The sequence below is a fragment of the Martelella lutilitoris genome (genome assembly GCF_005924265.1).
Classification (GTDB): domain Bacteria; phylum Pseudomonadota; class Alphaproteobacteria; order Rhizobiales; family Rhizobiaceae; genus Martelella; species Martelella lutilitoris.
Map to the genome: position 1 here is coordinate 226,943 of NZ_VCLB01000009.1, position 57,671 is coordinate 284,613.

A 57,671-nucleotide genomic window follows, 5' to 3' on the forward strand; every position below is an offset into this window, starting at 1 on the left:
CGGCATCTGCGGCGGCGGGGTGACGGAAAGCAGCGCATCGGCCTGGATCTGGCCGGAAATGTCGCCCGGCGAATAGTAGCCGGGATTGATGCCGCCGGCGGCCAGCCAGTAGCGCAGCTCGTAATTATGCGTGGAGACCGGGAAGACCATGCCCATCTTGAACGGCTTGCCCTCGGCCTTGTAGGCCTCGACCACCGGCTTCAGCGCATCGGCCTTGATCGGGTGTCGCGGCTTGCCATCGGCACCTGTAGGAATATTTTCCTTCATCCGGTCCCAGACCGCATTCGAAACCGTGATCGCATTGCCGTTGAGGTCCATCGAGAACGGCGTGACGATATGCGCCTCGGTGCCATAGCCGATGGTTGCCGCCAGCGGCTGCCCGGCCAGCATATGCGCACCGTCGAGCTCGCCGGTGATCACCCGGTCGAGCAGCACCTTCCAGTTCGCCTGCGCCTCAAGCGTGACATAAAGCCCCTCATCCTCGAAGAAATGCATCTCCTTGGCGATCGCCAGCGGCGCCATGTCCGTCAGCTTGATGAAGCCGATGGTCAGTTCGTCCTTTTCCGGAAACAGCATTTCGGCGTGGGCGGCCGTCGCCGCGAATGTCAGCGAACAGAGCATGGTGGCGGAGCAAAGGAAATGGCGCATGGCGTTCTCCTGATGGATGAGGAATGTCGGATAAAAACGAAAAAAGCCGCCTAACGGTCATCGTGCCAGTTCTGGCGCGATTGCGTTGGCGGCGTTGCCTGGCACCCTCCATTGGGCACCGAATTCTTGAGACTTATGGAAACACACAATGTCGCTTCAGACAAGCGGCATTGACGGATTTTTGCATAAAAAATATCTTCAGCAGAATACTGCCCATATTTTATGCAATTGCATTCGAGAAGAGCATACTGAGGTCTCGGCTGAACAAACCCCACCCTACCCATACCGGGTCATCCTCGGGCTTGACCCGAGGATCCAGGCCGCACGGCAAACGGCAGAAAAATGTTCATGAATTCAATCGCTTGCATCGCCTGGATGCTCGGGTCAAGCCCGAGCATGACGCAGGTGGAGGGGTAGAATGGCCAGCAAGGAAACACGACAGATGGCTAATTCGGACAGCAGTGGGCCTGACGGAGGTGGCTGGCGCGGGCTTTGTCTGCAGTCTGCTCAGATCGCCGCCTTCTGCTGTTCGATATAGGCACCCACCTGATCAGGATCGAAGGTCTGGCCGTCGAAAAAGCCGTCGGGACCGAGGATGAGACCGCCGGCGCTCGCGCCCACCGGCGTCGGCGCCTTCAGCGCGCCCTCCACCTTCAGGCTCGCCCCCGGGAGCGGCGTATGCAGCGGCTGAAGCGCCTTGCGGTAGATATCCGGCCGGTAGCTCATTTTCGCGATCTCGGCGTTTTCGGCCGAGTGATCGCAAAGCCCCCAGCGCACGATCTGGCTGTAAAACCACAGCGCATGGCTCTGCCAGGGAAAGGTCGCGGCCTTGGCGGAGGTCAGGAAGAAATCCTCGACCGTGGTTTCCGCCCTTTCGCTGACCGCCAGCGTGCCGGAGAACAGCGGCTCGAGCATCGCCCGGTCGACATCGAGATGGCCCGGCTCGGCGAGGATCGCGGCCAGTTCCGGGTGGTTTTCCGGCGCGGCCGCCCATTGCGAGGCCCGGTAGAGGCCGCGCAGCAGCGCCGCCACGGTCTCCTCGTTGGCCTCCACGAAATCGGCCGGCAATGCCAGCACCTTTTCCGGGCTGGAGCGCCAGATCTTCGCCTTGACGGTGACGATCCGCGCCGCGCCGCGCCGTGCGGCAATCGTGTTCCACGGCTCGCCGGCGCAATAGCCATCGATCCGCCCGGCTTCCACCGCATCCGGCATGAAGGGGGGCGGCAGTACCACGATCTCGATATCCCGGTCCGGGTCGATGCCGTTCGCGGCCAGCCAGTAGCGCAGTTCGAGATTGTGCCCGGAAAACACATAGACGACGCCGAAGCGCAGCTTCGGCAGGCCTTCCGCCCGTCTCGCCGCAATCACCCGTTTCAGCGCCGCGCCCGCCTTCGCCGGATCGAGGTCGCTTTCATCGCCCTCCGCTTCCATCGCAGCACCGAGCGCCGCCGACACCGTCACCGCATTGCCGCCGAGGCCGAGCGCGATCGGCGCCACCAGTTTCGGCGCCAGCGGAAACAGGCCGAGATTGGCGGCAATCGGCATCGGCGCCAGCACATGCGCGGCCTGCAGGCTGCCGACGGCCAGCCTGTCGCGGATCGCGCTCCACGAGGTCTCGCGCGTGAGGCGGACCTTCAGCCCCTCCTCGATGAAAAAGCCCTTGGCCTCGGCCGCCAGAACGATGGCGCTGTCGAGAAGCGGTACAAATCCGATTGAAAGGTCCTGCATCTTCATCTCTCCAGCATCTCGAACGTCATGATCAGGCTCTGCGCCACATCGACAATCTTGCGGTTCTGGTCCATCGCCGTGCGCCGCAGCAGCGCATAGGCCTTTTCCTCGTCCATGCCGCGCGATTTCATCAAAAGCGCCTTGGCGCGGTCGACCACCTTGCGGTTTTCGAGTTGGCTCTTCGCCGCCTCAAGCTCCTGCGCCATGCGCGAAAACGCGTTGAAGCGAGAGATCGCCATGTCGAGGATCGGCTTCACCCGTTCCTGCTTCAACCCGTCGACGACATAGGCCGAAACGCCTGCCTCGACGGCTGCATGGATGGTTTCGGCATCGGACCGGTCGACGAACATCGCAATCGGCTTTTTAACCGTGCGCGACAGCACGAACAGGCTTTCGAGCATGTCGCGATTGGGGTTTTCGATATCGATCACGATCACATCGGGCGACAGCCGCTCGATCGTGCGGGCGACGCCGACCAGTTCCTCCACCACGGTGACATTATGGTGGCCGGCCTTGAGCAGGCCGTCCCTGATGATGGCGGCGCGGATCGCGTTTTCATCGATGACAAGGATCGCCAGATCGCTGTTATTCATGAGGCGGCTTCCGCAAAACGGTCAATAGACATCGCGCATATAACGTTTTTCCCTGATCAGCGTCTTAACGTAGCCTTCGGCGGCCGCTTTCGAAAGCCCGCCATGGGTCTCGGCAATCGCCCTAAGCGCGGCATCCACATCCTTCGCCATGCGGCTCGCATCGCCGCAGACATAGAAATGCGCGCCCTCCTCCAGCCAGTTCCAGATTTCTCGGCCGTTTTCCGCCATGCGGTGCTGGACATAAATCTTCTCCGCCTGGTCGCGCGAAAAGGCGGTGTCGAAGCGGGTGAGCAACCCGCCCTTCAGCCAGGCCTCGATCTCGTCGCGGTAGTAATAGCCGCTCGCGCGCGATTGCTCGCCGAAGAACAGCCAGTTCGCCCCGCCTGCGCCCGCCGCTTCGCGATCCTGCAGAAAGGCGCGGAACGGCGCGATGCCGGTGCCCGGCCCGACCATGATCGCCGGCGTGTCCGGATCGGCGGGCGGACGGAAATGCGCCTGTTTCTTCACCGAAACGCGTACCGGCGCCTCCGCCGCCCTGTCGGCCAGAAACGCCGAGGCGACGCCCTTGCGGCTTTTACCGTGTCGGGCATGGCGCAGCACCGAAACCGTCAGGTGGATTTCATCCGGGCTCGCCTTCGGGCTGGAGGCAATCGAATAGAGCCGCGACTTGAGCTTCTTCAGATGGTCGCAGAACACCTGCCCGTCGACGGGTTTCGGCGCCATGGCGAGAATATCGGCGATCTGCCGCCCCCAGAGCCAGTCGTTGAGGGCTTTCCGGTCGGCCGAATTTGTCAGCGCCTTCAGCGTTTCATGGCCGCTGAAATCCGCCCACCATTTGAGGAAATCCGGATGCGGCTGGCCGATTTCGAAATGATCGCGCAACGCCTCGCCGATGCCGATATCGTGGCCATTGATGCCGGAAATCGGCGTTTCCGCCGGCAATTGCAGAGAGGTCAGGATTTCCTCGACAAGCTCGGGGCAGTTGCGCGGCATAACGGAAAGCGCATCGCCCGCCTCGTAATCCGCCGCGCCATCGACCCGGAAGCCGAACTGGCGCACCTCCTTGGCGCTGCCAGCGCCGCTCAGCAGCCGGTTGATGCTCAGTTCTGCCGTCACGGTTTGCGGCGGTTTGCGCCCGTTGGCTCGGACGGCGCTTTCAGCCGCGACCGGTGGGCCATTCGAAGACCCGGAAAGAGCGGCCATCGCCGCTGAAACCGCGTCCGCCTCCTCGCCCGCATCCAGCGTGCGGCAGGCCGTCAGCCGCGCCGCGCCGAGCGCCTCAAACCGGGCATCCAGTTTCCGGCCGAAGCCGCAGAACTGGTCGTAGGAACTGTCGCCCATCGCCACCACGGCATAGCTGAGGTCCTCAAGGCGGGGCGCATCCTCGCGCAAAAGCGCCGCCCAGAAATCGGCAGCATGATCGGGCGGATCGCCATCGCCGAAGGTGCTGACGACAAAGAGCGCAGGGTCCTTTGTCGCAAGGTCATGCGGCGAGACCGCGTCGAGCGGGCGCAACGCCGCGCGGTAACCCGCCGCGCCAAGCGCGTCGCAAAGATCGGTGGCCGCCATTTCCGCAGTCCCCGTCTGCGAGGCGAAGAACACGGAGACACCGGGCTTTGACGGGTCCGTGTCCGGCTGCCCGTCCTTGCCTTCGGCCAACGCCGGCGCGGCCTCGACCTTGCCCCGCGCAGCCACCGGCGCATCGGGCTCTACCGCCGCCACGCGGGCGAGCGCGACCGCCGTCACCTTGAATTCCGGCTGCAGCGATATCGGATCGACGGCATCGCCGGTCACCGCATTGACAGCCAGCTGATCGCCGAACACATCGTTCCAGTGGAACGGCGCGAACAGCGCGCCAGGCGAGACCCTGTCGGTGATGACGGCGGGCAGCACTGCGTTGCCATGGCGCGAGGTCACTGAAACACGGTCATTTTCGCAGATATTAAGCGCCGTCGCATCGGCCGAATTGATCTCGACAAAGGGCGCTGCATTGAGCTTGTTCAGTCGGGCGACCTTGCCGGTTTTGGTCATGGTGTGCCACTGGTGCTGAAGCCTGCCGGTGTTGAGAATGAACGGGTAATCGTCATCCGGCATCTCCGCCGGTCCGGCATGCGGTCGCGGCCAGAATTTCGCCCGGCCGCTTTCGGTGGCGAATTTCAATCCTGCATCAGGCGCGCGATAGCGGATCGGATTGCGCGTGGTTTGCAAAGCCTCGGGTGCCGGCCACTGGATGCTGCCCTCGCGCAGCCGCTCATGCGTGACGCCGGAAATGTCATAGCCGGTCGCGGAATTGGAGAACTGCCGGATCTCGTCAAAGACTTCTGCCGCACTCTCATAGCTGAAGGCATGTTCATAGCCCATGGCGCAGGCGACTTTCGCGATGATCTGCCAGTCCGGCAACGCCTCGCCCGGCGCCTTCGCGGCGGCCGCCGTCAGCGCCATGTTGCGCTCGGAATTGACCATGACGCCATCGGCCTCGAAGGACACCGCCGCCGGCAGCAGGATATCGGCATAGGGCGTGGTTTCGGTTTCGGCATAGGCATCCTGCACCGCAACGAATTCGGCGCGTTCGAGTGCTGCCGTCACCGTCTTGCGGTTGGCGACGCTGGCGACCGGATTGGTGCAGATGATCCACGCGGCCCTGATTGCGCCAGTCTTCATCGCCTCGAACATGGCGATGGTGCCGGTGCCCTCTTCCGCGCGGATCGTGCCGGGCTGAAGCCCCCATTGCTCTTCGCAAAAGCGCCGGTCACCTTCCACCAGCGCCGAACGCTGCCCCGGCAAGCCCGGCCCCATATAGCCCATCTCGCGCCCGCCCATGGCATTCGGCTGGCCCGTCAGCGAGAATGGTCCGCTGCCGGGCCGACAGATCTTTCCGGTAGCCAGATGCAGATTGCAGATGGCATTGGTGTTGAACGTGCCCTGGACCGACTGATTGAGCCCCATGGTCCAGAACGTCATGAATTCGGCGGCGGCAAGCACCATGTCGGCAGTCGCCCTGATGTCCTCGACCTTGAGGCCGGTGATCGCCGCAACCCGCTCCGGCAGATAGTCGGCGAGGAATGTGGGCATATCCGCCCAGCCATCGGTATGGGCCTCGACAAAGGCCTGATCGACGCCGCCGGCCTCTGCAATCAGATGCAGGAGGCCGTTCAGCAGCGCGAGGTCGGTTCCGGGTTTCGGCGCAAGATGCAGATCGGCCTTTTCGGCGGTCGCCGTGCGGCGCGGATCGACGACGATCAGCTTCGCGCCCTGCTTGACCCGGTCCATCATCCGCAGGAACAGGATCGGATGGCAATCGGCCATGTTCGAGCCAATCACGAGGAACAGATCGGCCCTCTCGATATCGTCATAAGACCCCGGCGGTGCATCCGCGCCGAGCGACAGCTTGTAGCCGGACCCGGCGCTGGCCATGCAGAGCCTGGAGTTGGATTCGATATGGCGGGTGCGCAAAAATCCCTTGGCGAGCTTGTTGGCGAGATATTGCGCCTCCATCGACATCTGACCGGAGACATAGAGCGCAACCGCGTCCGGCCCGCGGCGGTCGGCAATGGCGCGCAGCCGACCGGCCGTTTCGGCAATCGCCGCATCGATGAAGACAGCCTCCGGCGCAACGCCCGCACCCCGGACCAGCGCGGTTTCGAGACGACCGGGCGCGGCAATCGCCTCATGCGCGGTCTTGCCCTTGGTGCAGAGCCGCCCGCGATTGGCCGGATGGTCCTTGTCACCCGAAAGCCTTACAATTCGCCCGTCCTCGACATCGAGCACCACGCCGCAGCCGACGCCGCAATAGGGACAGACGCTTTTGACGGTCTCTACCCCCATCGCCGCCCCCCGCTCTGAAAAGGGCTGACGATTGACGGGAACCGGAGATGACGCGCAGAATTGATGATCCGCCGGGGTGGCATCGACTTTCCTCGCTGTCTGAAATGAAAACAAAAAAAGCCGCGGCATCATTCGAAGCGCTCCCTTTCAGGAAACGGTTCTCAGATCCGCAGCTTTGCGATGGAATGCCCGCCATTGGACATTGGTGCATAAACGATAGTCCGACACGCGGCGACTTTCAAGTCCGCCGGCTGAATTGCAGGTGCGGGGCATCACAGTGGAGGATGACAGCGCGATACCGGTGAAGATCAAACGGGTCTATGCCGAACCCGACAAGGCGGACGGCCTGCGCGTTCTCGTCGACCGGCTCTGGCCGCGCGGCCTTGCGAAGGACAAGGCCCGCGTCGACCTCTGGGCCAAGGAGGTCGCGCCCTCAGGCGAACTGCGCAAATGGTTCGCGCACCGGGAGGACCGGTGGGAGGATTTTCAGCGGCGCTATCGCGCGGAGCTCGCGGAAAACGACGCACTTGATGAGTTGTCTGCAACGAGCGAGAAAACATCGTGACCTTGCTCTACGGAGCCCGCGACGAATGCATCAATCATGCGCGGGTCCTTGCGGCCGTCATCGCGCAAAGGAGCGGTCGCCGCGCCGAGACGGATCAACCGGACGAAGGCGCGGTGGAGGTGTCGTCCCCGCCCTGCTTTCTGCACGAACTGGATCAGGCCTGCTTCAATGCGCTGAAACCAATGATGGCGGCAGTATAATCGAGTCTGTCGGCCGCGAGGAAATCGAAACACGGGCGTCCGCGTAAGCCCGTGCAGGCATCGCGCAAGGCAAGGGCAGGTCGAGCGGTTCATCCCGGCTATGCGGGGAGCACGGTTTCTTCCCGCTCTGAGATCGGACCGCCTCAGCGCGGCAAGTGCGGCCACCTTCTCGACAGTCAATAAGCGATAGCCACGACGCTCGGCCAGCTCCGCCGCAATCTGAAAACGCAGCTCAGCATCCTCATCGTCACCGGCAAGCCGAGCCTCCCATGCAGCGATCTGCTCCCCAGATGAGAGGTTCGTTGACGTTGGCCAGCGTCTTGGAATCGGTGTGGAGGCTCAGCCAGACCGCGCTGCGTGTCTCGAGCGCCGCAAAATGCGTCGGTACGCGCCGATATAGAGACTACCGACTGTTTGCAAGAGCGACATCGCGCGCTCCCATTCGTCAATGTGGAGCGAAAACGAAGAGCAAGGGACTGTGCACGAAAGCAGTATTAGCTAATCGTTTGTTTTCAAGACACAATACTGAAGGCATCCAAATATGAAATGGCGGAGAGGAAGGGATTCGAACCCTCGATACCATCTCTGGTATACTCCCTTAGCAGGGGAGCGCCTTCGACCACTCGGCCACCTCTCCGGTGAGGGCTCTGATAGGCGTTTTTGTTTCGCCGATCAAGCCTGTGAAAGGAAATCCGGCAAAAAAACGGAAGGGCGTCGATCGAGGGGGACGAGCCGCCGTTCCTGACAAAAGCACCGGGCTTTATTGGCTCTTTCCGGCGGCGACATCGTCTGCCGCACCCGCGCCTGCGCCGCCCGCCACCTGCACGGCCCTGCTGCCGGCGCGGATCGCAGCGGAAAGGCAGCGCTGCGGCGTCCCGCCGTCAAGCCAGGCGTCGACAAAGCCGGCATTGAACGCATCGCCGGCGCCGGTCGTGTCAACGACGCGGACCGCTTCAGCCAGCGCGTGAATGCGCAAGTCCGCGGCGGCGAGATAGGCGCCGTCCGATCCGGCCTTGATCGCGACGACGGGAAAGTGCCCGGCAAGACGGGCGCACATCGCCTCCGGCTCGCTTTCGCCGGTGATCACCCGCGCCTCCTCAAGATTTGGCAGAAAGACATCAACCCCGCGACAGGCGGCGATGAGACCCGGGTCGCCGATCAGCGTGTCATCCCAGCTCGGATCAAGCGAGACCGTGAGTCCTGCCGCACGGGCACGCTTCACCAGATCCGGCATTTCGGCAAGCGTCGCATATTCGGCGATATGGAGATGTCCCGCCCTGCCCCAAGCCAACGCGTCCTCGAGCGTCGAAGGCTCCGCCCGCCCTGCCCGTTTGGTGAGAAAAGCGCGCTCGCTTCCCAGTACGGAAGCAACGGTCACCTGCGGACCCGCATCGTCCGCGCGTTCCAGGAAGCCGAGATCGATCCCGCTTGCCTTGAGCTGGCGCTCGATGGCGCGCGACAGGGGATCGTGTCCCAACCGGCCGACAAGGGCCGCGTGGCGTCCGATACCGGCGAAATGGGCGGCGGAAATGAAGCCGCCGCCGCCGGCGGCAATCGTCAGGTCGTCGGCGAAGACCTCGCGCCCGAGCACCGGCATGCGCTCCAGCCCGGTGAAGATCAGGTCGCAATAAATCCGCCCCACGCTGAGGACCGCCCGTCTTTCGTCATTTCCGGATGTCATTTACGGCCAAGGCTCTTTTCTGTCGCGGCATCGAAGAGGTAGAGCTTGCCCGGCTGAACCGTGCAGGTGACGCTGCTGCCGACGGCGGGCGAAAGCGTGCCCGGCGAGGTGGCGATCAGCGATTTGCCGCCCACATTCAGGTGCACCATGGTCTCGGGGCCGAGCGGCTCGACGGCCTCCACCTGCCCCTCAAGCGTCAGGATCGCGCCGTCCGGAACCGCCCCGTCAACAACGGCCAGAAGGTCATGCGGCCTGATGCCGACAAGCACCTCGCCATCGCCGGCAAAACCGGCCGCCTGCTCGCCAAGGGCCGAGGCCGGCAGCATGTTCATGGATGGCGAGCCGATGAAACGCGCGGTGAACACGTCGGCAGGATTCTCGTAGAGATCGACCGGCGTTCCCGTCTGCAGGATATAGCCGTCCTTCATCACCACAATCCGGTCGGCCATGGTCATGGCCTCGATCTGGTCATGGGTGACATAGATTGTCGTCGTCTTAAGCTCCTGATGCAACTTCTTGATTTCTATGCGCATCTGCGCGCGAAGCTGGGCATCGAGATTGGAAAGCGGCTCGTCGAACAGAAAGGCCGAGGGATTGCGCACCATGGCGCGGCCGATGGCGACGCGCTGGCGTTGGCCGCCGGAAAGCGCTGCAGGGCGCCGCTCCAGATAGTCGGTAAGGCCGAGAATGCGCGCCGTCTCGTCGATCCGCGCATTCTTTTCCTCTTTCGAAAGCTTCGACGTGTAGAGACCGAAACCGATATTCTGGCGCACGGTCAGGTGCGGATAGATGGCGTAGTTCTGAAACACCATGGCGATGTTGCGCGCCTTCGGCGCCCGCTCGTTGACCACCGCCTCGCCGATCTTCAGCGTACCGCCGGTGATCTCCTCAAGGCCGGCGATCATGCGGAGCGTCGTTGACTTGCCACAGCCCGACGGGCCGACGAAAACGACGAACTCGCCATCGACAATCTCAAGGTCAATGCCATGCACGGCCTCGACCTTGTCATAGCGCTTCACCAGTTTTTCCAATGCGATTGAAGCCATTATGCTTTTCCCCTCAACCGGTCGAAACATTGACCGCGTTCGCTGTCCGCCGCGTCCATGCGGGCGGCAAGATCGTCGGCTTGTTGTTGAAAATTGTTCAGTGCCGCGCGGTAACCCGCTATGGCGACGTCAAGCGGCTCTTGTGCCGGTCCGCCATAACGCTTGCGCACGGCCACGAAATATTCCGGCGAAACGATCTCGCGAAAGGCGTCCTCGTCAAGCGCCGTCTCGCGGCCCGCATGGTCGGCAAAGGCCTTTTTGAACGGAACAAAACCGTCGCTCCCAAGCGCACCATCGGCGGCGACCACGGCGCGCGCCACGTCGGCGGCAATCTCGTGCGCCTGGCGGAAGGACAGCGCCTCGCGCCGCACCAGACTGTCGGCCAATTCGGTGATGGTGATGCAGGAGCGGTCGAGATTGGCGGCGACGCGTTTGCCGTTGATGCGCACCTGGCCGATCAGGCTGGTCATCAACTCCAGCACACGCATGCCGCTGTCAAAGGCCTGATAGCCCATCGCCTGGGTTTCGCCCTCGCTGTCATTCATGTCGGTAAAGGGCGTGTTGTGCATCACCGTCAGCACGGTCTGCGCGCGGCCCACCGTCTGGCTTGCGAGATGGCGCATATGTTCCACCGGCACCGGATTGCGCTTCTGCGGCATGATCGAGGAGATCTGCACCAGAGCATTCGGCACATAAAGCTGCCCGACCTCGAAACTGGTCCAGAACTGGAAATCCTGGATCAGGCGGCCGAGATGCAGGAACATCAGCTCCAGCGCGGAATAGGTGGCTGTGATGTAATCGACGCCCGCGATGCAGCTGTAGGAATTCTGCAACGGCGCGGAAAAACCGAGGAGCTCGGCCATGCGCGCCCGGTCGATGGCAAAGCCGGATGTGGTGATCGCGGCCGCCCCCATCGGGCAGAGGTCCACGATTTTGCGGGCGGCATAGAGACGCTCGATATCGCGGATCAGCATTTCGATCGCGGCGGAGAGGTAGTGGCCAAAGGTGGTCGGCTGCGCCGGCTGGCCGTGCGTATAGGCGACAATCAGCGTGGTCTTTTCGCGTTCCGCGGTGTCGATGAGGGCCGCCAGCAGGTCTAAGGCTCCGCCTGCCGCAGCATCGATATAGCGGCGCAGGTTGAACTTGAACAATGTATGGTCGATATCGTTGCGCGAGCGCGCCGTGTGCAGGCGACCGCCGAGATCGGGACCGAGACGCGCCTTCAACTCCTTCTCGATCAGGAAGAAGAAATCCTCGACCTCGCCGGTGTATTCGAGCGCTGCCGGGTCCACCTCGCGGTCGATGGCGGCAAGGGCTTCGGCGATCTTTCCGGCCTGCTCGCCGGTCAGAATGCCGGTTTCCGCCAGCATGACGAGGTGTGCGCGGTCAATGGCCCTAAAGCCATCGATAAAGTTGGTTTTTGCGCCATCAAACAATGGCTTGAGCACGGTTTCCTTATAAACGGGATCGGGAAACTTGCTGGTGTCGTTTTTTTGCGGATCGTGTGTGTTCATGGGTCTATCCCTTGACGCCCGCCAGCATCACGCCGCGCACGATATAGCGCTGGAAGATGAGGAAGACGAGAAGCGTCGGTATGGTCGCCAGCGCCGCCCCGGTCATGATCATCTCCCACTGAATCGCGGCTTCCACGGCAAAGCTCGAAAGACCGACGGGCAGCGTATAGAGCTCGCTCGAGGTGGTGACGATCAGCGGCCAGAAGAAGGCGGTCCAGTTGCCGAGGAAGGTGAAGATGGCAAGCGCGGAGAGCGCGGGCGCGACAAGCGGCATGGCGATCTTCCACCAGATAACGAACTCGTTCATGCCGTCGATGCGGGCGGCTTCCATGAAGTCATCCGGCACGCCCTCGAAGAACTGGCGCATCAGGAAGGTGCCGAAGCCGGTCATCATGCCCGGAAACATGATGCCCCAATAGCTGTCGAGCCAGCCAAAATTGGCCGACATCAGATACCACGGGATCACCAGCATTTCCGTCGGGATCATCAGTGTCGAGAGGATGGCGAGGAAGATGAAACGACGACCGCGAAAGCGGAATTTCGCCAGCGTGTAGCCGACAAGGCTGTCGAAGAACACGTTGGAACAGGTGACGATGGTGGCGACCAGCAGCGAGTTGAAGAACCAGCGGCCAAAGCCGGTGGTCGTCAGAACCTTCACATAGTTCGAGAGTGTCGGGTCCTGCGGGATCAGCCGCAGGTCATAGACCTGGCTCGCGGGCTTCAGCGATGTGGAGAACATGAACAGAAGCGGCGTGATCATGACGAGGCCGCCGATAAACAGCAGCGTCCACATCAGCACCCTGCCCGGCCGCACCTTCGGTTTGTAACGCGAGACCGCGTCCTCGTGGCGAAGTTCGGTCATGACTTGTCCCTCAGGATCCAGAGCTGCAGCAGCGAAATGACGAGGAGAATGAGGAAGAGAACCACGGTCTGCGCCGCGGCGTAGCCCATCTGGTAGGAGGAAAAGGCCGACTGGTAGATCATCAGCACGAGCGGCTTGGTGGTGCCGAGCGGCCCGCCCGGATCATTCGTGGTCATGTTGTAGACCTGGTCGAATATCCTCAGGAAGCCGATGGAGGACAGCACGACCAGAAACACGGTGGTGGGCTTCAGGAGCGGCAGCGTGATCTTGCGCAGGATCGCCCATTCGCCGAGACCGTCGATCCGCGCGGCTTCGTAGAAGGTCGTCGGAATGGCACGGAGCCCCGCCATGAAGATGATGATCTGGAAGCCGAGACCGGCCCAGATGGCCGTCACCATGATCGAGGGCAGCGCCTGGGTGGTCGAGCGCAGGAATGGCTGCTGCGGCAGGCCGAGAGCGGCAAGCACGTCGTTGATCACGCCGATCGGGGCCGGCTGGTAGAACCAGCGCCAGACCCAGGCCATGGCCGCGGCCGTCGTCAGGAACGGCATGAAATAGAGCGCGCGAATGAGGCCGTGGCCGAAGCGCACGCGATCGAGAAAGAAGGCGATGGTGAAGGACAGCACCAACGAGATCGGCGTGCCGAAGATCAGATAGGCGAAGGTGTTCTTGAACACCTGCCAGAAATCCGGATCGGCAAAAAGCTTGCTATAATTCTCAAAGCCGATGAATTTCGGCGGACGCATCAGATTCCAGTCCGTCAGCGACAGCCGGAAGGCGTCGAGCGTCGGGTAGAACCGGATGACGCTGTAAAACAGCACGGGCAGCGCCAGGAAGGTCCAGACCCAGACAAGGCGCTTGGTGTGCATGGAGAAACGGTCGGCAAAGCCGCCGCCTTCGGGGCGGCCGGCGGCCGCCCCTTTGGTGTTATCAGCCTGTAAGGACATCGGCTCGATCCGGCTTACATCGCGTCGTCGATGATGGCCTGTTCTTCCTCGGCCGCTTCCTTGATGCTGTCGGCGGGCGACTGGCCGTTCAGGATCACGCGGTTGACCATGTCGATGGCAACCTGGCGCTGGGCGGCCTCATCCACGAACAGCGTGGTGTGGGCATAGTCGAGACCCTTGAGGAAGGGGCCGTAGATCGGGTTCGAGGTATTCTCGTCCGTCAAAGCAACGGCGCGCCGTGCGGGCAGTTCGCCGACCACGTCGAGCCAGATGCTCATGGCTTCCGGCGAGGTCAGATAGGTCAGGAACTTTTCCGCTACCTCGAGCTCCTCGCCCTTGACCTTGGCGCCGATGCCGTTTGCGAAATAGCTCGAATAGTTGGAGCGCATGCCATCGGCATTGGCCGGCAGTTCGGTCACGGCCCAGTCGAAGTCCTCGATCTGGCTGAAGGAGCCGAGACGGAAGGTGCCGTCGATGGTCATGCCCGCCTTGCCGGCGCGGAAGGCGGCCTGGCCTTCATCCATGAAGCCGGACTGGCCGATTTTCTCGTTCATCTGCAGGCCGGTGTAGAATTCCAGCGCCTCGGTGCCTTCCGGGCTGTCATAGGTCACCTTGCGGTAGTCGTCCTCATAGGGCACGCCGCCGAACTGGCGCACCAGCACTTCGCGCCACCACTGATGGTCCTGGCCGGCCATGTCCAGCGTCATGCCCTCCGTCACCATGTTTCCGGCATCGTCGAACTTGGCGATCGCCTTGCCGGCGGCCACCAGTTCATCCAGCGTCTGCGGCGGATTTTCCGGATCGAGGCCGTTCTCCTCGAAAAGCTTCTTGTTGTAGAACAGCGCCAGCGAGCGCACGGCCGTCGGCAGGCCATAATATTCGCCGTCGCGCTTCATCGCGGTCACGATCGGAAAGAATTCGCTCTCGATCTGGTCATGCGGGAATGCGTCCTCGGGCAGCGGCTGCAAAAGGCCGCCGGCGACGAACTTGTCCAGCCAGCCATAGAAAAGCTGCATCACATCCGGGCCCTTGCCGGCCATGTTGGCGGCGACGATGCGGGTCTGGTAGTCCGCATAGGGAAAGTTGACCTGCTTGACGGTGATATCCGGATTGGCCGCCTCGAAATTCTCGATCAGCTGGTCCATCGCGTTGACGCGGGTCTCGTAGATATACTGCCAGTACTCGATCTCGACGGCATTCGCCGGATTGACCGAGAACATGCTGATGCCGGACATCAGGCCGGCGAGCAGAAGTGCCTTGCGCATTGAAATCTCCACTTCCCCATGTGCGGCGTCCCACCGCGTCCGGGGCTTTTCTTGTTCCCGAAAGGCCGCCCGCCCAACGCGGCGGCCCAGTGTTTGCTTTTATTCCGGCGCGCTTGCGCCTCCGGACACCTTTTGCCGGTGTCTCTTCATTACGGTCGCGTGACATCGGGACTTTGTCAATAAGATAATCTAGTTGAATTATTATATTGACGGTAGAAGGGACCGGCCCCAGACTGAGACCATCGGAAAGCGGACGGACATGAACGAGAAGACACGCGCCCCTTCGGCCATCGGCAACAACCCGGAACGCAACAGGGAACACAACCGTCGGGTCGTCCTGGATCTGGTGCGCCAGCACGGCATGCTGGGCCGCATGGAGATCGCCCGGCGCACGCATCTGACGGCGCAGGCCGTCGCGAACATCGTCGATGACCTCGTCGGTGAAAACCTGCTGATGTCCACGGGCAGAAGGCGCACGGGACGCGGCCAGCCGCCCATCCAGTTCGCCGTCAACCCTGAAGGCGCCGCCACGATCGGCGTCGAGATCGCGACCGACCAAATGGTCGTCACCGTGCTCGATCTGACCGGGGTGCTGCGCTACAAGCGAATCGTGCCGCTTACCGACACCACGCCGGAACGCACCCTGCCCGTCTTCGCTCTTGAGGTGGAACGCGCCCGCAAATCGGTCGAGGCCCCGCTCCTCGGCGTCGGCGTGGTGATGCCCGGTCCGTTCGGCATCGAGGGCATGAGCTTTGTCGGCCCGACAACCCTTCCCGGCTGGAGCGGCATCGATGTGAAGGCGGCACTCGAGACCGCCTGCGGCGTGGACGTCACGCTGGAAAACGATGCCGCCGCCGCCGCCGTTGCCGAGCGGCTGTTCGGCGCCGGCCACGCGATCTCCCACTTCTGCATGCTCTATTTCGGCACCGGCATCGGCCTTGGCATGATCCAGGACGGCGCGCCCTATCGCGGCGCCTTCGGCAATGCCGGCGAGATCGGCCATGTGCCGGTCGTGCCCGGCGGCAGGCCGTGTCCCTGCGGCCAGCATGGCTGCCTGGAACGCTACGCCTCGCTTCATGCTTTGCATGAGCGGCTCGACAACAATGGCAGACAACGACCTCAAGTCTATGAAATAGAATCGCTTTTCACGGATTCTGATCCAATCGTCGAAGAATGGCTTGGCGAAGCGGCCTCGCATCTCTCCACCGTTATCGGCCTGCTTGAAAACATCTTCGATCCGGAAACCATCATTCTGAGCGGCGCCTTTTCGGACGCCGTCATGGACGCCCTGATTGCGCGCATGCCGCCGCTGCCGCCCTCCGTTGCCGCGCGCTCGAACCGCAGCCAGGCGCGCGTCATGCGCGGCCAGACGGGGCAATACACCGCCGCCCTCGGCGCCGCCGCCCTGCCGCTCTTCGAAATTCTGACGCCGAAACTCGAAACATCGCCGCCCGACCAGCAGGTGGCCTGAGACCACGAAACCGAGAAATCAAAATAACGGGGAATGACATGCTCACGTCGCGCCAGCGCATCGAACAGGAAATGGCCTCATCATCGCTTGTCCGCCTTCACCGGGCGCTCTCGCGGCTGAAATCGCCGGTGACGATGATGAACACGGGCGCGCATCCCGACGACGAACAGTCCGGCCTGCTGGCATGGTTCCGGTTCGGGCTCGGCATGCGGGTGATCGTCGGTTGCTCGACGCGCGGCGAAGGCGGACAGAACGTTCTAGGCCCCGAGCGCATCGGCGCGCTCGGCGTGCTTCGAACCCGCGAGATGGAGGAAGCCGCCCGCGCGCTCGATGCCGATATCCACTGGCTGGGCCATGGGCCGGACGACCCGGTGCATGATTTCGGCTTTTCCAAGGATGGCGACGCCACCTTCGCCCGCTGGGGCGAGGAGCGGATCGTCGAGCGCCTCGTGCGCGCCTATCGGGCCGAACGCCCCGATATCGTCATCCCGACCTTCCTAGACGTGCCCGGCCAGCACGGCCACCACCGCGCCATGACGCGCGCCGCCGAGACCGCGATCCGCCTTGCCGCCGACGAAACCGCTTACCCTGAACACTTTGCCGAGGGCCTGAAGCCTTGGCGCGTCGCAAAATACTACCTCCCCGCATGGTCTGGCGGCGGCGGCACCTATGATGATGACCTGCCCCCGCCCCCTGCCACGGTGACCGTCACCGCCAAGGGCCGCGACCCGGCAACCGGCGCCGATTATGACCGCATCGGCGAATGGTCGCGCTATTACCACGCCTCGCAGGGCATGGGCTGGTGGCCGGAACGGCCGGACCATGCATGGCAGTTGCACCTGCGGCTCGGGCCCGATGGCAGCACGCCGGAGGAGACAATCCTCGACGGGCTGCCGAACACGCTGGCCGATCTCTGCGTCGGCGAGGCCGAGACGCTCACAGGTGATCTCGTGACGGCCGATGCCGCGATCGCTGCGGCGATCGCCGCCTTTCCCGATCGCGAGGCCGTGACCCGCAGCCTCGTTTCCGCCGCAGGCACGATCGAGGCCGCGCTCAATGCCGCGCCCGAAAGCTTCATCGAAAGCCAGGGCCACAGGCTCACCCGCAAGCTCGCCGAGATCGATGCGGCGCTCCTGGAAGCTGCGGCACTGTTCGAACGCGCCTATGGCGAGGCCGAATGCCTGACGCCGGGCGGCACCTCCACGCTGACCGTCATTCTCAGCGAGGATGCCGGCGCGGCGGCAACCGTAACGCCGCTTCTGCCGCGCGGCGTCACCGCGTCAGAGCCTCGGACGAAGGCCGGCATCTTCCGCTTCCCCCTTGCCATCGCCGACGATGCGCCCTTGACCAACCAGTATCCGCCGCTCTGGTCGTCGCTCGGCGGCAATGGTCCCGTCTCGGTGCGGCTTGAAACTGAAATTTCAGGCCGCAAGGCTGCGGGTCATTTCGACCTCGAAACGGCCTTGCCTGTCGTTCCGGCCCATTCTCTCACCCTGAAACCGAACGCATTTATCGTTCCAATACAGAATTTTAACCATGATTTTTCATTCATCGCTGAAAGCGATGACCCGAACCTCACAATTCAGTTCAACGCGCCTGAAGGGTTTCGGGTGAACGGAACGGACGCGCATTTTCGCCTCGACCTGCCGCGGCAGGCAGCGCCCGGCCTCGCGCAGATCATCCCGGAAATCGACGGCCATCCTGCCGCCAATATTACCTCCTTCGCCTATCCCCATATCGGCCGCAACCGCTTCGTAAGACCGGAGGTTCTGAGTGTTCTCACCCTCGATCTCGCCCTGCCAGAAGGCGCGAAAATCGGCTATGTCGGCGGCGGCGCGGACAATGTCTTCGTCTCGCTGAAACGCATGGGGCTCGATGTCGCCGAGCTTGACGCGGCGGCGCTTTCCGGCGACCTCTCCGGCTTCACCACGATCGTCATCGGCATCTTCGCCTTCGGCACCCGTCCGGACCTTGCCGCTGCGACAACGAAGCTCCATCGCTTCGTTGAAGATGGCGGCCATCTGGTGACGCTCTACCACCGCCCCTCCGATGGCTGGTCGCCTGAGACAACGCCGCCGCTCTATCTCAAGATCGGCTCGCCATCGCTGCGCTGGCGCGTGACCAACCCCAATGCCGAAGTCGAGGTCCTGGCTACCGACCACCCGCTGCTGAATGGCCCGAACCGGATTACGTCAGATGACTGGGCGGGCTGGCACAAGGAGCGCGGGCTGTATTTCGCTGCCGCGTGGGACGATGCCTATGAACCGCTTCTTGCCATGCATGACGCGGATGAAAAGCCGCTGACGGGCGCGCTCGTTTCGGCCAAAGTCGGCAAGGGCCGGCATACCCACACCAGCCTCGTGCTCCACCACCAGATGGACCGGCTCATCCCCGGCGCCTTCCGCCTGATGGCCAATCTGGTGCAGCCGGCATGACGCTGTGAGCGCCGGGGCATCAAAGGAAGAAACAAAGAGCACAGCCGGCCAGGGTATCGCCTGGCTGATGGCGGACATGACGCTGGTGACCTTCATGAGCGCGCTGGTGAAGGCCAACAGCGTCGCCTATCCGGCCATCCAGCTCGTCTTCATCCGGGCGCTGATCGGCCTTGTCTTCATCCTGCCGATGATCGTGAAGAACCGCGCGGCGCTGAAGACGATGCGCTATCCGCTGCGCAACGCCTTTCGCGTGACCTGCAATGCCATCGCGCTCACCGCGAACTTCCTCGCCTTCGCCATGCTGCCGCTGGTGATGGTCAACGCGCTCGGCTTCACCCGGCCGCTGGTGACCATGGGCCTTGCCGCGCTTCTACTCGGCGAGCGCGTCGGCCGGCTGCGCTGGCTTGGCGCGGCCATCGCCTTCGGCGGCGCGCTGATCATCGTCTCCCCTGACGAAATCGACCTCAATCCGGGCCTCCTCGTGGTGCTCGCCAGCATCCTCTTCGGCGCCATGGCGACCATCCAGACCCGGCGCCTGGCGGAGGAAAGCACGATCGTGATGATGACTTTCTATACGCTCGGCCTCGTGCTGCTGACCGGCCTGCCCGCCGCCTTTGTCTGGCAGCCCGTACCGCTTTCCCATTGGCCGGTGCTGGCGCTGATCGGCATTCTGGCGCAGGCCGGCCAATATTGCTGGCTGAAGGCCTACCAGAAGAGCGATGCGAGCCTGCTCGCTCCGTTCGGCTATCTCTCGGTGTTCTTCGCCGCCGCCGCCGGTTTCTTCTTCTTCGGCGAGGTGCCCCCGCCCCGCATCTTCCTCGGCGTCGCGGTCATCCTGATCGCCCTTCAGGGCACGCGCCTGATCGAAGCCCGCCGCGGAACATGAAAATGCCCGCGCTTTCGCACGGGCATTCCATTTGCAACAAAACGTCTCTGATCGCTCAGGCGAAGGCGGGAACCTTGCCGGCCTTGGCGGCTTCGCCAACGACGCGGGCGGTCTGGCGGGCCAGAACGATTTCCTCGTCCGTCGGGATGACGCGCACTTCCACGCGGCTTTCCGGGCAGGAAATGATCTCCGCGCTGGCATTGTTCGCATCGTCATCCAGTTGGACGCCGAGCCAGCCGAGACGGTCGCAGATCATCTTGCGGATGACCGGCGAGTTCTCGCCGATGCCGGCGCTGAAGACCAGCGATTCCATGCCTTCCATGGTGGCGACCATGATCGACAGTTCGCGGCAGGCGCGGAAGACGAAGAGATCGATCGCCTTCTTGGCATTCGGGTCGTCGCTTTCCATCAGCACGCGCAGGTCGCCGGAAATGCCGGAGACGCCGAGCAGGCCGGACTTGTAGTAGAGCATGTTCTTGATTTCGGCCGGCGACAGGTTTTCGGCCTCCATCAGAGTGAGAACCAGGCCCGGATCGACCGTGCCCGAACGCGTGCCCATCATCAGGCCGCCGAGCGGCGTCAGGCCCATCGTGGTGTCGATGGCCTTGCCGTTGCGCATGGCGCACATGGAGGAACCGCTGCCGAGATGAGCAACGACGGTGCGCTTCTTGACCAGATATTCCGAGATCTCGCGCAGGCGATCGGCGATATAGGTGTAGGACAGGCCGTGGAAACCGAAGCGGCGGTACCCCTTGGCCTCATATTCCAGCGGAATCGGGTAGCGCGCGGCGCGCTCGTCGATATTGACGTGGAAGGCGGTGTCGAAGCATGCGACCTGCGGGAGGTCAGGACGGATGCGACGGAAAAGCTTGATCGAGGCGAGGTTTGCCGGCTGGTGCAGCGGGCCCATCGGGATCAGCGTTTCGAGATAGGAAACGATCTCGTCGTCCAGCAGCACCGGATCGGCGAACCGTCCGCCACCATGCAGAACCCTGTGGCCGACGGCCTGCAGCGGGCTGTTTACGGTGTAGGGCTTGATGACGCCGAAAATGCGCTCAAGCATGTCTTCCTGCATATGTTCCCCGATCTCGAGATCCATATTGCAGATTTCCTTGCCGCCGGCCTCCTTGACCACGAGGCGGGGGTTTTCGTTCACGCCGTCGAACTGACCGCGCAGAACAAGAGAAAAATGATCACCCTCGACTTCGTAAAGACGGAATTTGAGGCTGGATGATCCGGCATTCAATGCCAGTACTGTGCCATTCATAATCGCTATCCAGAAATGGTATGCGCACCGCCCTGGGAGAAGGCGGTGCGCGAGGCTTCAGAAAATTGGATCAGCCCTTGGGATAAGGCCATTTCCAATCGAGAATCTCCGGCATGTCTTGACCATGCTCGCGGACATAATCGTGGTGTTTGGCGCGCATTTCCTTGAGATAGTTCAATGCGGCCGCACCTCTTTCACCAAATCCGCCGGCACGTTCGATCGCATCCATCGCCAGATGGTAGCGGTCGAGGCGGTTCTGGACAACCATGTCGAACGGCGTCGTCGTCGTTCCCTCTTCAACATAACCACGAACGTGGATGTTGTTGTGGTTGTGACGGCGATAGGCCAGGCGGTGAATGAGCCAGGGATAGCCGTGATAGGCGAAGATGACCGGCTTGTTCTCGGTGAAGAGCGCATCGAAGTCCACGTCGCGGATGCCGTGCGGATGCTCTTCCTTCGGCTGCAGGGCCATCAGGTCGACGACGTTGACGACCTTGACCTTCATTTCCGGCAGCTTCTGGCGGAGAATGTCGACGGCGGCCATCATTTCCAGCGTCGGGACGTCGCCGGCCGCAGCCATGACGACATCGGGCTCTTCGCCTTCCGGAACGTTGCTTGCCCACTTCCATTCGCCGAGACCGGTGTCGCAATGCACGATGGCTTCCTCGATCGACAGCCATTGCGGCTGCGGCTGCTTGCCGGCAACGATCACGTTGACGCGGTTATAGGTGCGCAGGATGTGGTCACCGACAACCAGAAGCGTGTTGGCATCCGGCGGGAAATAGGTGCGGACGACGTCGGCCTTCTTGTTGACGACGTGGTCGATGAAGCCCGGATCCTGATGGCTGAAGCCGTTATGGTCCTGACGCCATACATGCGAGGTCAGCAGGTAGTTCAGCGACGAGATCGGCTTGCGCCATGCCATGTGCTGGGTGGTCTTCAGCCACTTTGCATGCTGGTTGAACATCGAGTCGATGATGTGGATGAAGGCTTCGTAGCACGAGAACAGACCATGGCGGCCCGTCAGGAGGTAGCCTTCCAGCCAGCCCTGGCAAAGATGTTCGCTCAGGACTTCCATGACGCGGCCGTCGCGGGCAACGCCTTCGTCATAGTCAAGGATATCGGCCATCCAGACGCGATCGGTGACTTCGAAGACGTCCTGCAGGCGGTTCGACGCGGTTTCGTCGGGCCCCATCAGGCGGAAGTTACGCTCTTCGGCGTTGAGCTTCATGACTTCGCGCAGCAGCATGCCGAGACGCTTGGTTGCCGAGGTCATCACGGCGCCCGGTTGCGTCACGTCCACCGCGAGTTCGCGGAAGTCGGGCATCTTCAGTTCCTTGCGCAGGACGCCGCCATTGGTGTGCGGGTTGGCGCTCATGCGCAGGTCGCCTTCAGGCGCAAGCGCCTTCAGCTCGGGGATCAGTCTGCCGTTTTCGTCAAACAGCTTCTCCGGGCCGTAGCTCTTCAGCCAGTCTTCGAGCTGGCTGCGGTGATCGGCGTTCTGGCGGGCCTCCGAGATCGGCACCTGGTGCGAACGCCAGAAGTCTTCAACCTTCTTGTTGTCGACGAATTTCGGGCCGGTCCAGCCCTTGGGGCTGCGGAGGATGATCATCGGCCAGCGCGGCATTTCGTAGACCGTGCCTTCGGCGCGGGCTTCCGACTGGATCTCGCGGATGCGGGCGTAGCACTCTTCCATGACCTCGGCCATGCGCTGATGCATGTATTCCGGGTCGTCGCCTTCAACGTAGAAGGGCTCGTAGCCGTAACCCTGGAAGAGGTCCGTCAGGTCCTTCTTGCTCATGCGAGCCATCAGGGTCGGGTTGGCGATCTTGTAGCCGTTCAGGTGGAGGATCGGCAGAACGGCGCCGTCATTGATCGGGTTCAGGAACTTGTTCGAATGCCACGAAGCGGCAAGCGGGCCGGTTTCGGCTTCGCCGTCGCCGACGACGCAGGCAACGATCAGGTCGGGGTTGTCATAGGCAGCGCCGAAGGCGTGGACCAGGGCATAGCCAAGTTCGCCGCCCTCATGGATCGATCCGGGCGTTTCGGGCGCAACGTGGCTGGGGATACCGCCGGGGAACGAGAACTGCTTGAACAGCTTCTGCATGCCTTCCGTGTCTTCCGTGATTTCCGGATAGACTTCGGTATAGGTGCCGTCGAGATATGCGTTGGCCACCAGCCCGGGACCGCCGTGACCGGGGCCGCAAATATAGATCGTGCTGGCGTCGTATTTCTTGATGATGCGGTTCAGGTGAACATAGATGAAGTTCAGGCCCGGCGTCGTGCCCCAGTGGCCGAGCAGGCGCGGTTTGACGTCTTCTTCGGCGAGCGGCTCCTTCAGCAGGGGGTTGTTCATCAGATAGATCTGACCAACCGACAGGTAATTGGCCGCCTGCCAGTATCTATTCATCAGATCGAGTTCTTCGGGCGCCAGAATATTCCGGGCTCCATCAGGCGTGATCTGTTCCATGTCGATTCCCCTTTTCGAAATCAAATTGGCGTTTAAATCGATTTGCTATATCCCTCAGACCGGTTTGAGATCACATGACCTAAATCAACCGAAGCGCGGCGGCAGAGATTTTCCGGCTCTCGAACCGAGGGATTTTGCGTCGCTGGCGAAGCGCCCGTCGCGCCCCGCCCTTAACGACATAGCAGTTCTTCCTGCGCTTTCAACGACTTGACGATTGCAAACTTTGATGCAGCGATCATATAACGTCAACCGTGACAGACTTTTGGCGGCCTAAGAAAATTCCGAGAAATTTGTTTGCGGCGCAAATCGTCATTCGGCTCTCGACGCGACGCTGCCGATCTGGCATGTGCAGGGCCGGTTTCGCCGGTCGCTCCGGCGAATAGAATAAACTGAAACATGCCGGCGTCAAAGAGCCGGCCAACCTTCCGGTTTGAACGATCATGCCCGACACCAGCACATCACTGAGCCCCATCCATGTCATCGGCGGCGGCCTTGCCGGTTCGGAAGCGGCGTGGCAGATCGCCAGCTACGGCATCCCGGTGATCCTGCACGAGATGCGCGGCGTGCGCGAGACGGCGGCCCACAAGACCGACGGCCTTGCCGAACTCGTCTGCTCCAACTCCTTTCGCTCCGATGATGCGACCAGCAATGCCGTCGGCGTCATCCACGCCGAAATGCGCATGGCCAACTCGCTGATCATGGCCTGCGCGGATGCGCACCAGGTGCCGGCCGGCGGCGCGCTGGCGGTCGACCGCGACGGTTTTTCAAACGCCGTCACCGAAAAGCTCGCCGCCCATCCGCTGATTACGATCGTGCGCGAGGAAATCACCGCGCTGCCGCCGGAGGACTGGGACCAGGCGATCATCGCGACCGGGCCGCTGACGGCCCCCGCCCTGGCCGACGCGATCAGCGCGCGGACGGGCAAGGAAGCGCTCGCTTTCTTCGACGCCATCGCGCCGATCGTCTACCGCGACACGGTGGACATGGATATCTGCTGGTATCAGTCGCGCTATGACAAGGTGGGTCCCGGCGGCACGGGCAAGGACTACATCAACTGCCCGATGAACGAGGCGGAATACAACGCCTTCATCGACGCGCTGATCGCCGGCGACAAGACGGACTTCAAGGAATGGGAGGGCACGCCCTATTTCGATGGCTGCCTGCCGATCGAGATCATGGCCGAGCGCGGCCGCGAGACGCTGCGCCACGGGCCGATGAAGCCGATGGGACTCACCAACGCCCACAAGCCGGGCGAAAAGCCTTACGCGGTGGTGCAGCTGCGCCAGGATAACGCGCTCGGCACGCTCTACAACATGGTCGGCTTCCAGACCAAGCTGCGCTACGGCGCGCAAAAGGACGTCCTGAAGATGATTCCCGGTCTTCAGGAAGCCGAATTCGCCCGCCTCGGGGGCTTGCACCGCAATACCTATCTGAACTCGCCGACGCTGCTTGACGGAACACTGGCGCTGAAGGGCCGCCCGGGCCTTCGCTTTGCCGGCCAGATCACGGGTTGCGAGGGTTACGTAGAAAGCGCCAGCATCGGGCTTCTGGCCGGGCGATTCGCGGCTGCCGAACGCCTCGGGGAAGCGCCGGTCGCGCCGCCGCCGGAGACCGCGCTCGGCGCGCTTCTCGGCCACGTCACCGGCGGCCATATCTCACACGAGGAGGAAGGCGGAAAACGCTCCTTCCAGCCGATGAACATCAATTTCGGCCTGTTTCCGGAGTTGGAGCCTGGCGCGCTGATCGATCCGGAGACAGGCAAACGCCCGCGCGGCAAGGCGAAGTCATCGGTGAAGAAGCAGCTCGTCGCCAGAAGGGCGCTGGAGGCCTGCAAGGCCTGGCTGGACGCCTGACACAGGCCCGAACGGCAAAGCTCAGCGGGCGTTCAGCATCCAGGTCGAGACGTCCGCGGCATCCTGCTCGGTCAGGAAATGGTAATTGCCGCTGAAAAAGTCGCTTTCGGGAAAATCGACCTGGAGGCCGTTCGCCTCGGGAAGCGCGCGCAGGCGGTATTCGCTCTGCCGGACGATGATCGCCTGGCCCTTGCCGCGCCGCGAGCGATACATGCCGACCTTGCCGTCGGAAAGCCTCAGGAAAAAGGTCTCAAGTTCCGTATCGCCGATAACGGAGGCGACGCGCTCGTCGGGATAGCTGCGGTTGAATTCGCGGCGCGCCCAGCCATGGGCTTCCTCGACCGAAAATCCGCCGTCGGAATTTTGCGATTTCGTCCGGCCGAAAAAATAATACGCAACAATGGCGGCGACCACGGCGGCGAGAAGCCATACCCAAGTTTCCATTCGCCAGTTTCCTCTCCCGTTGCGATGCGTGGGGCCCGATGTCCCGCGGGAATGCTTCTGAGGGAAAAAATTCCACGAGATCGGCCGGAACCGGCCCGCAAGCCTGCGCTAGAGCTTCAACATACCTATTAAAACTTACGAAACAGCAAAGAGCGCATCATCGCAAGCTGCCGCTTCCACTGCGAAGGCCGCACCGAATGTTCCAGCGCATTTTCTCCCAAAGCCTCGGCCTTTACAAGAATGTTCTCCGAGGCTGACATAGGAAGATAGGCCGGCGCAAGTGTTTTTGCGACCGGGCCCTCGGCCCTGAACTTCTCAAGGTGAGACCGGCCGAAGGCGGCGAAGGCGCGAACGGCATTGCCGACCCGTTCGCGATCGCTGGCAATCAGGAAGCTCTCTCGATCGAGCCCCGTCGCGCCGAGGATTTCCGTCGGCACGAACACCTGGCCGGCGGCCCTGTGGCGCGGGAGAAGCAGGATCGAACCGGCGACGGCCTGCGCCACGCCGGCATGACCGGCGGCAGCGGCGCTTGCAGCGGCGGCCTTGGGATCAAGCACGAGGCTTGCCAGCTGAATCAGCGCCGAGGCCGTTTCGCCGGCATAGCCTTCGAATTCAGATGTCGTGCCCATCGGATCATCGTAGAGATCAAAAATCCGCGCCTCGCTCATGCGGACAAGCGGATCGCGCGGCAGGTGATGCGTCTCGATCGCTTCGATGAGCGCTGCGGCCGTCGGATTCGCCGCCGTCGAGCCGTGGTCGGCCCCCTCCAGCAGGTCGCGCCAGTATTGCAGCCTGACTTCTCCCGGCAGAGGCTCGCTCACGCGCTCGCGCACCCGGGCCAGTTCCGCGTTAAACAGGTAGAGCGCGACGAGGGCCTGTCGCTTGTCGGCGGGCGACAGCAGCGCGGCCAGATAGCGGTCGCGGTCGGCCTCGCGCAGTTCGGCAAGCAGAAGTCTTTCGGTTTCGGCGTGATCGGTCACGCGCCTTGCTCCAGTGCGGTTGAGGCCGTTCCTCGCTTCAAACGGCAATCAGCGCGGCGGCGACCGCGCGCTCTTCTCCGAGCAGGATATTGTAGGTCCGGACCGCCGCCCCGGTATTCATCGGATCGGCAACGATCTTCTTCGCCCGCAAGGCCTCGCGCAACGGCTTGGGCAGGATCACCATGTCGAGGCCGGTTCCGACCAGCAGAACCTCGATATCGTCGGCCTGGTCCAGAACCCGCTCGAAGGCGGCAATGCTCATCTCCTCGGGCGCGGTCACGTCCCAGCCGTGAATGCCGGACGGCACGCACAGGAGAGAGCCGCGATGCGACATGTCGGCAAAGCGGAAGCCGCCATTGCCGTAAGTGTCGATCGGCGCCTTTCCCGGAAAATGCGCCTCGCGGATCTCGATGCCACGCGCCATCAGATCAGACCCCCGTCACGGTTCCGTGTTCCTCCGGTGGCGTATCCTTCTTCTCCTCGTCCTTCTTCTGGAAGGTATCGGGGCGGAGCCTGAAGGCGATCAGGATCGGCGCCGCGATATAGATCGACGAATAGGTGCCGATCGCAACGCCGAACAACATCGCGAAGGTAAAGGAGCGGATCACCTCGCCGCCGAAGAGATAGAGCGCGGCAAGCGCCAGCATCGTCGTCAGCGCCGTCAGGATGGTGCGCGACAGCGTATGGTTGATCGAGACGTCGAGCAGTTCCGGCAGCGGCATCTTCTGGTATCGCCTGAGATTCTCGCGCACGCGGTCATAGACCACCACCGTATCGTTCAGCGAATAGCCGACGATCGTCAGCACCGCCGCAATACTGGTGAGGTTGAACTCGACCCCCGTGAGCACGAAGATGCCGATGGTCAAGAGCACGTCGTGGGCGGTCGCGATGATCGCGCCGACGGCGAACTGCCATTCGAAGCGGAACCAGATATAGATCAGGATCGCGATCAGCGACGCCAGCACGCCGATCGTGGCCGAGCGCGACAGCTCGCCGGAGACCACCGGTCCGACGACCTCGACGCGGACGAAATCATAGCTGCTTTCAAGCGACGTCCGGATTTTGGAAATCGCGCTCTGCTCGGCGTTCGCGCCGCCGTCCTGCGCCGGAACGCGGATCAGAACGTCCTTGTCGGAACCGAAGCCCTGAGCCTGTACGGCGCCGATGTTGAGGCCGTTCAGATCGGAGCGGATCTGGCCGATATCGGCGGGGCCGGATTTCGATTCCACCTGAACGACCGAACCGCCGGTAAAATCAATACCGAGATTCATCCCGTGGGTGGCGAAACCGACGACCGAGGCGACCGTCAGAATGGCCGAAGCGGCAAACGAGATCCTGCGGAAGTTCATGAACGAGAAATTGATCCCGTCGAACATGCCGGTGCGGATGCCCTTCGGCAGTTCCTTCGGACGACGGCGGCGGACCCATTCGGAAATCATGAAGCGCGTCAGATAGAAAGCGCTGAAGATCGTGGTCAGGATACCGATGGCAAGCGTCACGGCAAAGCCGCGCACCGGACCGGAGCCGAGGAAGAACAGGATCACGGCGGCGATCAGCGTCGTCAGGTTGGCGTCGATGATGGTGGCAAAGGCCTTGCGGAAACCGGCATCGACCGACTGGACCACGCTGCGGCCGTTGCGCCGGCGCTCCTCGCGGATGCGTTCATAGATCAGCACGTTGGAATCGACCGCCATGCCGATCGTCAGCACGATGCCGGCGATGCCCGGAAGCGTCAGCGTCGCGCCGATGACGCTCAACAGGGCAATCAGCATGACGATGTTGAAGAACAGCGCGATATTCGCGACCACGCCGAACATGCCGTAGAAGGCGACCATGAAGACGACGACGAGCGCGGCGCCGATGACGGAGGCGAGAACGCCGGCGCGGATCGAATCAGCGCCGAGGCTCGGACCGACGGTGCGCTCCTCGACCACGGTCAGCGTTGCCGGCAGCGCGCCGGCGCGCAGCAGCACGGCAAGATCATTGGCGCCCTGCACGGTGAAATTGCCCGAGATCTGCCCCGAACCGCCGAGGATCGGCTCGTTGATCACCGGCGCGGACACGATCTGGTCGTCAAGCACGATGGCGAAGGGACGGCCGACATTCTGCTGGGTGGCCTGGGCGAAGCGCTGGGCGCCGCGCGAATCGAAGCGGAAGTTCACGACCGGCTCGTTGGTGCGCTGGTCGAAGGCAGCCTTGGCATCGACCAGATCCTCGCCGGAGATAAGCGCGCGCTTCTCGATCACGTAGGGAACCGGCGGATCGTCCATCGAGTAAAGCACTTCGTCGCCTGCCGGCGGACGACCCTCGATCGCGTCCTGCGGATTGACCGACGTGTCGACCATATGGAAGGTCAGCTTCGCCGTCTTGTTCAAAAGCGCCTTCAGGCGCTGCGGATCATCGAGACCGGGCACCTGGACGATGATGCGGTCATCACCCTGGCGCTGGATCAGCGGCTCGGTGGTGCCGAGTTCGTCGACGCGGCGGCGGATGACCTCGATCGACTGCTGCACGGCCGAGCGCATGCGGTAGTCGATCCCCTGTTCGGTGAGCGCAAGCCGGATCAGCCCGTTGCCGTCGTCATCGATGGTCACTTCCTGGAAAGTGCCGCCGTTCAGCGTGCCGGCGTTCACATAATCGGCGAGCGGCTGCAGCGCCTCTTCCGCGGTCACAAACTGGTCCGGATCGGTGATGCGCACCTGCGCCGTTTCGCCGGAACCGGAAAGGCCGGTATAGCGCACCTGCGCCTCGCGCAGATCGGCGCGGACATCGTCGACCAGCGTGTTCATGCGGTCGGTGACGATGTCGCTGCGATCGACCTGCAGCATGATGTAGGAACCGCCCTGAAGGTCGAGGCCCAGGGTTACCTTGCTGTCTGGCATCCATCCCGGAAGCTTTGCCAGTTGCTGGTCGCTGAGCAGGTTCGGAGTGGCAATCACCACCCCAAGCGCCACAACAAGCCAGATGAATAAGGTCTTCCAACGGGAAAAATACAGCATGGAGGTCTCGGTTCGTCGGTTTTCACGAAGCAGGCGACGCCCTGCGGCATCGCCCTTTCTGTTCTCTGCCAGCCGATCGGAACAGTGCAGTCCCGGTTAGGCATGCCTTGACGCGTTACCGGCCCAATATCGCTTTTTCTGGGCGATACCGGGCCGGCTCAATGCGCATCAGCTTTTCGGCTTGGGGTCCTCGGTCTTGACCGGCTCGCCCTTGACGCGAACTTCGGACACATAGCTGCGCATGATCCGGATCCGCACGCCTTCGGCAATCTCGACTTCGAGTTCGGTGTCGTCGACCACCTTGATGACCTTGCCGACGATGCCGCCGCCGGTGACCACCTGATCGCCGCGACGGATCGCGGCCAGCGTTTCCTGGCGCTTCTTGGCCTGACGCCGCTGCGGACGAATAAGCAGGAAGTACCAGATCGCCATCAGCGGCACGAACAGGAAGATCATTTCGAGACCCGATCCCATCGCGCCTGCGCCGCCCGCTGCCTGGGCGTAAGCCGTGCTAAACATGTTGTCTACAACTCCTCAGACCATGAACGGGGCTCATGCCCCTTGGATGTGTCGCCGGTATATAGTCGGAGGCCAGTTCAATGCAACAACAGCCGCAAAAACAAGGGTGGTTTTTGGGGCGAAGCGATCATTTTGCCGTCATTTCGACCTTGCAAGCGCGGCAAAAACCGAAAAGCTGGGCGCCACAACGCCTCTTTTTTCAAAGTCATGGGAGTGCAGACTTGGACAAGACATCAGAAAGCGCGCTGATCGCCGAAGTCAGGCGCCTCGCCGACGCGCTGGAGCGCATGGGACCGGTCAGGCCGCGCGAAAACGACCTCGACGCCGCCGACTGTTTCGTCTGGAAGCCGGAGGAGCGCTACCTCTCGCCGGTTATCACGCCCAGCCGCATTCCCCTCGCCCTGATCCGCGGCGTCGACCATGTGCGCGACATCCTGCATGAAAACACGCTGCGTTTCGCCGAGGGGTTTCCGGCCAACAATGCGTTGTTGTGGGGCGCGCGCGGCATGGGCAAATCCTCGCTGGTAAAAGCGATCCACGCCGAGATCGCGCAAAACCCGGCGATGAAGCTGAAGCTGGTGGAGCTTTATCGGGAGGATATCGGTTCGCTCGGCGCGCTTCTCGACATTCTCAAGACGTCGCAATACCGGTTTCTGCTATTTACCGACGATCTCTCCTTCGATCACGACGACGCGGCCTATAAATCGCTGAAGGCGGCGCTCGACGGCGGCGTAGAAGGCCGGCCGGAAAACGTGCTGCTCTACGCCACCTCGAACCGCCGGCATTTGATGCCGCGCGACATGATCGAAAACGAGCGCTCGACCGCGATCAACCCGTCTGAGGCCGTCGAGGAAAAGGTCTCGCTGTCAGACCGTTTCGGCCTGTGGCTCGGCTTCCACAAATGCAACCAAGACGACTATCTCGCCATGATCGACGGTTACGCCGCCCATTTCGGGCTTGAAGGCGGCAAGGACACGCTGCACGCCGAAGCGCTGACCTGGGCGACGACGCGCGGCGGCCGATCAGGCCGCGTCGCCTGGCAGTTCGTTCAGGATGTCGCGGGGCGTCAGAGGAAACACCTGGCTGGCTGAGGCAGAGGGTGGGCAGGACACCCTGCCCTGCCCAGGCATCAACCGTTGAGATAGGGCATCGGGTCCACGGCCTTGGTGTTGTCGCGAACCTCGAAATGGACCATGGGGCGCGTCGCCCTTCCGGTCATGCCGGAGGTGGCAATCGTCTGGCCGCGCTGGACGCTGTCGCCGCGCTTGACCTTCAGTTCCTCGGCATAGCCGTAGACGGTCACGCGGCCGTCATCATGACGGATGAGGATGGCGTTGCCGTAGTCGGACAGGCCGTCATCGGCATAGACGACGACGCCGTTCTCGGCGGCCTTGATCGGCGTGCCCTGCGGCACGGAAATGTCGATGCCCTCGGAAAGATCGTCGCCGTCCGGCTGGCCGAAGCCGACCACCACAGCGCCCTTCACCGGCCAGCGATAGGTGGCAATGCCCGTGCCTTCGGGAACGGCCTCGCCGGCATCGGAGCGCACTGCGACTTCTTCAACGACAACCTCCTGCTGCTCGGCCGCCGGCGGCTGATAGGGTTTCGGGTTGCCCGAGGCAGCGGTTTTCTGCTGCGACTGCTGCGGTGCGGGCTTTTCTGCCGTCTGCACCGGGGTCACGGGCTGGGCCGGCGCGGCGCCGCCGGTCGGGATGGCCAGCGTCTGGCCAATCCGGATATTGGACGAGGTCAAACCGTTGGCCGCCTTCAGCGAATCGACGGTCACGCCGTTGGCCTTGGCGATCGTGTAGAGGCTGTCGCCGCTCTTGACGGTATAGACATTGCCGCTGGCCGGCATTCGCCCGTCACCGCTCTGGCCGGTCGAAGCGGACGATGTCGCGCTGGCGCCGGTTGCGCCGGCGCTCTGCTTTTCGCGGCTTCCCGGCGTGGTCGGCAGCACGGCGACGCGTTGATCGGGCACGTTGGACGGCGTCGGAACGGGGGCTGCCGGCGGCAACCCCTGGGCCTCGGCCGTCGCCTTGGCGGCGGAGGACTGGGTGGAGACCAGCGGCACGAGCAGCACCTGGCCCGCGCGCACCTGCGAGGCGCTCGTCAACCCGTTCAGCCGCAGGATATCCTGTTCCGTGGCGCCGTTGCGCGCGGCAAAGGCGGCAAGCGTTTCGTCGGAGCGGATCATCACCCGTTTGGCGGCGACATCCTGCGTGCGCGACGGCAAGCTGCTCGGCGCGCCGACGGCCGGCTGCTGCTGGCTGTATGTCGTCGATGGATTGGCAGGCTGGGTCACGGCCGCGGTCTGCACCGGCTGCGGCGACGGCAGGCTGCCGTTTTGCACCGCCACCGGCGTCGTCGCCATGCGTGCGCCGGAACCTGCGGTGGTCGCGGTGTTGATCGGCTGACGGCTGACGACGGCCGAATTCTGTGACGGAAGCGCCTGGTAGCCGCCGGTTCCGACATTTTCCGGAGGCACCATCTGCTGGTATTGCGGGACGCCGGAAACAGAACCCGTCGTCATCGTATCGGGGTTGCTGCCGAGCCGTGCGCTCTGTGAACTGCAGCTTGCCGCCATGATGGCGAGCGCCGAAACAAACAGAATACGCTGTGTTGCCTTGCCGCCTTCCGGCACACCTGAAATACGCATGAACCGACCCTGTACGCTTGAACTCTTTACTGCACCGTTTTTAACCCTAACAGAGTTACCGTGCGGTTAAGGCGCGGGCGACAATGCAGAAAATCAGTTTCAAGGGGGATTGGAGAGCCGGAAAGACGCCACGCATGGCAGGCCGGAACGGCCCGCGTGGAAGAGCCTTACAGCGCTTTCGAAAGGCCGCGCTCGGCGGCAAGATAGGGAACCTCGAACAGGTCCTGACGTTCGAACCGGCTGCCGATCCGCGTCATGCGCACCATCAGCGGCGGCGCTCCCTCGCGGATCAGCGGGGCCATGATCACACCGTTGGAGACAAGCTGCTCGACGCGGGCGCGCGGAATTTCCGGCAGGGCCACCGTGTAGAAGATCCGGTCGAAGGTCCCCTCACCGCTCAAGCCCTCGCGGCCATCGGCCTGGCGTACGACCACGCTTTTGAGCGCGAGGTCCGCCATGCGCTTGCGGGCGAGATCGGCAAGCGTGCGATAGCGTTCCACGCTCAGCACCCGCTCGGCAATCCGCCCCATGATGGCGGCGGTGTAGCCGGAACCGGTCCCGACCTCCAGGACGCGCTGGCCGGGCTTCACCTTGAGGATATCGATCAGGCGGATGGCAAGATCCGCGCCTTCCATGAAGGCCCCGCATTCGATCGGGATCGACCGGCCCGAATAGGCATAGGGCGACATGTGCGAGGGCGTGAAAGCGGTGCGCGGGGTAGCCTCCACGGCGGAGAGGAGATCGAGATTGGTGACGCCGCTCGCTCTCAGCCGCATCACCATGGCGGCAAATCCCTCACGTTCCTGAAGCTTCGTCGCCACCGTCAAACCTCGTCATTTACGCAAGCGCTTTGGCGATCCTGTCGCGAACCGCATGATCGGTCAAGTCGAGCTTCAGCGGCGTCACCGAGACATGGTTTTCGCCGACCGCATTGAGGTCGCTGTCATGGTCAAAGGCGCTCAGCCGCTCGCGGAAGGTCAGCCAGTAATAGGGCAGACCGCGCCCGTCTGTGCGTTTTTCAACCGAAAGACCCGATTCGAGCTTGCCCTGCGTCGTCACCCGCACGCCCTGGACGTCTTCCGGCGCGCAGCACGGGAAGTTGACGTTGAAGAACGTGCCTTCCGGCAGTTCGAGCGGCAGGAGTTTGCGAATCAGCGGCAGGGCGTGACGCTCGGCCACCTCCCAGGGGAAATAGCGGCCATTGTCATAACGCCCGGTCTGGCTGAGCGCGATCGACTTCACCCCCTGAAGCGTGCCCTCGATTGCCGCGGCAATGGTGCCGGAATAGGTGACGTCATCGGCCATGTTGGCGCCGGAATTGATACCGGAGAGGATCAGATCCGGCGCTTCCGGCAACACCTCGCGCGCAGCCATGATGACGCAGTCGGTCGGCGTGCCGCGCAGGGCGAACTGCTTTTCGCCCATCTGACGCAGCCGAAGCGGCTCGGAGAGTGTCAACGAATGGGCAAGACCGCTCTGGTCGGTCTCCGGCGCAACGGTCCAAACGTCGTCCGACAATTGTGTCGCGATTTTCTGGAGCACGGCCAGGCCGGGACCGTGAATGCCGTCATCATTGGTCAGCAGAATACGCATGGTCGCGGCTCACTCCCCGGCTTCGATCTTGGTCTTGCCGCCCATATAGGGAACGAGAACGTCCGGGATCGTCACAGAACCGTCTTCGTTCAGATAGTTCTCGACGACGGCGATCAGCGCGCGGCCGACCGCCACGCCCGAACCGTTCAGCGTATGGACGAAACGCGTCGCCTTCTCGTCTTTCGGCCGGTAGCGGGCATTCATCCGGCGGGACTGGAAATCGCCGCAGACCGAGCAGGAGGAAATCTCCCGATAGGTATCCTGTCCGGGAAGCCAGACCTCGATGTCATAGGTCTTGCGGGCGGAAAAGCCCATGTCCCCGGTCGAAAGCGCGACGACGCGGTAATGCAGGCCAAGCGCCTGCAGCACGTCCTCGGCCGCCGATGTCATCCGCTCCAGTTCGTCAAGCGAGCTCTCGGCGTCGGTGATCGACACCATCTCGCATTTCAGGAACTGGTGCTGGCGCAACATGCCGCGCGTGTCGCGGCCGGCAGAGCCCGCCTCCGATCGGAAGCAGTATGTCAGCGCTGTGTAACGCAGCGGCAGCGTCTCGGCCGGAAGAATGTCGCCGGCGACGAGATTGGTGAGCGGCACTTCCGCCGTCGGGATCATCCAGCGGTCTTCGGACGCCTTGAACAGGTCCTCGGCGAATTTCGGCAGCTGGCCGGTGCCATAAAGGGCCGCATCGCGCACCAGAAGCGGCGGGCTGACTTCCCTGTAGCCATGCTTTTCGGTGTGCATGTCGATCATGAACTGGCCGAGCGCCCGCTCCAGCCGCGCGAAAGCGCCGCTCAGAACCGTGAAGCGCGAACCGGACAGCTTCGCCGCCCGCTCGAAATCCATGCCGCCGAGCGCTTCGCCGATCTCGTAGTGCTCCTTCGGCGTATGGTTCCACGACGGCTTCTCGCCCCATTTGCGGATTTCGACGTTGTCGTCCTCGTCCTCGCCGACCGGCACATCGTCGAGCGGGACGTTCGGAATGCCCGACAGCAGATCTTCGAGGGCAGCGCCGACCGAGCGTTCCTCGTCCTCGAGCGTCGGCATGGCCGATTTGATCTCCGCGACCTCGGCCTTCAGCTTTTCGGCAAGCGCGGTGTCCTTCTTGCCCATCGCCGCGCCGATTTCCTTCGAGGCGGCGTTGCGGCGGGACTGCATTTCCTGCAGGCGCTGGAGAACGGATCGGCGCTTCTCGTCAAGTCGGACAACCTCCGCCGCAAGCGGCGCGGCGCCGCGCGTCGCAAGGGCTGCGTCCAGCGCTTCGGGGTTTTCGCGAATCCATTTGATATCGAGCATCGTTCCTGCTTTCCCATGACGAAGAAAAGGCCGCCGGCGCGTCAGCGTCAGCGGCCCTCTTGTGCCCAACTCATCCTCAAAGCGCAAGACACGCTTTGAGGATATAGCCTAAGTTTCGTCCTCCGGCGGCGTCTCCTCGCTCGCCGCCTCGGCCTGCTCCTCTTTCCGGCGACGCTCGACCAGCTTGGCGGCATAGATGGCCACTTCGTAGAGCAGAACGGTCGGCAGCGCCAGGCCGAGCTGGGAGAGCGGATCCGGCGGCGTCAGAACGGCGGCGATGATAAAGGCGATGACGATGGCGAACTTGCGCTGCTTGGCAAGCCATTCCGCGGTCACGAGGCCGGCACGCGACAGTAGCGTGGTCACGACCGGCAGCTGAAACACCAGCCCGAAGGCCAGCACCAGCGACATGATCAGGCTCAGATATTCCGAAACCTTCGGCAGAAGCGAGATCGCAACCTCGCCGCTTTCCGGCGTCTGTTGCATGCCGAGGAAGAACAGCATGACGACGGGAATGAGGAAGAAGTAGACGATCGCACCGCCGATGACGAAGAGGATCGGCGAGGCAACCAGGAACGGCAGGAAGGCCGAGCGCTCGTTCTTGTAAAGCCCAGGGGCAACGAAACTGTAAACCTGGAAGGCGATCACCGGAAAGGCGATCAGCAGGCCGCCGAACAGCGAAATCTTGATCTGCGTGAAGAAGAATTCCTGTGGCGCGGTATAGATCAGCTGCATCTTGTCCGGGTCGAGACCCGACCAGATCACCGCCCATTTATAAGGCAGAACCAGCAGATTGAAGAGGTCCTTGGCAAAGGCGAAACAGAGCAGGAAACCGGCAAAGAAGGCGGCGAGCGACCACACCAGCCGCTTCCGGAGCTCGATCAGATGCTCGACAAGCGGCTGCGGCTTGTCGTCGATATCATTTCCGGCGCTCATCGGCCGTTCCTCCGCCCGCCTGAGCGTCCCTTGCTTGTCTTCGTCGGTCGCGCCGTTCCCCTGTATCCGGGTCGTCGGCTCATCAGCCCGTCATCCTGACGCTTTGAAACGAGCTCGGCGGCCTGTTCCTCTTCCTTGCGGACGGCCTTCTGGAAGACGTTTTCCGGCGTGAAGGCCGGCTGTGCGCCGGGCGTCGGATAGGAGGCCTTCGGCAGGTCCGGCTTGTCGGACGTCGTCGCCTTCGGCTTGTTTTCAAGCGAGGTCGAGGTCTTCAGATCCGACTGGATATCGCGCGCCGTCTGACGCAACGGACTGACGGCATCACGCAACTGATTGGCAGGATTGAGTTTTCTCACGTCCCTGATGGCGGAGGAAACGTCTTCCATATCCGCCTCTTTCAGCGCGTCATCCATCTGCGAACGGAAGTCCGTCGCCATACGCCGCATCTTGGTCATGGTCTTGCCGAAGGTCCGCAGGACATGCGGAAGCTCCCTCGGGCCGACGACGACGACCAGCACGATCGCGACGACCAGAAGCTCCGTCCAGCCAATATCAAGCATTCACATTCTCCTGCAGACAGCCGGAAGGCTGTCCGACACCGTGTCAGCCCTGCTTGGTCTTTTCGTCTGCCCTGTGCTCGACAGTCTTGTCATTGTCCGACGGCTTTTCGTCCTCGTCGGAAATGCCCTTCTTGAAGCTCTTGATGCCCTTTGCGACATCGCCCATCAGTTCGGGGATCTTGCCGCGGCCAAACAGCAGGACGACAATCGCGAGAATGATCAGCAACTGCCAGATACCGAGATTACCCATGGCCAATTCTCCTGTTACCACTTTGTCTCAGGTGTAAGGGGTTTACGGTTGTTTTTCAAACATCAAAATCGCGTCTTCGACAACAAAGAGGAAAACACGGCTAATACCTTCGGCGAGCATGCCGGCGCCGATGCTCGCTTCCACCGTCGCTCCGCCCTCTTCCAGGGCAAGCGTCAGGTGCTCCGAAGTGCCGAGATAGCGGCGGTCGATGACGCTGGCCGGCACTGTGCCAGGCTGCTCGACCGTGGCCACGCGGATATCGCTGAACCGCACGGCAAGCGTCAATTCCCCCGCGGTCACGTTTTCAGGAGCGCGGCGCGTGCCGAACGGCGTTTCGACGAGGCCGTTGCGGGCGACTGCCTCGAAACGGTTGATCTCTGAGAAGAAGGACGCCGCGAAAACGCTGCCGGGATGAAGGAACAGGTCGCGCGCGCTGCCGGTCTGCACCAGTTCGCCATCCTTCAGAAGCGCGATCTGGTCGGCCATGCCCATCGCCTCCTCCGGATCATGGGTCACGATCACCACCGTTGCACCCGTCTCGCGCAGAACCGAGAGCGTGTCGGCCCGCACCTGGTCCTTCAGCCGCGAATCGAGCCCGGAGAACGGCTCGTCCATCAACAGCACGGAGGGCTTGGGGGCGACAGCGCGGGCTAGCGCCACGCGTTGCTGCTCGCCGCCTGACAGCATATGCGGATATTTGCCCTCGTAGCCGGCAAGCCCGACCCGCGCCAGGGCTTCGCCCGCTGCCGCCTGACGGCTTGCCTTCGACAGATGCGTCAGGCCGAAGGCGACATTGGCGCCGACCGTCATATGGGGAAAAAGCGCGAAATCCTGGAACATCAGGCCGACGCCGCGCTGCTCCGGCGGCAGGAAGGCGTGAGGTCCGCTGACCTCGACATCATTGATGAGCAACCGTCCGCCGCGCGGCACCTCAAGCCCGGCCGCGATCCTGAGCAAGGTGCTCTTGCCGGAACCGGACGGGCCAAGCAAGCACAAAACCCTGCCGGGAAACGCCGTCAGCGACACGTCGCGAACGACGTCGCGTCCGCCATAGCCGTGACGAATATGCTCGAAACGCAATCGGGCGGCCGTGCCGCTTGCGCCCAGGTTCAGCGCCTGAAGGTTCATCCTCGCTCCAGAAGTTCCGGTGCGGCCGGTTCCGGCCGGTATTTTTCTAGAGCTTATTCATCATGTTTGCCGCCCGGTGTCAAAAGGCCGAGATCCTCCAGATCGGCGGCATCCAGCGGATCCTCGTCATCGGCAAGGTCCTCGTCGTCATTGAGCGGCAGCGGAATCTGGAAACCGGGCGGAATGCGGCCAGACAACAGCCCGGCGCCGCGCAGCTCTTCGAGCCCCGGCAGATCGCGGATTTCCTCAAGGCCGAAATGGTCGAGAAAGGCGCGCGTCGTGCCCATGGTGACGGGCCGGCCCGGCGTGCGCCGCCGCCCGCGAAAGCGGACAAAGCCCGCCTCCATCAGCACGTCCAGCGTGCCCTTGGAGGTTTGGACGCCGCGGATTTCCTCGATTTCGGCACGGGTCACCGGCTGGTGATAGGCGATGATCGACAGCACTTCGAGGGCCGCGCGCGTGAGCTTGCGGGCCTCGCGCTCGCCGCGATGGATGACGAAGGAGAGATCGGGCGCTGTGCGAAACGCCCAGTGGTCCTCGACGCGCACCAGATTGACGCCGCGATTGGCATACGCCTCCTTCAACCCCGCCATCACCTCCCCGACATTGATGCCGTCCGGAATCCGCTCGGCGATATAGGCCTCGCTGACCGGTTCGGCAGAGGCAAACGCCAGCGCCTCGGCGATGCGCTCGGCTTCGAGCAGCAGTTCCGGGCTCGTCGCGGCCACGTCTTCCGGTTCTTGCGTCTCGTCAATCTCGTCGTCGCTCATTCGGCCGCCTCCCCCGAGATCGCGCCCGACTGCGGCAATCGGCCGCTGCCGCGCCGCATCAGGATCGGCGAAAAGGCTTCCTCCTGCCGCAGGTCGAGCCGCCCCTCGCGCACGAGCTCCAGAGACGCGGCAAAGGTGCTGGCAATCGCGGTGCGCATTTCTTCCGGGCGCGTGAGATAGCGCAGCAGATAGCGATCGAGCGCGGTCCATTCGCCGATCTCGCCAATCATGTCCTGCAGCCGTTCGCGCGCATCGGTCAGCGACCAGACCAGGCGCTTCTCGATGGTTACTTCGGTTACGGCCTGGCGCTGGCGGAGATTGGCATAGGCATCCAGAAGTTCATAAAGCGTCGCCGTGTAGGACGATCCGGTCTCGTCGGGAATATGCTCCGGCGCGCCGCGCTGGAAGGTATCGCGACCGAGCCGGTTGCGGTTGACGATCTTGGCGGCGGCATCGCGCATAGCCTCCAGCCGCTTCAGCCGGTGGGCGAGCGTTGCCGCCATGTCTTCGCCCGATGGTTCCTCGTCGCTTGCCCGGCGCGGAATCAAAAGCCGCGACTTGAGGTAGGCAAGCCAGGCCGCCATCACGAGATAGTCGGCGGCAAGCTCAATGCGGATGCGCCGCGCGCTCTCGATGAACTGGAGATACTGCTCGGCAAGCGCCAGAACGGAAATCCGCGCCAGATCCACCTTCTGCGTGCGGGCAAGGTGCAGCAGCAGGTCAAGCGGGCCTTCGAACCCGCCGACATCGATCACCAGCACGGCCTCGCCCGCGGCGCGAACCTCGACGGTTCCGTTCGGATTTTCCGGGAAGAAATCGTCCTGCACGCGGCTTACCCCTTCCCCTCAAGCAAATCATCGAACCGGCGCGACAATGCCGCGAGATCGCTGCCGTCGGCCTCGGGCGCGCCGACAAGCGCCTGCTCCGCCCTCGCCAGCGCCGCGCCCGCGAGCGCCGGCGCCTCTTCGGCCGCGGCGCGCATTTCATTCATATCGCCATTGCAATGCAGGATGATGTCGACACCGGCGGCGGTAACGGCGCGCGCCCTCGCCGCGATATCGCCGGAAAGCGCGTTCATCGAGATATCGTCGGAGATGATCAGCCCGTCGAACCCGATTTCGCCGCGCATGATCTCCTCAACGACCTTACGCGAGGCTGAAGCCGGGTTTTCCGGATCGACCGCCGTAAACAGGACATGGCAGGTCATCGCCATGACAATCCCCGGGATTTCCCTGAAAGGACGAAAATCCGTGTCTCGCAACGTCTCAAGCGCGGCATCGACCACCGGCAGACGCTGGTGCGAATCGAGCAGGCCGCGCCCGTGGCCCGGCATGTGCTTGATCACCGGCAGCACGCCGCCGGCCTTCAGCCCCTCGGCCTGGGCGGTTGCGAGCGCGATCACCTGGTCCGGGTCCGTGCCGAAGGCCCGGTCGGCAAGAAAGCCGGCGCCCGGTTCCGGCGGAATATCGAGCACGGGGGCGCAATCGCAATTGATGCCGACCCCATGAAGATCACCGGCCATCAGCCGCCCGCTGAGAAAGGCCGCCTCAAGCGCCGCCGTTCTCGATGTCTCGTAGAGCGCGCCGATAACGGAGGCCGCCGGATAGTCGCGCACCAGCGGCGGCCGCAGCCGGCGCACGGTGCCGCCCTCCTGATCGACGAAGACCGGGGCATGCCAGCCGACGGCCTCGCGCATCGCCTCCGTCAGCGCCTTGATCTGGGCGAGGCTTTCGACATTGCGCCTGAACAGGATGAAGCCCCACGGCTGAACGGCGCGGAAGAAATCTGTCTCCTCCGCGCTGAGGCGTGTGCCGCCGCACCCCAGAATCATGGCCTTGCGTGTCTCGGTCATCCGCGAATCATAGAGGTTCCGCGCGAAAGCGCGAAATTGACCCGCGCTTCATGCACAGTTTTCTTCAGCCGGGCGCGCCGAAACTGCAATTAGCGGGGCACGAAGCAGCTCCCGCCTGCGGCCTTGAAGCTCTCGCAGAGCGACAGGGCTTCCGACAGGCTGCCCGCCGGGATACGAACCCGGTAATAGGTTCCCCGGTCGGCGATATCAGCCCTGACGATCTCCACCGGCTGGCGACCGAGCACCGCCGGATATTGCGCGGCCAGGCGCCGATAGGCCTGCTGGGCCTCGGCTTCCGTCGGCAGCGAGGCGATCTGCATGGCATAACGCGACGACGGCGCGGCACTCGTGGCCGACGCGGCGCTTGTTGCCGGCGCGGCGGCTGCGACCGGCTGGCTCGGCGCGGCAGGCGCGGCCTGTGCCGAAGAGGCAGGCGGGCCGCCGGTCGACGAACGCGGTGTCGGAATCGGCACATTGGCGATGCCGAAGTCGCCGACGGCTGCGGCCGGCTCATCTGCGGCCTGGTCGGCGGCGACATCCTGATCGGTGAGATCGGTCGCGTCCTGCACGCCCGTCGCTCCATTCAGCACGTCGGCGACGGAGGGACTTTGCGTTTCGTCCGGGACCGGCGCGCCAACGCTGTCTGCAGCGCCCGCCGTCTCGGGCGGAACGAGCATTCCGGCCTCATCGGACGGTGCAGACACAACTTCGGTACCGCTTGTGCCAGCGCCTGTCTGCGTCGCCTCGGGAGCGGCGCGCTCGACAAGCGTTCCGTCAGGGCGGACGATGATGGTGCGCACCCTGCGCGGCTCGACAACACCGCCGCCGGCCTGCCCCGTGGCATTGTCGGCAACGCTGTCCGCCAGCGGATTGGGCGCAATGTCGTTCACGTCGACCGGCTCCTGGTCGGACGCAATCAGGCTGTCCTGCCGGGGTTCGGCCTCAAGGGTCCTGGATGCGTCATTGAAAATGACGTTGTCCTGATTGGGAACGACCTCGCCGCCGGGATCCTCCGGCGCTTCTTTCACGCTTGTGTCGTCGGCGGCGATGATGACAGGACCGCCATCGCCTTCGCTGCCGAGATAGCGAAGCCCGGCAAAGACGGCCAGAACGGCGATCACCACAAAGGCAAGACCGAACAGCAGTACGCGGCCATAACCCATGAAGGTAACCGCCAGCCAGCTCGGACGCCGCTCCTGCTCGTCGCTGTCATAATAGCTGTCATCGGCGATATCTTCATAGGCCTGCGGGGCGCCGGTGGCCCGGGTTTCCGCAAGTTGAAAGCCTTCCTCAAGCGCTCGCTCGATGTCGTCGTCGTAGACGCGGTCGTTTTGCGGCTGATGCACATCTTCCACGGCCGGTTCGGGCTCGCGCTGAGGCTCGCTCAGCGGATCGACAAGCGCCGGTTGGCTCGCCAGCATATCGGCAAGCTCTTCGTCGAGATCGAATTCATAGACCGGCGGCGGCGGCTCGCGAACGGCTTCGGCGTCATCGCCCATGCGCGGCAGGTCAAGCTCGTCGACCGGGCGCGGAAGCTCGTCGGTCGGAACGATCGCCGCCGGATCGAACACATCGTCGCGGCCCACCTCGCCGGCGCCGGCTTCCTCCAGAGGTTCGGGACCATCAGCTTCGGGTCGGGTGACATCGGCGAGTTCGAGCTCGAGTTCGTCGAGGTCGAGCGCCAGATCGCTCTCGTCCTGTTCGATGGCGGCGTCAACGACCGGCCGATCGTCAAAGGCATAGGATGTGCCCCAATCCTCGTTCCCGGCTTCGGTTTCGACGGGTTCTTCTTCCGGCAGGGCGGCAGGCGGTTCGGCGCCAAACGAGGGCGCGGCAAACAGCGTATCGGGATGAATGCCTTCGTCTGCCGCAGGCGCCTCGTCTTCGGCAAGATCGAGGGAGGCGATCGATTGCCTCAGTTCATCTTCGAGGAAGCCTTCGCCAAGGTCCACATCGTCGTGGCCGGGAGCCTCGGCAATGGGCTCTTCAGACCACTGTTCCGGCCGCTCTTGCGGTTCGCGATCGGCTTCCGGCACGGGCCGGCCCAGCGGATGAAAGGATTCGAACACCATCGGCGGGGCCCGCGGTTCCGGCTGAGGCTCCGGCGCGACGGGCTCTTCGAAGGCATCATCGGCAGCCGGATACTGACCGGGAAAGGCGTTGAATTCGCGCAGCAACTCGTCGGCCAGATCGTCAGCGGTCTCGGCCGAACGGGGTCTTTCCGCCTCGCGCGGGGCGATCAGCCGCGCCAGCTCGGCGAAAGGATCATCCTCGTCCGTGTGGGCGGGACCCGTTTTCCCGCCATCCGGCTTGTTGTTATCTGCCATCTTCTATCACCGATGCTGCCCCGCGCCGCAAAAGGGCGCGAGAAAAGTGCGGATGAGACGGTCTCTAGCGCATTTCCTGCGGTGCATCCGTGCCCGTCAGAGCGAGGCCGGAACGCAGGACGGCGGCCACGGAAGAAACCAGTCCCAGTTTTGCAAGCGTCGATTGTCTATCACCCTCATTAATAAAGCGTAATTCCGTCTTTTCTTTTCCCTTGTTCCAGTGGGAATGGAAGTTCGACGCAAGATCATAGAGGTAAAACGCCAGTCGGTGCGGCTCCCGCATCAGTGCAGCCGACTCCACAACCCGCGGATATTCAGATAACTTTGCCACAAGTTTGAGTTCTTCCGGCTCGAAATCCGCATCGAGAACCGCCTTTTCCAGAGATTTCTGCGAAATATCGAGACCGGGAAAGGCTTCCTGCGCCTGCCGCATCACCGACATCGACCGCGCATGGGCGTACTGAACGTAGAAAACGGGATTGTCCTTGGACTGTTCGGTCACCTTGGCGAAGTCGAAATCCAGCGGCTCGCTGCTCTTGCGGTAGAGCATCATGAAACGCACGGAATCGCGGCCCACCTCGTCCACCACCTCGCGCAGGGTGACGAAATTGCCGGAGCGCTTCGACATCTTCACTTCCTCGCCGTTGCGCAGGAGCTTCACCAGCTGGCAAAGCAGAACGGAGAGCTTTGCGTCATTGCCGGCAACCGCCTTTGCCACCGCTTCCAGCCGCTTCACATAACCGCCGTGATCGGCGCCGAGAATATAGACCATTTCATGGAAGCCGCGGTCATACTTGTCCTTGAAATAGGCAACATCGGCAGCAAAATACGTGTAGTTGCCGTCAGACTTGATCAGCGGCCGGTCGATATCGTCCCCGACTTCTGTGGAGCGGAACAGCGTCTGCTCGCGGTCTTCCCAATCTTCCGGAAGCTGTCCCTTCGGCGGCGGCAGCGTGCCCTTGTAGACATGCCCCTTGAAGGTGAGATCGTTGATCGCGGTGCGGATCAGCGACGCATCATCGTCATGCAGCCGGCGCTCGGAATAGAAGACTTCGTGACGGACATTGAGCGCCGCAAGATCCTCGCGGATCATCGCCATCATCGCATCGATCGCCCGGTCCTTGACGATCGGCATCCACTCGTCTTCCGGCAGGTTGTGAAGCGAGGGGCCGAATTCGTCCTTCAGCGCCTCGCCGACGGGCACGAGATAATCGCCCGGATAGAGGCCTTCGGGGATTGTGCCGATGTCCTCGCCCAGCGCCTCGCGATAGCGCAGGAATACCGACCGCGCCAGCACGTCGATCTGGGCGCCGGCGTCGTTGATGTAATATTCCTTGGTAACGTCAAAGCCGGCATAGTCGAGAATATTGGCGAGCGTATCGCCCACCACAGCGCCCCGGCAATGGCCGACATGCATCGGTCCCGTGGGGTTGGCCGAGACATATTCGACATTGATCTTGCGTTTGCCGCCGGTTGCGCTGCGGCCAAAATCCTCCGCTTCGCGCAGGGCCGCGACCAGCATGCGCTTCCAGAAGGCATCCGACAGGCGGATATTGATGAAGCCCGGACCGGCGATCGACAGTTCGGCGATATCCGCGTCGCTTTCAAGCGCCGCGACGATTTCGCCGGCAAGATCGCGCGGCTTCTTGCCCAGCGGCTTTGCCAGAACCAGGGCGGCATTGACGGCGATATCGCCATGGCTCGGATCGCGCGGCGGCTCCACCACCAGGCGCGAGAAATCGAGCGCGTCGCGCTTCTCCGCAATCGCTGCAATCGTCAGCAGTCGTTCGTTCAGTCTTTGCTCAAAATCGGTGAAGAGGTTCATGTCATGTTCCATGGGCCGCTTTGCGGCGGCAAAAGGCGCTTTCAGCGGCGGCTCTAGCGCAATTCGGGGGTATGGTCAAACAGCTGCCGATGGGTCTTCTCGGCATAGGTATCGGTCATTCCGGCCAGATAATCCGCCACATGACGCGCCCGCTGCGCCGCGGTCAGCGCTTCGACGCCGTCGGTCCAGGGATGCGAGCCCATCAGTTCCGGATCGGCGAAATAGGCATCGAACAACTCGCTGACGATCTGCGCCGCGCCGGCGCGGATCTTCATGATGTCCGGATGCCGATAGATATGGCCGAAGAGCAGTTTCTTGATCTGCCGGTCAATCTCGGCCATTTCCGGCGAAAAGGTCGCAAGCGTGCGCCCTGAAAGCCGGACATCGTCGGCGCTTCCGGGCTGCGCCTCTCGCAGGTTGGCCTGGGTCACGCCGATCACATCCTCGACCATGGCCGTGATCTGGCGGCGCATGATCTCGTTGGTAAAGCGCGCGGCCTCGAGATCGGGATAGCGGTCATGTACTTCGCGCATCAGGCCGGCGAGGAACGGCACCTCCTCCAGCATCTCGTAGGTCAGATAGCCCGAACGCAGCCCGTCATCGATATCATGCGTGTTGTAGGCGATGTCGTCGGCAATCGCCGCGACCTGCGCCTCGAGGCTTGCATGGGTGGAAAGCCAGAGGTCGTGACGTCGGCTGTAATCGATGATCGGCTGCGGCACGGGGCCGCCAAGCCCCTCGCCATCCGCCGTCTGGAGCGGCCCGTTATGCTTCACCAGGCCCTCGAGCGCCTCCCAGGTGAGGTTGATGCCGTCGAATTCGGCATAGCGCCGTTCGAGGCTGGTGACGATCCTGAGCGACTGGGCGTTATGGTCGAAGCCGCCGTAATCCGCCATCTTCTCGTGCAGCGCATCCTCGCCCGTATGGCCGAAGGGCGTATGGCCGAAATCATGCACCAGCGCCACACCCTCGGCAAGATCCTCGTCGAGCCTCAGCGCGCGCGCAAGCGAGCGGGCGACCTGGGCCACCTCGATCGTGTGCGTCAGGCGCGTGCGGTAGTGATCGCCGTCCTGGGCGATGAACACCTGGGTCTTGTGCTTCAGCCGCCGAAACGCGGTCGTGTGGATAATCCGGTCCCGGTCGCGCTGGAAGGGCGAGCGCGTCAGGCTGTCGGGCTCGGGATAAAGGCGGCCGCGGCTCGTCCAGGGGTCTGAGGCATAGACCGCGAGCGCAACGTCACCGAAGCCGAGTGCCGATCTGTCGATTGTCATATTCTATCCTGTTGCGCGAGACATGGTTTTTGCGAAACGCGGAGAACCCGGATGCAAATTGACCGTTGACGGCCTTCATCGGCGTTCTTAACTAAGATTGGACATGATTGAAAGCCATCGCCGCTTCTGGCGCGATGGCACGCAAAATCACTGCGGCTTTGTGCCTGGCAGTTTCGCCCAAAAAGCCGCGTGGCCGGAGAATTGATATGGATACCCAGACAGTGACGCTTTCCGACGCGGCCGCTCGCCGGATCGCCTCGATCATCAGCAGCGAGAATGACAAGCACGCCCTCAGGGTTTCCGTCGAGGGCGGCGGCTGCTCGGGGTTCTCCTACAAATTCGACCTTGTGGAAGGCCCGGAAGACGACGACGTGGTCATCACCAAGGACGACGCAACCGTGCTGATCGACAGCATCTCGCTGGTCTATATGGCCGGCGCGGAAATTGATTTCGTCGACAACCTGCTCGGCCAGTCCTTCCAGATCCAGAACCCGAATGCCGTGGCCAGCTGCGGCTGCGGCACGAGCTTCGCAATCTGATCCGAACACGAAGCAACGCCGGAAAAGAGAGAGGCCGCGCCCGAAAGCGCGGCCTCATTCTGTTTGAGCAGCCTATCAGTCCTTGATCGCCTTGCCGGCGTTCTCCGGAATAAGCAGCGAAAGAATGATCGCCGACAGGCCGGAAAGCGTGATCGGCGTGGCGAACACCTTCTGGATGATGTCGGGCATCTGCTGCATGGACTGCGGCACCAGGGTGACGCCGAGGCCGAGGCCGAAGGACACGGCCATGATATAGACCTTGCGGTGGTCGATCGGCTCGGAGGCGAGGATGCGGATGCCCGCAACGGCGATCGAGCCGAACAGCACGACGGTAGCGCCGCCGAGCACGGGCTTGGGCACCAGCAGGAACGCCCCGCCGATGACCGGGAAGAAGCCCATGACGATGAGAATACCGGCGATATAATAGCCGACATGGCGGCTCGCGACGCCCGTCATCTGGATAACGCCGTTGTTCTGGCTGAAGGTCGTGTTCGGGAAGGTGCAGAAAAGCGCGGCGATGCCGGAATTGATGCCGTCTGCGAGAACGCCGCCCTTGATGCGGTTGAGATAGACATCGCCCTGCACCGGCTCGCCCGAAATCACCGAGTTGGCGGTCAGGTCGCCCGTCGTCTCGATGGCCGTGATCAGATAGACGAAGGCAATCGGGATGAACAGGCCGATATCGAAGTCGAGCCCATAGCGCAGCGGTTGCGGAATGGCAAACAGCGGCTGCGTGCCGAGCCGTGAGAAATCGACCATGCCGAAGAAGATTGAAACCACGAAGCCTGCCACAAGGCCGAGCATGATCGCTGCAATGCGGACCATCGGGATCTTCGAGAACGAGAAGAAGATGATCACGGCGACGACCAGAAGGCCGAGGAAGATGTTGACGGGCGCGCCAAACGCATCACCCGCCCCTGCGCCGCCGGCAAAATCGGTGAAGCCCGACTTCACCAGAGACAGACCGATGACGGTGATGACGATGCCCGTCACCGTCGGCGTCACGATGCGGCCCATCCTGGTGATGAACTGGCTGAGCACGATTTCGACAATGCAGCCGACGAGGCAGAGCCCGAAGATCATGGCAAGGATATCCTCGGGCGTGCCGCCCCTGCCCTTCACGGCAAAACCGGCGGCGAGAATGACCCCGAGAAAGGCGAAGCTCGTTCCCTGCACGCTCAGGAGCCCGGAGCCGACCGGTCCGATGCGACGGCACTGGATGAAGGTGGCAACGCCGGACACGAACATCGACATTGCCAGAAGGTAGGGCATGTTCTCGCCAAGCCCCAGTGCGCCGCCGATAATCAGCGTCGGCGTGACAATCCCGATGATGCTGGCAAGAATGTGCTGGAAGGCTGCCAGAAACGAAGCGTGCGGCGAAGGCACGTCGTTGAGCTTGAAAATAATGTGGTGGTGCTCCGCACTCGGATTTTGTTCACTCATGAATTTCTCTTTCAATGGCGGCCGAAACCGCGCGTTGTCCCCTGCTGCTAGCGTTTTAAGCGATGCAATTTCCGTGCCACGGAATTGTCACATTTCCCGGAAGCCTTGCGAAACCGGGTCATTGCACGTCATCGCCCGATGCGGCGTTTGCAAATCGCAGGCGTCCTCTGCATAAGAAACAGGTCGAAGCACGAAAAGGCGGCCCCATGAAAATCGCGACCTGGAACATCAACGGCATCAAAGCGCGGCAGGACAACCTCCTGGCCTGGCTTGCGGGAGAGGCGCCAGATATCGTCTGCCTGCAGGAAATCAAGTCGCAGGACGAGACCTTTCCCCGAGCGCCGATCGAGGCGCTTGGCTATCATGTCGAGACCCACGGCCAAAAGGGCTTCAACGGCGTCGCGCTGCTTTCGAAGAAGGCGCCGGATGAGACATTGCGCGGTCTGCCGGGCGCCGATGACGATATTCAGTCACGCTATATCGAAGGCGTTTTCAGCGTCAAAGGCGGCGTGGTGCGCGTCGCCTCGATCTACCTGCCGAACGGCAATCCGGTCGAAAGCGACAAGTATCCCTACAAGCTCGCCTGGATGAGGCGCCTGAAAGAGCATGTATCACAACACCTTAAATCGGAAGAACCGCTCGTTCTCGCTGGCGACTACAATGTCATTCCGCGCCCCGGCGACTGCCACGACCCGGCCGTCTGGGCAGAAGACGCCCTATTCCTGCCGGCCACGCGCGAGGCCTTCAACACGCTTCAGGCCCTCGGCCTCTACGACGCGGTGATGAGTGCCGACGATCAGGGCGGACAATATACATTCTGGGATTATCAGGCCGGCGCATGGCAGAAGAATAACGGTATCCGCATCGACCACATGCTGCTCTCCTGCGAAGCGGCCGACCGGCTGCGCTCGACCATGATCGACAAGAAGGTGCGCGGCTGGGAGAAACCGTCCGACCACGTGCCGGTGATTGCCGCTTTCGATTTCGACTGGGCCTAGGGCGCGCGCCGAGCGCGGTTTCACATTGCTCCGCGGCGGAGCCATGTCGCGACGAGGTGCGGCAATCGGGACGTCAGTGCCAATCGCGGCTGCTTACGGAAGCAACAATCAATGGTTGCCCGTGCTCATATTTTGCGCAAGTGCGATCGCGCCGCGGCGGTCATTCTCGTCAACGACGGAGAAACATTTTTCCTGCAGCTCGCGTATCCACGAGCAATCGCCGGGACCACAGCGATCCGCCGCCATGGTCAGATAGGCAAGACCAAGCACCGGCTGGCCTTCATTGAAAACGAGATCCCCGAAAACCGCCATGGCCCCGACATTGCCGTTCTTGCGCGAGAGGTTGAGCCATTTCTTGGCCAGGCGCACATTCTTCGCCCCGCCCTCGCCGTTCAGGATCATCTGCGCAAGCCGGAACTGCGCCTCGGGATTGCCGAAGACCGAGGCCGCCTGGAAATAGAGCTGACGCGCCTGGGACAAATCCTTCTCCACCGGCGTATCGGGTATGCCCGTCTGGTAATAGCCGGCCAGCGCGAGCAAGGCATTCACATAGAAGCCGGTATCGGGAGAGCCCGGCTCGACATCATGGTTGACGATCTCGGCATAGGCCTTGAAGGCCTCATAATCGTTCTCCGGAACGCCGTCGCCATAGGCATACATGTTGGCGAGCGCCCAGCGCGAACCGGTGTGGCCCTTCTCGGCGGCATAGCGGTAGGCCTCGACGGCCTTTTTCTTGTCGCCGTTCTGGTACGCCTTGAAACCGAAACGAAAGAGATCGAACCGGCCGGACTCCTTCGGGACGTCGGTGGTGATGTCGAAAGCCTGGACGGGCCGTCCGACGCCATAGCCCACCATGAGGCTCGCCATCAGCAGAAAAACGCCGATCTGTCTGTGACCTGTCTTTTCCATCATCATTGAACGTTTCTTCACCGAAACACCTGGCCGGACACGCCTGCCCGGCATAAACGCAGAAGCCGGCCCCGTGACCCGGCCAAAACACTGGCTCGCCGACTGCGGCACCAGACCCTTTTGATGCTCTTTGTTTGTGGCGGGAAATGGACGGCTTTCCACCAAATGCTTTTACGTGAATTTATGCTGAATGACTGTGACGCAAGCGACACACTTGTCGATTTGATATAAAAAACAATGCCCAACCGGGGAACCGAGCTGAAACAAGGTTAAGACGACATCAAAAGGCGCGCCCGACGAACAGAGCCGAAAGCCCACTGTCACCTGTTGCCTAAAACCGATCGTCATAATAAAGCATTGCCCGAAGCGGACGTGGCGAAACTGGTAGACGCAAGGGACTTAAAATCCCTCGACCGATTGGTCATGCGGGTTCGAGCCCCGCCGTCCGCACCATGGATTCTCGAAACACGCATATGGCATGCGCCATCCGGACCGCAGGCGCGCCCGGGGCATGATAAGCGCCAATTATAGCTCTTTATAGCTCTGAACCGCGCCTTCAGACTTGCCGGGCTACCCCCGAAACATCTGCTGAACGAGAAGCGCAGAAAGGACAGGCTGCGCTCGTAACAAAAAAGAAAAACCCGGCCACGAGGACCGGGTTTCCCAAACTAGACCTAAACGCGTCTTAGAAGTCGCGCTGCAGACGGAACCAACCGCCCCAAGTGTCGTCCTTGAAGTAGGAGTCCGGCAGGTCGGCATAGTCGAAGTTGACCTTGGCGGACAGGCCGTCAACGATCTCGTAGTCGAACAGAGCGCCGAAGGTGTAGAAGCTCTTGTTCGAAGCCGTCGGGATGTTGACCGACGTCCACTGGATAGCCGGCGTGATGGTGAACTTGTCGGTGACGTCAAGAGCGTAACCGGCAGCCAGCTGCCATTCGGCATAGATCGAGTTCGGAGCCGGAGCGCCAGCAAAGGGATAGCTGTCGAACCAGTCATCGAAGGTGTTGGCATAGGCGTTCCAGCCCGAAGCCCACGAAGCACCGAGGTCAAGCTGACCCGGGCCGAGAGCGAGCGACGTCATCGCACGAACCGAACCGTCTTCGTTGAAGGTGTCGTAGCCACCGTCAACCTTGAAGCCGATACCGCCAGCCTGGAAGCCGACACGACCGGAAACGCCGATGCGAGCCAGGTCAGGGTCACCCATGTAGCCAACCTGCGAAGCCGTCAGAGCGTCAAGCGAGAGACCGGCTACGAAGCCGTCGCCCGTGAAGACGTAACGCATCGAGTTGAACTTGGTGTTGCCCGACAGGTCGTCGATTTCGCCGACAAGACCTTCATCCCAGTAGCTCTGGAAATAACCGGCCTGGAAGCCGCCGAGAGCGAGGTAGGTCTGGTCGAGACCGAAGGTCGTGCCCGAACCGCCGGCGCTGTGCGCTTCAGCGTTCATCTTGATAACGCCGGTCAGGACACCGAGTTCGGTTTCCGTCTTGCTGGCGATGTCAATCTGAGCCTTGGTGAAAACGTCCCAGGTGCCCGGCTGACCAGCGGCCCACATCGGGGTCGTCTTGCTCAGGGCGCTAACCTGGAAACGGACATAACCGCCGATGTCGAGGCAGGTTTCGGTGCCCGGGATGTAGAAGTAGCCGGCACCAAAGGTGTCGCAGACTTCAACGTAGTTGGCAGCTACAGGCTCAATGACCACAACCGGGTCGGCAGCCTGGGCGCCGGAAGCTGCTGCAACTGCTGCAGCGGAGCCGAGGAGAAGGCTCTTCACGTTCATAATGACCTCCAAATAAGGTTTAAAGCGGGTCTGGGATTTTCGCCGAGGCGTTCCCTGCCCCATCCCCTGGTTTCAAGAAGACCGGGCCGTCTCGCCCTCACTTCCGAGGTTGAACATACAAGACCGCGTCGCGATCGCAATCACCAATCAACCCGAATGCGGTCTTGGGACCGTCCTTACCTGCTTGCTGTTGCGGATTGGCAACAAGTCCCCCTCCCGGAAGGCCAAATCTTTACAAAAGGTAAAGAAAACAAGAGCGAAACGGCCAGCCCATGGCGCGTCAATCCCGACAATTCCGGCCGATAACGGCAAATCACCCCCTGAATCGATGCGGCCAAACGACGGAAGAACGCGCCCGAAGCGTTGAAACCGGCCGCGCCTCGCTTGCCAAGGGGAATCACCACGCAAGCCACAGCGACCGGAAACTAAACCAGTTCCACATCCACCACACCGGAAACGGCGCGCATGGCGGACGCCACCTCCGGCGACAAACGATACTTGCCCGGCAATTCCACTTCGATCTCGCGAAGCCCGTGATCCTGGATGACCACAAAAGACACGAGGCCCTCGCCATTGTCGTTCAGGTGGCGGGCGAGCGAGGCGATCGGCGAATCATCCCGCAAGAAGATGCGCATGGCCCTCTGCTGACGCACCGCCTCCTCCTCCAGAGACTGGACCGTCTGGATCCGCATGCCGATTCCCTCCGGACGCATTTCGGCAGACACGGTGATGACCACCGAGGTGCCCGGCTCCAGCAGATCGCGATACTGATAGAGCATCTCCGAAAACAGCACCGCCTCGAACTGGCCGGTGGCATCGGAGAAGGTGACAATGCCCATGCGGTTGCCGGTCCGGGTCTTGCGTTCCTGCTTGGCAACCACTGTGCCCGCGAGCCGGCCGCGATCCGAACCGTTCTTCACCGAGAGCTGGAACGCAGAAAAGGCCTGCACGCGCATCTTGGCCAGGATATCGGCATAGGCGTCCAGAGGATGGGCCGTCTGGTAATAGCCGAGCATCTGGTATTCCCGCATCAGCCGTTCCGAATCGGAGAGCGGCGTGTAGTCCGGCAGAACGATCTTCGCGACCTGGCCTGCACTGCCGAAGATATCCGCCTGACCGCTGGCGCGATCCTCCTGGGTGCGCTGGGCAAGACCGATGATGCGATCGAGGCCGGCAAGAAGAGCGGCCCGGTCATGCCCGAAACAATCAAACGCGCCCGCGCAGATCAGGCTTTCCAGAACCCGGCGGTTGACGAGTTTCGGGTCGATGCGCTGGCAGAAATCCTCAAGATCGGCAAACGGCCGGTCGCCGCGCATCTCGACGATATGATCGACCGCCGCATCGCCAACACCCTTGATGGCGGCAAGCGCATAGTAGATGCGATCCTCGCCCGGTTCGAAATGCCGGTAGCTCGTCTGGATCGACGGCGCGACCACATCGATGCCGAGCCTGCGGGCGTCGTGCCGGAAATCGTTCAGTTTCTCGGTATTGGCCATGTCGAGCGTCATCGAGGCGGCGAGGAACTCCACCGGGTAGTGCGCCTTCAGATAGGCCGTATGATAGGAGACGATCGCATAGGCGGCGGCATGCGACTTGTTGAAGCCGTAATTGGCGAATTTCGCCAGCAGATCGAAGATCTCGTCGGCGCGCTGCTTCTTCACGCCTTTCTCCACCGCGCCCTCGACGAAGCGGACGCGCTGCTTGTCCATCTGCTCCTTGATCTTCTTGCCCATCGCGCGGCGCAAAAGGTCGGCTTCGCCCAGCGAATAGCCCGAGAGCACCTGGGCCACCTGCATCACCTGCTCCTGGTAGATGATGACGCCCTGGGTCTCGGCAAGAAGATGGTCGATCATCGGATGGACGGATTCAATCTCCTCCTCACCGTGCTTGCGCGCATTATAGACGGGAATGTTTTCCATCGGACCCGGCCGGTAGAGCGCGACGAGGGCGATCAGGTCCTCGATGCGGTCCGGCTTCATGCCGATCAGCGCCTTGCGCATGCCGGCGCTTTCCACCTGGAACACGCCGACCGTCTCGCCGCGCGCCAGCATGTCATATGTTTCGTGATCGTCCAGCGGCACCAGCGAAAGGTCCACCTTGATGTCGCGCCGGGCGATGAAATCGACCGCCGTCTTCAAGACGGTCAGCGTCTTCAGCCCGAGGAAGTCGAACTTGACCAGGCCGGCCTGCTCCACCCACTTCATATTGAACTGGGTGACGGGCATATCCGAGCGCGGATCGCGATACATCGGCACAAGCTGAGAGAGCGGCCGGTCACCGATCACGATCCCGGCGGCGTGGGTCGAGGCATGCCGGTAAAGCCCCTCGATCTTCTGCGCGATCGCCAGCAAGCGGCCGACGATCGGCTCCTCCTCCGCCGCCTCCTGGAATTTGGGCTCGTCCTCGATCGCCTTGGCAAGCGTGACCGGATTGGCCGGATTGTTGGGCACAAGCTTGCTGATCCGGTCGACCTGCCCGTAAGGCATTTCCAGCACGCGGCCGACATCGCGCAGAGCCGCGCGCGCCTGCAGCGATCCGAAGGTGATGATCTGCGCCACCTGGGCGCGTCCGTATTTCTGCTGAACGTAGCGGATCACCTCTTCGCGCCGGTCCTGGCAGAAATCGATATCGAAGTCCGGCATGGAGACGCGTTCGGGGTTGAGAAAGCGTTCGAACAGAAGCGAGAAGCGCAGCGGATCGACATCGGTGATCGTCAGCGCATAGGCGACGAGCGAACCGGCGCCCGACCCGCGACCCGGCCCGACGGGAATATCGTGATCCTTGGCCCATTTGATGAAGTCGGCAACGATCAGGAAGTAGCCGGGGAACTTCATGCTCTCGATGATGCCCAACTCGTAATCGAGCCGCTCGACATAATCCTCGCGACTGTGCCCCTCGCTCAGCCCCACATGGGAAAGCCGCGCCTCAAGCCCCTCAACGGCCTGCCTGCGCAGTTCCAGCGCCTCGGCCCGTTCCGCCTCATCCGGGTCGTCGGAGGCGCCGGTAAAGCGCGGCAGGATCGGGTTGCGCGTATGCAGGATGAAGCCGCAGCGCCGTGCGATCTCGATCGTATTGTCGAGCGCCTCGGGGAGGTCGGAAAACAACTCCGCCATCTCCGCCTGCGTCTTCATGTAGTGATCGGGCGTCAGCCTGAAACGCCGGTCGTCGGAGACGATGGCGTTGTGGGCAACAGCCATCAAGGCGTCATGCGCCTCGAAATCCTCGCGCGCGGGAAAGAAAGGCTCATTTGTCGCCACCAGCGGCAATTCGAGCTCATAGGCCAGATTGATCACATGGCGTTCACGCTGGAGATCGAACGCGCCCTGGCGCTGGAGCTCGACATAGAGGCGGTCGCCGAACAGCGCCTTCAGCGCCTCCAGACGTTCACGTGCCTTGAGTTCGAAACCCGAGGCCAGCGCCTGGTCGATTGGCCCACCAGGCCCGCCCGTCAGGGCGATCAGCCCGTCAGCCCTGCCCTCGAGCCAGGATTTCCTGATGTAGATACTGTCGTGCGCATCGCCGCCAAGATAGGCCTCACTGACGAGGTGCATCAGGTTGGCATAACCCGTTTCACTGGCCACGAGAACAACGATCGAAGGCAACTTCACCGGCAGGTGGGACCCGCCGCGCCGATCGCCCTCGCCGCCATCTTCCATGTCGATCGACAACTGGCAGCCGATGATCGGCTGCAGCCCCTCGCCGATCGCTTTCTGGGAAAACTCGAGCGCGCCGAACAGATTGTTGGTATCCGTGACGGCAACGGCCGGCTGCCGATCGTCAAGGGCAAGCTTCAGGATCTTCTTGAGCGGCAATGCACCTTCAAGCAGGGAATAGGCCGAATGTGTCCGCAGATGCACGAACCGGACCGCTTCCCCGCCCGACCGGCCACGCCCGCCTTCACCGCTCTCACCTGCCATTGTCTGCTCCGTCATGTCTTATCCCGGACCTTGATTTTCGCAGGCCAGCCCGGCCGGCGCAACGCCCACAAAACATATGCACAGAAAGCTCGAACCGCCGTGAGGCGGCAGGCGCTGCTACAATGAACTGATGATCAGCCCCATGCTGGTCAGAAACAAGGTGATCGAGAAAAATGCCGCCACATCGCGCAAGAGTTCAGTCATTTTCGCCTCCATTTCGCTTTATGTTTTTATTATGTTCCGTTTTTGTTCCTTTTGCAAGCCGCTGATGCATTTTTTTACTTCCTCACCGGGCGCCGCGGCAGTTCAGGGCAATGCTGACGGCGGGAAAGCGCCACGATCAAGGCGACGCCGCCGGCGCCGGGAAAACCGTTCCAGGTCCCATGACGACCTTCGACACGACATCGCCCGGGTTTGATGTGTGTGGCTGCGGGACGCAACGGTGTCGCGATGAGGCGCGGCCAGAGCGACCACGGGGAGCCCTTCGTCGGCATGGGCGGCGTGTTCTTGCGCCGCGATCGCCAACCGAGGACGGAGGTGATCAACGATATCAGCGGCGATGTCGCCAACGTCTTCCGCATCCTGCAGCGGCACTTTCCGCAGTTCATGGATACGCTCCGCTTCCAGATCGCAGGCCGCCGTGAATTCGAACGCCTGATGAAGACAGACCCGACGACGCTGACCGATCTCGAACGCGCCGCCCGCTTCCTCTATTTCCAGCGGCTCGCCTTAGGCGGCAAAGTCGCCGGCCGGAATTTTGGGGTCAGCAAGACCACCGGCGCACGCTTCAACCTGGTCAAGCTCGCCTCGACGCTGGAGGACATCCACGAGCGCCTCGCCGGCGTCGTCATCGAGTGCCTGCCCTGGCAAGACTTCATCCGCCGCTATGACCGGCCGGGCATGCTGTTCTATCTCGACCCGCCCTATTGGGGAAACGAGGCCGACTTTGGCGCGGGCGTCTTCGGCCGGGAGGACTTCGAGCGGATGGCCGACGTCATAGACGGTCTTCAAGGCACCTTCATCCTGTCCTTGAACGCCGTTCAAGGCGTCTATGAGACCTTTTCGCGGTTCGCCATTGAGGAGGTCGATTGCACCTATTCGATCGACGACGGGAATGGGAAGGGCGTGAAGGAGGTCATCATCTCGCCAGCAAACTCTTTGCGCGTGGCGGCCGAATGAAGCGGATGCGAGCGAAAGTCTTTCACGTCCGGCCGACGGAAGCACTCCGATTGCTCGTCTTCGGCCGCACCGAGAGCGATGGTCCGGTCATCATATAAGGAGACCGACATGAGTGACAACAAAATCGCCATCACCCAGATCATCAAAGCCACGCAGCGCGACGCCGAGGACATCATGAACCAGATCGACCTCGCGGCCGAGGACATCGGCCAGGGCCGCCGCAACAGCGCCATAGGCGCGCTCA

47 protein-coding genes and 2 tRNA genes (2 of these 49 running past the window's edge) are annotated in these 57,671 nt (G+C 62.6%); 13 read left to right on the forward strand and 36 right to left on the reverse strand.

Annotated elements, in window-relative coordinates; translation table 11 throughout:
• The 4 genes from FF124_RS17240 to FF124_RS17255 all read right to left on the reverse strand — a co-directional run.
• A protein-coding gene (locus FF124_RS17240) for a CmpA/NrtA family ABC transporter substrate-binding protein (protein WP_187326987.1) crosses the window boundary here: on the reverse strand, positions 1-648 show its 5' portion. Its footprint begins 726 nt before the window's first position; the window shows 648 of its 1,374 coding nt (coding positions 1-648); the start codon lies at positions 646-648; its stop codon lies off the left edge, out of view.
• 507 nt (positions 649-1,155) lie between these two features.
• On the reverse strand, positions 1,156-2,376 hold the full coding sequence (locus tag FF124_RS17245) for a CmpA/NrtA family ABC transporter substrate-binding protein (RefSeq protein ID WP_138749715.1): 1,221 nt from the start codon (positions 2,374-2,376) through the stop codon (positions 1,156-1,158).
• A 2-nt stretch (positions 2,377-2,378) separates the two neighbouring features.
• On the reverse strand, positions 2,379-2,969 hold the full coding sequence (locus FF124_RS17250; protein ID WP_138749716.1) for an ANTAR domain-containing response regulator: 591 nt from the start codon (positions 2,967-2,969) through the stop codon (positions 2,379-2,381).
• A gap of 21 nt (positions 2,970-2,990) precedes the next feature.
• The gene (locus FF124_RS17255) at positions 2,991-6,794 is read right to left on the reverse strand and encodes a bifunctional nitrate reductase/sulfite reductase flavoprotein subunit alpha (protein ID WP_138749717.1); all 3,804 of its coding nucleotides are present in this window, start codon (positions 6,792-6,794) and stop codon (positions 2,991-2,993) included.
• Positions 6,795-7,056: 262 nt separating this feature from the next.
• Here FF124_RS17255 and FF124_RS17260 point away from each other — a divergent pair, with 262 nt between their 5' ends.
• Complete coding sequence (locus FF124_RS17260) at positions 7,057-7,359, forward strand: DUF488 domain-containing protein (protein WP_342777071.1); 303 nt, start codon at positions 7,057-7,059, stop codon at positions 7,357-7,359.
• Positions 7,356-7,559 carry a DUF488 family protein gene (locus tag FF124_RS20970; RefSeq protein ID WP_342777072.1) on the forward strand — a complete coding sequence of 68 codons (204 nt, stop codon included), beginning with the start codon at positions 7,356-7,358 and terminating at the stop codon, positions 7,557-7,559. The genes FF124_RS17260 and FF124_RS20970 overlap by 4 nt, the downstream gene beginning before the upstream one ends.
• Positions 7,560-8,106: 547 nt before the next feature.
• Here the strand turns inward: FF124_RS20970 and FF124_RS17265 are convergent.
• The 7 genes from FF124_RS17265 to FF124_RS17295 form a co-directional block, all read right to left on the reverse strand.
• Positions 8,107-8,196: transfer RNA gene (locus FF124_RS17265), tRNA-Ser, on the reverse strand.
• Positions 8,197-8,319: 123 nt separating this feature from the next.
• The gene (locus tag FF124_RS17270) at positions 8,320-9,240 is read right to left on the reverse strand and encodes a carbohydrate kinase family protein (RefSeq protein WP_138749718.1); all 921 of its coding nucleotides are present in this window, start codon (positions 9,238-9,240) and stop codon (positions 8,320-8,322) included.
• Positions 9,237-10,286 carry an ABC transporter ATP-binding protein gene (locus FF124_RS17275; RefSeq protein WP_138749719.1) on the reverse strand — a complete coding sequence of 350 codons (1,050 nt, stop codon included), beginning with the start codon at positions 10,284-10,286 and terminating at the stop codon, positions 9,237-9,239. Before FF124_RS17275 ends, FF124_RS17270 begins: the two co-directional genes overlap by 4 nt.
• Positions 10,286-11,800, reverse strand: coding sequence for an argininosuccinate lyase (gene argH, locus FF124_RS17280; RefSeq protein ID WP_138749720.1), 1,515 nt, complete (start codon positions 11,798-11,800; stop codon positions 10,286-10,288). The genes FF124_RS17275 and argH overlap by 1 nt, the downstream gene beginning before the upstream one ends.
• Before the next feature lie 4 nt (positions 11,801-11,804).
• Positions 11,805-12,662, reverse strand: a complete 858-nt coding sequence (locus tag FF124_RS17285) for a carbohydrate ABC transporter permease (protein WP_138749721.1) — start codon at positions 12,660-12,662, stop codon at positions 11,805-11,807.
• A complete protein-coding gene (locus FF124_RS17290) occupies positions 12,659-13,609 on the reverse strand; it encodes a carbohydrate ABC transporter permease (protein ID WP_138749722.1) in 951 nt (316 codons plus the stop codon). Before FF124_RS17290 ends, FF124_RS17285 begins: the two co-directional genes overlap by 4 nt.
• Positions 13,610-13,623: 14 nt before the next feature.
• Positions 13,624-14,874: a sugar ABC transporter substrate-binding protein gene (locus tag FF124_RS17295; protein WP_138749723.1), complete on the reverse strand. Its 1,251-nt coding sequence runs from the start codon at positions 14,872-14,874 to the stop codon at positions 13,624-13,626.
• Between the two features lie 259 nt (positions 14,875-15,133).
• Here FF124_RS17295 and FF124_RS17300 point away from each other — a divergent pair, with 259 nt between their 5' ends.
• Genes FF124_RS17300 through FF124_RS17310 form a run of 3 tightly spaced genes read left to right on the forward strand, consistent with a single transcriptional unit; the run spans position 15,134 to position 19,666 of the window.
• Positions 15,134-16,345: an ROK family transcriptional regulator gene (locus tag FF124_RS17300; RefSeq protein ID WP_138749724.1), complete on the forward strand. Its 1,212-nt coding sequence runs from the start codon at positions 15,134-15,136 to the stop codon at positions 16,343-16,345.
• A gap of 38 nt (positions 16,346-16,383) precedes the next feature.
• Entirely contained in the window at positions 16,384-18,780 is a 2,397-nt protein-coding gene (locus FF124_RS17305) for a PIG-L family deacetylase (RefSeq protein ID WP_138749725.1), read from the forward strand.
• 4 nt (positions 18,781-18,784) lie between these two features.
• Positions 18,785-19,666, forward strand: a complete 882-nt coding sequence (locus FF124_RS17310; protein ID WP_281285281.1) for a DMT family transporter — start codon at positions 18,785-18,787, stop codon at positions 19,664-19,666.
• Positions 19,667-19,721: 55 nt separating this feature from the next.
• On the opposite strand, the gene FF124_RS17315 is transcribed toward FF124_RS17310, so the two are convergent.
• Complete coding sequence (locus FF124_RS17315; protein ID WP_138749727.1) at positions 19,722-20,933, reverse strand: acetate/propionate family kinase; 1,212 nt, start codon at positions 20,931-20,933, stop codon at positions 19,722-19,724.
• Positions 20,934-21,003: 70 nt separating this feature from the next.
• Positions 21,004-23,403, reverse strand: a complete 2,400-nt coding sequence (locus FF124_RS17320; RefSeq protein ID WP_138749728.1) for a phosphoketolase family protein — start codon at positions 23,401-23,403, stop codon at positions 21,004-21,006.
• Between the two features lie 440 nt (positions 23,404-23,843).
• Between FF124_RS17320 and trmFO the strand changes: the two genes are divergently transcribed.
• Positions 23,844-25,256: a methylenetetrahydrofolate--tRNA-(uracil(54)-C(5))-methyltransferase (FADH(2)-oxidizing) TrmFO gene (trmFO, locus tag FF124_RS17325; protein ID WP_138749729.1), complete on the forward strand. Its 1,413-nt coding sequence runs from the start codon at positions 23,844-23,846 to the stop codon at positions 25,254-25,256.
• 21 nt (positions 25,257-25,277) lie between these two features.
• On the opposite strand, the gene FF124_RS17330 is transcribed toward trmFO, so the two are convergent.
• The 5 genes from FF124_RS17330 to yajC all read right to left on the reverse strand — a co-directional run bounded on the left by FF124_RS17330 (position 25,278) and on the right by yajC (position 30,198).
• On the reverse strand, positions 25,278-25,700 hold the full coding sequence (locus tag FF124_RS17330; RefSeq protein ID WP_138749730.1) for a hypothetical protein: 423 nt from the start codon (positions 25,698-25,700) through the stop codon (positions 25,278-25,280).
• Positions 25,701-25,828: 128 nt separating this feature from the next.
• Positions 25,829-26,680, reverse strand: a complete 852-nt coding sequence (locus FF124_RS17335) for a phytoene/squalene synthase family protein (protein ID WP_138749731.1) — start codon at positions 26,678-26,680, stop codon at positions 25,829-25,831.
• Between the two features lie 37 nt (positions 26,681-26,717).
• Positions 26,718-27,104 carry an Mth938-like domain-containing protein gene (locus FF124_RS17340; RefSeq protein ID WP_138749732.1) on the reverse strand — a complete coding sequence of 129 codons (387 nt, stop codon included), beginning with the start codon at positions 27,102-27,104 and terminating at the stop codon, positions 26,718-26,720.
• Positions 27,105-27,108: 4 nt separating this feature from the next.
• Positions 27,109-29,679: a protein translocase subunit SecDF gene (secDF, locus tag FF124_RS17345; protein WP_138749733.1), complete on the reverse strand. Its 2,571-nt coding sequence runs from the start codon at positions 29,677-29,679 to the stop codon at positions 27,109-27,111.
• 168 nt (positions 29,680-29,847) lie between these two features.
• A complete protein-coding gene (gene yajC, locus FF124_RS17350; protein WP_138749734.1) occupies positions 29,848-30,198 on the reverse strand; it encodes a preprotein translocase subunit YajC in 351 nt (116 codons plus the stop codon).
• Between the two features lie 221 nt (positions 30,199-30,419).
• On the opposite strand from yajC, the gene FF124_RS17355 reads away from it, so the two are divergent.
• Positions 30,420-31,289: an ATP-binding protein gene (locus FF124_RS17355; RefSeq protein ID WP_246072520.1), complete on the forward strand. Its 870-nt coding sequence runs from the start codon at positions 30,420-30,422 to the stop codon at positions 31,287-31,289.
• A 38-nt stretch (positions 31,290-31,327) separates the two neighbouring features.
• On the opposite strand, the gene FF124_RS17360 is transcribed toward FF124_RS17355, so the two are convergent.
• The 14 genes from FF124_RS17360 to FF124_RS17425 all read right to left on the reverse strand — a co-directional run bounded on the left by FF124_RS17360 (position 31,328) and on the right by FF124_RS17425 (position 46,662).
• Positions 31,328-32,857 carry a peptidoglycan DD-metalloendopeptidase family protein gene (locus FF124_RS17360; protein WP_138749736.1) on the reverse strand — a complete coding sequence of 510 codons (1,530 nt, stop codon included), beginning with the start codon at positions 32,855-32,857 and terminating at the stop codon, positions 31,328-31,330.
• A 167-nt stretch (positions 32,858-33,024) separates the two neighbouring features.
• Entirely contained in the window at positions 33,025-33,678 is a 654-nt protein-coding gene (locus FF124_RS17365; protein ID WP_138749737.1) for a protein-L-isoaspartate(D-aspartate) O-methyltransferase, read from the reverse strand.
• A gap of 16 nt (positions 33,679-33,694) precedes the next feature.
• Positions 33,695-34,450: a 5'/3'-nucleotidase SurE gene (gene surE, locus FF124_RS17370; protein WP_138749738.1), complete on the reverse strand. Its 756-nt coding sequence runs from the start codon at positions 34,448-34,450 to the stop codon at positions 33,695-33,697.
• A 9-nt stretch (positions 34,451-34,459) separates the two neighbouring features.
• A complete protein-coding gene (gene serS, locus FF124_RS17375; RefSeq protein ID WP_138749739.1) occupies positions 34,460-35,743 on the reverse strand; it encodes a serine--tRNA ligase in 1,284 nt (427 codons plus the stop codon).
• Between the two features lie 108 nt (positions 35,744-35,851).
• Positions 35,852-36,679: a twin-arginine translocase subunit TatC gene (gene tatC, locus FF124_RS17380; protein WP_138749740.1), complete on the reverse strand. Its 828-nt coding sequence runs from the start codon at positions 36,677-36,679 to the stop codon at positions 35,852-35,854.
• On the reverse strand, positions 36,676-37,239 hold the full coding sequence (gene tatB / locus FF124_RS20975) for a Sec-independent protein translocase protein TatB (protein ID WP_138749741.1): 564 nt from the start codon (positions 37,237-37,239) through the stop codon (positions 36,676-36,678). Before tatB ends, tatC begins: the two co-directional genes overlap by 4 nt.
• A gap of 43 nt (positions 37,240-37,282) precedes the next feature.
• On the reverse strand, positions 37,283-37,489 hold the full coding sequence (locus FF124_RS17390) for a twin-arginine translocase TatA/TatE family subunit (protein ID WP_138749742.1): 207 nt from the start codon (positions 37,487-37,489) through the stop codon (positions 37,283-37,285).
• Positions 37,490-37,531: 42 nt separating this feature from the next.
• Entirely contained in the window at positions 37,532-38,617 is a 1,086-nt protein-coding gene (locus FF124_RS17395) for an ABC transporter ATP-binding protein (protein WP_138749743.1), read from the reverse strand.
• Positions 38,618-38,670: 53 nt separating this feature from the next.
• Complete coding sequence (scpB, locus tag FF124_RS17400) at positions 38,671-39,387, reverse strand: SMC-Scp complex subunit ScpB (protein ID WP_138749744.1); 717 nt, start codon at positions 39,385-39,387, stop codon at positions 38,671-38,673.
• Complete coding sequence (locus FF124_RS17405) at positions 39,384-40,214, reverse strand: segregation and condensation protein A (RefSeq protein ID WP_138749745.1); 831 nt, start codon at positions 40,212-40,214, stop codon at positions 39,384-39,386. The genes scpB and FF124_RS17405 overlap by 4 nt, the downstream gene beginning before the upstream one ends.
• Positions 40,215-40,219: 5 nt before the next feature.
• Complete coding sequence (gene nagZ, locus FF124_RS17410) at positions 40,220-41,239, reverse strand: beta-N-acetylhexosaminidase (RefSeq protein WP_246072521.1); 1,020 nt, start codon at positions 41,237-41,239, stop codon at positions 40,220-40,222.
• Positions 41,240-41,328: 89 nt separating this feature from the next.
• Complete coding sequence (locus FF124_RS17415) at positions 41,329-43,566, reverse strand: SPOR domain-containing protein (RefSeq protein WP_138749746.1); 2,238 nt, start codon at positions 43,564-43,566, stop codon at positions 41,329-41,331.
• Between the two features lie 64 nt (positions 43,567-43,630).
• Positions 43,631-45,391: an arginine--tRNA ligase gene (gene argS / locus FF124_RS17420; protein WP_138749747.1), complete on the reverse strand. Its 1,761-nt coding sequence runs from the start codon at positions 45,389-45,391 to the stop codon at positions 43,631-43,633.
• A 53-nt stretch (positions 45,392-45,444) separates the two neighbouring features.
• The gene (locus FF124_RS17425; protein WP_138749748.1) at positions 45,445-46,662 is read right to left on the reverse strand and encodes a deoxyguanosinetriphosphate triphosphohydrolase; all 1,218 of its coding nucleotides are present in this window, start codon (positions 46,660-46,662) and stop codon (positions 45,445-45,447) included.
• A 206-nt stretch (positions 46,663-46,868) separates the two neighbouring features.
• On the opposite strand from FF124_RS17425, the gene erpA reads away from it, so the two are divergent.
• Entirely contained in the window at positions 46,869-47,201 is a 333-nt protein-coding gene (gene erpA / locus FF124_RS17430) for an iron-sulfur cluster insertion protein ErpA (protein ID WP_138749749.1), read from the forward strand.
• 75 nt (positions 47,202-47,276) lie between these two features.
• Here erpA and FF124_RS17435 read toward each other — a convergent pair whose 3' ends face one another.
• Positions 47,277-48,644, reverse strand: a complete 1,368-nt coding sequence (locus FF124_RS17435) for a uracil-xanthine permease family protein (protein ID WP_138749750.1) — start codon at positions 48,642-48,644, stop codon at positions 47,277-47,279.
• Between the two features lie 206 nt (positions 48,645-48,850).
• Here FF124_RS17435 and xth point away from each other — a divergent pair, with 206 nt between their 5' ends.
• The gene (xth, locus tag FF124_RS17440) at positions 48,851-49,642 is read left to right on the forward strand and encodes an exodeoxyribonuclease III (protein WP_138749751.1); all 792 of its coding nucleotides are present in this window, start codon (positions 48,851-48,853) and stop codon (positions 49,640-49,642) included.
• 108 nt (positions 49,643-49,750) lie between these two features.
• Here the strand turns inward: xth and FF124_RS17445 are convergent, their stop codons facing one another.
• Positions 49,751-50,551, reverse strand: coding sequence for a tetratricopeptide repeat protein (locus FF124_RS17445; RefSeq protein WP_425462548.1), 801 nt, complete (start codon positions 50,549-50,551; stop codon positions 49,751-49,753).
• 366 nt (positions 50,552-50,917) lie between these two features.
• On the opposite strand from FF124_RS17445, the gene FF124_RS17450 reads away from it, so the two are divergent.
• A tRNA-Leu gene (locus FF124_RS17450) sits at positions 50,918-51,004 on the forward strand.
• Positions 51,005-51,236: 232 nt separating this feature from the next.
• Here FF124_RS17450 and FF124_RS17455 read toward each other — a convergent pair.
• Positions 51,237-52,331, reverse strand: a complete 1,095-nt coding sequence (locus FF124_RS17455) for a porin (RefSeq protein ID WP_138749752.1) — start codon at positions 52,329-52,331, stop codon at positions 51,237-51,239.
• Positions 52,332-52,756: 425 nt separating this feature from the next.
• The gene (dnaE, locus tag FF124_RS17460) at positions 52,757-56,248 is read right to left on the reverse strand and encodes a DNA polymerase III subunit alpha (RefSeq protein WP_138749776.1); all 3,492 of its coding nucleotides are present in this window, start codon (positions 56,246-56,248) and stop codon (positions 52,757-52,759) included.
• 130 nt (positions 56,249-56,378) lie between these two features.
• On the opposite strand from dnaE, the gene FF124_RS17465 reads away from it, so the two are divergent.
• The 3 genes from FF124_RS17465 to FF124_RS17475 form a co-directional block, all read left to right on the forward strand.
• Entirely contained in the window at positions 56,379-56,666 is a 288-nt protein-coding gene (locus FF124_RS17465) for a hypothetical protein (RefSeq protein WP_138749753.1), read from the forward strand.
• 32 nt (positions 56,667-56,698) lie between these two features.
• Positions 56,699-57,427: a DNA adenine methylase gene (locus tag FF124_RS17470; protein ID WP_246072524.1), complete on the forward strand. Its 729-nt coding sequence runs from the start codon at positions 56,699-56,701 to the stop codon at positions 57,425-57,427.
• Between the two features lie 108 nt (positions 57,428-57,535).
• Positions 57,536-57,671: the 5' portion of a hypothetical protein gene (locus FF124_RS17475; protein WP_138749754.1), read on the forward strand. It continues 83 nt past the right edge of the window; the window shows 136 of its 219 coding nt (coding positions 1-136); it begins with the start codon at positions 57,536-57,538; the stop codon falls past the right edge of the window.

What these genes read in the sequence shown, in the direction of transcription:
- FF124_RS17245 (WP_138749715.1), bottom strand. Translation starts at nt 2,376, where the DNA reads ATGCAGGACCTTTCAATCGGATTTGTACCGCTTCTCGACAGCGCCATC.
- FF124_RS17250 (WP_138749716.1), bottom strand. Translation starts at nt 2,969, where the DNA reads ATGAATAACAGCGATCTGGCGATCCTTGTCATCGATGAAAACGCGATC.
- FF124_RS17255 (WP_138749717.1), bottom strand. Translation starts at nt 6,794, where the DNA reads ATGGGGGTAGAGACCGTCAAAAGCGTCTGTCCCTATTGCGGCGTCGGC.
- FF124_RS17270 (WP_138749718.1), bottom strand. Translation starts at nt 9,240, where the DNA reads ATGACATCCGGAAATGACGAAAGACGGGCGGTCCTCAGCGTGGGGCGG.
- FF124_RS17275 (WP_138749719.1), bottom strand. Translation starts at nt 10,286, where the DNA reads ATGGCTTCAATCGCATTGGAAAAACTGGTGAAGCGCTATGACAAGGTC.
- argH (WP_138749720.1), bottom strand. Translation starts at nt 11,800, where the DNA reads ATGAACACACACGATCCGCAAAAAAACGACACCAGCAAGTTTCCCGAT.
- FF124_RS17285 (WP_138749721.1), bottom strand. Translation starts at nt 12,662, where the DNA reads ATGACCGAACTTCGCCACGAGGACGCGGTCTCGCGTTACAAACCGAAG.
- FF124_RS17290 (WP_138749722.1), bottom strand. Translation starts at nt 13,609, where the DNA reads ATGTCCTTACAGGCTGATAACACCAAAGGGGCGGCCGCCGGCCGCCCC.
- FF124_RS17295 (WP_138749723.1), bottom strand. Translation starts at nt 14,874, where the DNA reads ATGCGCAAGGCACTTCTGCTCGCCGGCCTGATGTCCGGCATCAGCATG.
- FF124_RS17300 (WP_138749724.1), top strand. Translation starts at nt 15,134, where the DNA reads ATGAACGAGAAGACACGCGCCCCTTCGGCCATCGGCAACAACCCGGAA.
- FF124_RS17305 (WP_138749725.1), top strand. Translation starts at nt 16,384, where the DNA reads ATGCTCACGTCGCGCCAGCGCATCGAACAGGAAATGGCCTCATCATCG.
- FF124_RS17315 (WP_138749727.1), bottom strand. Translation starts at nt 20,933, where the DNA reads ATGAATGGCACAGTACTGGCATTGAATGCCGGATCATCCAGCCTCAAA.
- FF124_RS17320 (WP_138749728.1), bottom strand. Translation starts at nt 23,403, where the DNA reads ATGGAACAGATCACGCCTGATGGAGCCCGGAATATTCTGGCGCCCGAA.
- trmFO (WP_138749729.1), top strand. Translation starts at nt 23,844, where the DNA reads ATGCCCGACACCAGCACATCACTGAGCCCCATCCATGTCATCGGCGGC.
- FF124_RS17330 (WP_138749730.1), bottom strand. Translation starts at nt 25,700, where the DNA reads ATGGAAACTTGGGTATGGCTTCTCGCCGCCGTGGTCGCCGCCATTGTT.
- FF124_RS17340 (WP_138749732.1), bottom strand. Translation starts at nt 27,104, where the DNA reads ATGGCGCGTGGCATCGAGATCCGCGAGGCGCATTTTCCGGGAAAGGCG.
- secDF (WP_138749733.1), bottom strand. Translation starts at nt 29,679, where the DNA reads ATGCTGTATTTTTCCCGTTGGAAGACCTTATTCATCTGGCTTGTTGTG.
- yajC (WP_138749734.1), bottom strand. Translation starts at nt 30,198, where the DNA reads ATGTTTAGCACGGCTTACGCCCAGGCAGCGGGCGGCGCAGGCGCGATG.
- FF124_RS17360 (WP_138749736.1), bottom strand. Translation starts at nt 32,857, where the DNA reads ATGCGTATTTCAGGTGTGCCGGAAGGCGGCAAGGCAACACAGCGTATT.
- surE (WP_138749738.1), bottom strand. Translation starts at nt 34,450, where the DNA reads ATGCGTATTCTGCTGACCAATGATGACGGCATTCACGGTCCCGGCCTG.
- serS (WP_138749739.1), bottom strand. Translation starts at nt 35,743, where the DNA reads ATGCTCGATATCAAATGGATTCGCGAAAACCCCGAAGCGCTGGACGCA.
- tatC (WP_138749740.1), bottom strand. Translation starts at nt 36,679, where the DNA reads ATGAGCGCCGGAAATGATATCGACGACAAGCCGCAGCCGCTTGTCGAG.
- tatB (WP_138749741.1), bottom strand. Translation starts at nt 37,239, where the DNA reads ATGCTTGATATTGGCTGGACGGAGCTTCTGGTCGTCGCGATCGTGCTG.
- FF124_RS17390 (WP_138749742.1), bottom strand. Translation starts at nt 37,489, where the DNA reads ATGGGTAATCTCGGTATCTGGCAGTTGCTGATCATTCTCGCGATTGTC.
- FF124_RS17395 (WP_138749743.1), bottom strand. Translation starts at nt 38,617, where the DNA reads ATGAACCTTCAGGCGCTGAACCTGGGCGCAAGCGGCACGGCCGCCCGA.
- scpB (WP_138749744.1), bottom strand. Translation starts at nt 39,387, where the DNA reads ATGAGCGACGACGAGATTGACGAGACGCAAGAACCGGAAGACGTGGCC.
- nagZ (WP_246072521.1), bottom strand. Translation starts at nt 41,239, where the DNA reads ATGACCGAGACACGCAAGGCCATGATTCTGGGGTGCGGCGGCACACGC.
- FF124_RS17415 (WP_138749746.1), bottom strand. Translation starts at nt 43,566, where the DNA reads ATGGCAGATAACAACAAGCCGGATGGCGGGAAAACGGGTCCCGCCCAC.
- argS (WP_138749747.1), bottom strand. Translation starts at nt 45,391, where the DNA reads ATGAACCTCTTCACCGATTTTGAGCAAAGACTGAACGAACGACTGCTG.
- FF124_RS17425 (WP_138749748.1), bottom strand. Translation starts at nt 46,662, where the DNA reads ATGACAATCGACAGATCGGCACTCGGCTTCGGTGACGTTGCGCTCGCG.
- erpA (WP_138749749.1), top strand. Translation starts at nt 46,869, where the DNA reads ATGGATACCCAGACAGTGACGCTTTCCGACGCGGCCGCTCGCCGGATC.
- FF124_RS17435 (WP_138749750.1), bottom strand. Translation starts at nt 48,644, where the DNA reads ATGAGTGAACAAAATCCGAGTGCGGAGCACCACCACATTATTTTCAAG.
- xth (WP_138749751.1), top strand. Translation starts at nt 48,851, where the DNA reads ATGAAAATCGCGACCTGGAACATCAACGGCATCAAAGCGCGGCAGGAC.
- FF124_RS17445 (WP_425462548.1), bottom strand. Translation starts at nt 50,551, where the DNA reads ATGGAAAAGACAGGTCACAGACAGATCGGCGTTTTTCTGCTGATGGCG.
- FF124_RS17455 (WP_138749752.1), bottom strand. Translation starts at nt 52,331, where the DNA reads ATGAACGTGAAGAGCCTTCTCCTCGGCTCCGCTGCAGCAGTTGCAGCA.
- dnaE (WP_138749776.1), bottom strand. Translation starts at nt 56,248, where the DNA reads ATGGCAGGTGAGAGCGGTGAAGGCGGGCGTGGCCGGTCGGGCGGGGAA.
- FF124_RS17465 (WP_138749753.1), top strand. Translation starts at nt 56,379, where the DNA reads ATGATCAGCCCCATGCTGGTCAGAAACAAGGTGATCGAGAAAAATGCC.
- FF124_RS17470 (WP_246072524.1), top strand. Translation starts at nt 56,699, where the DNA reads ATGAGGCGCGGCCAGAGCGACCACGGGGAGCCCTTCGTCGGCATGGGC.